Source organism: Enterococcus sp. 12C11_DIV0727 (assembly GCF_002148425.2).
GTDB lineage: Bacteria > Bacillota > Bacilli > Lactobacillales > Enterococcaceae > Enterococcus_L > Enterococcus_L lemimoniae.
Genome location: NZ_CP147248.1, coordinates 2,660,580 through 2,718,250 on the forward strand (window position 1 = coordinate 2,660,580; position 57,671 = coordinate 2,718,250).

General features: G+C 35.9%; 59 protein-coding genes (2 of these 59 cut by a window edge). 41 read left to right on the forward strand and 18 right to left on the reverse strand.

All coding sequences use genetic code 11. The annotated features are described in order from the left end of the window. From A5866_RS12565 to A5866_RS12590, 6 genes are all read left to right on the forward strand, one after another. On the forward strand, positions 1-821 hold the 3' portion of the coding sequence (locus A5866_RS12565) for a phosphatidylserine decarboxylase (protein ID WP_086445210.1). The gene continues 49 nt to the left of window position 1, outside the view; only the last 821 of its 870 coding nucleotides appear in the window; the start codon falls outside the window, past its left edge; the stop codon is at positions 819-821. Then, on the forward strand, positions 814-1,944 hold the full coding sequence (locus A5866_RS12570) for a metallophosphoesterase (RefSeq protein ID WP_086445209.1): 1,131 nt from the start codon (positions 814-816) through the stop codon (positions 1,942-1,944). Before A5866_RS12565 ends, A5866_RS12570 begins: the two co-directional genes overlap by 8 nt. Before the next feature lie 167 nt (positions 1,945-2,111). Next, positions 2,112-3,344, forward strand: a complete 1,233-nt coding sequence (locus A5866_RS12575; RefSeq protein WP_086445208.1) for a metallophosphoesterase family protein — start codon at positions 2,112-2,114, stop codon at positions 3,342-3,344. After that, positions 3,341-6,037: an ATP-binding protein gene (locus A5866_RS12580; protein ID WP_086445207.1), complete on the forward strand. Its 2,697-nt coding sequence runs from the start codon at positions 3,341-3,343 to the stop codon at positions 6,035-6,037. Before A5866_RS12575 ends, A5866_RS12580 begins: the two co-directional genes overlap by 4 nt. A 2-nt stretch (positions 6,038-6,039) precedes the next feature. Beyond that, entirely contained in the window at positions 6,040-6,984 is a 945-nt protein-coding gene (locus tag A5866_RS12585; protein WP_086445206.1) for a 3'-5' exoribonuclease YhaM family protein, read from the forward strand. Between the two features lie 18 nt (positions 6,985-7,002). After that, the gene (locus tag A5866_RS12590) at positions 7,003-7,464 is read left to right on the forward strand and encodes an ASCH domain-containing protein (RefSeq protein WP_086445205.1); all 462 of its coding nucleotides are present in this window, start codon (positions 7,003-7,005) and stop codon (positions 7,462-7,464) included. Between the two features lie 46 nt (positions 7,465-7,510). Here A5866_RS12590 and A5866_RS12595 read toward each other — a convergent pair whose 3' ends face one another. From A5866_RS12595 to A5866_RS12605, 3 genes are all read right to left on the reverse strand, one after another. Next, positions 7,511-8,563 carry a peptidylprolyl isomerase gene (locus A5866_RS12595; protein WP_086445204.1) on the reverse strand — a complete coding sequence of 351 codons (1,053 nt, stop codon included), beginning with the start codon at positions 8,561-8,563 and terminating at the stop codon, positions 7,511-7,513. 280 nt (positions 8,564-8,843) lie between these two features. Further along, complete coding sequence (locus tag A5866_RS12600) at positions 8,844-9,185, reverse strand: YtxH domain-containing protein (protein ID WP_086445203.1); 342 nt, start codon at positions 9,183-9,185, stop codon at positions 8,844-8,846. Further along, entirely contained in the window at positions 9,185-9,613 is a 429-nt protein-coding gene (locus A5866_RS12605; RefSeq protein WP_086445202.1) for an HIT family protein, read from the reverse strand. Before A5866_RS12605 ends, A5866_RS12600 begins: the two co-directional genes overlap by 1 nt. Positions 9,614-9,748: 135 nt before the next feature. Between A5866_RS12605 and A5866_RS12610 the strand changes: the two genes are divergently transcribed. From A5866_RS12610 to A5866_RS12635, 6 genes are all read left to right on the forward strand, one after another. Further along, entirely contained in the window at positions 9,749-10,486 is a 738-nt protein-coding gene (locus A5866_RS12610; RefSeq protein WP_025871916.1) for an ABC transporter ATP-binding protein, read from the forward strand. Position 10,487: 1 nt separating this feature from the next. Next, positions 10,488-11,705, forward strand: a complete 1,218-nt coding sequence (locus A5866_RS12615) for an ABC transporter permease (RefSeq protein WP_086445201.1) — start codon at positions 10,488-10,490, stop codon at positions 11,703-11,705. Positions 11,706-11,707: 2 nt separating this feature from the next. Beyond that, complete coding sequence (gene dat / locus A5866_RS12620) at positions 11,708-12,571, forward strand: D-amino-acid transaminase (RefSeq protein WP_086445200.1); 864 nt, start codon at positions 11,708-11,710, stop codon at positions 12,569-12,571. A 110-nt stretch (positions 12,572-12,681) separates the two neighbouring features. Further along, on the forward strand, positions 12,682-13,461 hold the full coding sequence (locus tag A5866_RS12625; RefSeq protein ID WP_086277240.1) for a phosphotransferase family protein: 780 nt from the start codon (positions 12,682-12,684) through the stop codon (positions 13,459-13,461). Positions 13,462-13,589: 128 nt separating this feature from the next. Further along, the gene (gene trmB, locus A5866_RS12630) at positions 13,590-14,246 is read left to right on the forward strand and encodes a tRNA (guanosine(46)-N7)-methyltransferase TrmB (RefSeq protein ID WP_086277237.1); all 657 of its coding nucleotides are present in this window, start codon (positions 13,590-13,592) and stop codon (positions 14,244-14,246) included. 424 nt (positions 14,247-14,670) lie between these two features. After that, positions 14,671-15,303, forward strand: a complete 633-nt coding sequence (locus A5866_RS12635; RefSeq protein WP_086277235.1) for a TMEM175 family protein — start codon at positions 14,671-14,673, stop codon at positions 15,301-15,303. 60 nt (positions 15,304-15,363) lie between these two features. Here A5866_RS12635 and A5866_RS12640 read toward each other — a convergent pair whose 3' ends face one another. After that, positions 15,364-15,705 (reverse strand): peptidase, encoded by a 342-nt coding sequence (locus A5866_RS12640; RefSeq protein ID WP_086277234.1) that lies wholly within the window; start codon positions 15,703-15,705, stop codon positions 15,364-15,366. Positions 15,706-15,945: 240 nt separating this feature from the next. Between A5866_RS12640 and pepA the strand changes: the two genes are divergently transcribed. The 4 genes from pepA to ytpR all read left to right on the forward strand — a co-directional run bounded on the left by pepA (position 15,946) and on the right by ytpR (position 18,666). Continuing rightward, positions 15,946-17,022 carry a glutamyl aminopeptidase gene (pepA, locus tag A5866_RS12645; protein ID WP_086279650.1) on the forward strand — a complete coding sequence of 359 codons (1,077 nt, stop codon included), beginning with the start codon at positions 15,946-15,948 and terminating at the stop codon, positions 17,020-17,022. Positions 17,023-17,032: 10 nt separating this feature from the next. Further along, complete coding sequence (locus A5866_RS12650; RefSeq protein WP_086277232.1) at positions 17,033-17,347, forward strand: thioredoxin family protein; 315 nt, start codon at positions 17,033-17,035, stop codon at positions 17,345-17,347. Positions 17,348-17,408: 61 nt separating this feature from the next. Further along, positions 17,409-17,870 (forward strand): universal stress protein, encoded by a 462-nt coding sequence (locus A5866_RS12655; protein ID WP_086277230.1) that lies wholly within the window; start codon positions 17,409-17,411, stop codon positions 17,868-17,870. A 178-nt stretch (positions 17,871-18,048) separates the two neighbouring features. Further along, positions 18,049-18,666 (forward strand): YtpR family tRNA-binding protein, encoded by a 618-nt coding sequence (gene ytpR / locus A5866_RS12660; RefSeq protein ID WP_086445199.1) that lies wholly within the window; start codon positions 18,049-18,051, stop codon positions 18,664-18,666. 73 nt (positions 18,667-18,739) lie between these two features. Here the strand turns inward: ytpR and A5866_RS12665 are convergent, their stop codons facing one another. Next, positions 18,740-20,059: a S1C family serine protease gene (locus A5866_RS12665; protein ID WP_086445198.1), complete on the reverse strand. Its 1,320-nt coding sequence runs from the start codon at positions 20,057-20,059 to the stop codon at positions 18,740-18,742. A gap of 422 nt (positions 20,060-20,481) precedes the next feature. Here A5866_RS12665 and rlmH point away from each other — a divergent pair, with 422 nt between their 5' ends. The 12 genes from rlmH (at position 20,482) to A5866_RS12720 (ending at position 26,570) form a co-directional block, all read left to right on the forward strand. Next, complete coding sequence (rlmH, locus tag A5866_RS12670) at positions 20,482-20,961, forward strand: 23S rRNA (pseudouridine(1915)-N(3))-methyltransferase RlmH (protein ID WP_086445197.1); 480 nt, start codon at positions 20,482-20,484, stop codon at positions 20,959-20,961. 82 nt (positions 20,962-21,043) lie between these two features. Continuing rightward, complete coding sequence (locus A5866_RS12675) at positions 21,044-21,457, forward strand: hypothetical protein (RefSeq protein ID WP_086445196.1); 414 nt, start codon at positions 21,044-21,046, stop codon at positions 21,455-21,457. Between the two features lie 233 nt (positions 21,458-21,690). Next, the gene (locus A5866_RS12680; RefSeq protein ID WP_086445195.1) at positions 21,691-21,963 is read left to right on the forward strand and encodes a hypothetical protein; all 273 of its coding nucleotides are present in this window, start codon (positions 21,691-21,693) and stop codon (positions 21,961-21,963) included. After that, a complete protein-coding gene (locus A5866_RS12685; RefSeq protein WP_086445194.1) occupies positions 21,956-22,324 on the forward strand; it encodes a hypothetical protein in 369 nt (122 codons plus the stop codon). Before A5866_RS12680 ends, A5866_RS12685 begins: the two co-directional genes overlap by 8 nt. Next, complete coding sequence (locus A5866_RS12690; RefSeq protein WP_217871597.1) at positions 22,311-23,573, forward strand: pre-toxin TG domain-containing protein; 1,263 nt, start codon at positions 22,311-22,313, stop codon at positions 23,571-23,573. The genes A5866_RS12685 and A5866_RS12690 overlap by 14 nt, the downstream gene beginning before the upstream one ends. Further along, complete coding sequence (locus A5866_RS17090) at positions 23,525-23,815, forward strand: deaminase domain-containing protein (protein ID WP_217871595.1); 291 nt, start codon at positions 23,525-23,527, stop codon at positions 23,813-23,815. The genes A5866_RS12690 and A5866_RS17090 overlap by 49 nt, the downstream gene beginning before the upstream one ends. A gap of 9 nt (positions 23,816-23,824) precedes the next feature. After that, a complete protein-coding gene (locus tag A5866_RS12695; RefSeq protein ID WP_086445193.1) occupies positions 23,825-24,208 on the forward strand; it encodes a hypothetical protein in 384 nt (127 codons plus the stop codon). A gap of 507 nt (positions 24,209-24,715) precedes the next feature. Further along, a complete protein-coding gene (locus tag A5866_RS12700; RefSeq protein ID WP_086445192.1) occupies positions 24,716-25,156 on the forward strand; it encodes a hypothetical protein in 441 nt (146 codons plus the stop codon). A gap of 88 nt (positions 25,157-25,244) precedes the next feature. Further along, entirely contained in the window at positions 25,245-25,382 is a 138-nt protein-coding gene (locus A5866_RS12705) for a hypothetical protein (protein WP_176332598.1), read from the forward strand. A gap of 2 nt (positions 25,383-25,384) precedes the next feature. Further along, the gene (locus A5866_RS12710; RefSeq protein ID WP_339099683.1) at positions 25,385-25,684 is read left to right on the forward strand and encodes a hypothetical protein; all 300 of its coding nucleotides are present in this window, start codon (positions 25,385-25,387) and stop codon (positions 25,682-25,684) included. A gap of 15 nt (positions 25,685-25,699) precedes the next feature. Further along, entirely contained in the window at positions 25,700-25,999 is a 300-nt protein-coding gene (locus A5866_RS12715) for a hypothetical protein (protein WP_339099684.1), read from the forward strand. Positions 26,000-26,447: 448 nt separating this feature from the next. Further along, a complete protein-coding gene (locus tag A5866_RS12720) occupies positions 26,448-26,570 on the forward strand; it encodes a hypothetical protein (protein ID WP_339099685.1) in 123 nt (40 codons plus the stop codon). A gap of 886 nt (positions 26,571-27,456) precedes the next feature. Here A5866_RS12720 and A5866_RS12725 read toward each other — a convergent pair. Further along, complete coding sequence (locus A5866_RS12725; RefSeq protein WP_086277159.1) at positions 27,457-27,810, reverse strand: winged helix-turn-helix transcriptional regulator; 354 nt, start codon at positions 27,808-27,810, stop codon at positions 27,457-27,459. A 505-nt stretch (positions 27,811-28,315) separates the two neighbouring features. Between A5866_RS12725 and A5866_RS12730 the strand changes: the two genes are divergently transcribed. Further along, complete coding sequence (locus A5866_RS12730; RefSeq protein WP_254907220.1) at positions 28,316-28,699, forward strand: DoxX family protein; 384 nt, start codon at positions 28,316-28,318, stop codon at positions 28,697-28,699. A gap of 1,241 nt (positions 28,700-29,940) precedes the next feature. Beyond that, a complete protein-coding gene (locus tag A5866_RS12735; RefSeq protein WP_086277151.1) occupies positions 29,941-31,149 on the forward strand; it encodes a TPM domain-containing protein in 1,209 nt (402 codons plus the stop codon). A 123-nt stretch (positions 31,150-31,272) separates the two neighbouring features. Here A5866_RS12735 and A5866_RS12740 read toward each other — a convergent pair whose 3' ends face one another. From A5866_RS12740 to A5866_RS12755, 4 genes are read right to left on the reverse strand one after another with little or no spacing between them, the layout of a single operon-like run. Next, positions 31,273-32,103 carry a carbohydrate ABC transporter permease gene (locus A5866_RS12740; protein WP_086445190.1) on the reverse strand — a complete coding sequence of 277 codons (831 nt, stop codon included), beginning with the start codon at positions 32,101-32,103 and terminating at the stop codon, positions 31,273-31,275. An 11-nt stretch (positions 32,104-32,114) separates the two neighbouring features. Continuing rightward, on the reverse strand, positions 32,115-32,987 hold the full coding sequence (locus tag A5866_RS12745) for a carbohydrate ABC transporter permease (protein ID WP_086445189.1): 873 nt from the start codon (positions 32,985-32,987) through the stop codon (positions 32,115-32,117). Between the two features lie 8 nt (positions 32,988-32,995). After that, positions 32,996-34,258: an extracellular solute-binding protein gene (locus A5866_RS12750; RefSeq protein WP_086445188.1), complete on the reverse strand. Its 1,263-nt coding sequence runs from the start codon at positions 34,256-34,258 to the stop codon at positions 32,996-32,998. Between the two features lie 14 nt (positions 34,259-34,272). Continuing rightward, positions 34,273-36,468, reverse strand: coding sequence for an alpha-galactosidase (locus A5866_RS12755; protein WP_086445187.1), 2,196 nt, complete (start codon positions 36,466-36,468; stop codon positions 34,273-34,275). 154 nt (positions 36,469-36,622) lie between these two features. On the opposite strand from A5866_RS12755, the gene A5866_RS12760 reads away from it, so the two are divergent. Next, the gene (locus A5866_RS12760) at positions 36,623-37,447 is read left to right on the forward strand and encodes an AraC family transcriptional regulator (protein ID WP_086445186.1); all 825 of its coding nucleotides are present in this window, start codon (positions 36,623-36,625) and stop codon (positions 37,445-37,447) included. Between the two features lie 265 nt (positions 37,448-37,712). On the opposite strand, the gene A5866_RS12765 is transcribed toward A5866_RS12760, so the two are convergent. Next, positions 37,713-38,504, reverse strand: a complete 792-nt coding sequence (locus A5866_RS12765; protein WP_086445554.1) for a helix-turn-helix domain-containing protein — start codon at positions 38,502-38,504, stop codon at positions 37,713-37,715. 88 nt (positions 38,505-38,592) lie between these two features. On the opposite strand from A5866_RS12765, the gene A5866_RS12770 reads away from it, so the two are divergent. After that, on the forward strand, positions 38,593-40,767 hold the full coding sequence (locus A5866_RS12770; protein WP_086445185.1) for an alpha-galactosidase: 2,175 nt from the start codon (positions 38,593-38,595) through the stop codon (positions 40,765-40,767). 52 nt (positions 40,768-40,819) lie between these two features. Here the strand turns inward: A5866_RS12770 and A5866_RS12775 are convergent, their stop codons facing one another. Together A5866_RS12775 and A5866_RS12780 are read right to left on the reverse strand one after the other, a co-directional pair. Then, on the reverse strand, positions 40,820-42,433 hold the full coding sequence (locus A5866_RS12775; RefSeq protein WP_086445184.1) for a glycoside hydrolase family 13 protein: 1,614 nt from the start codon (positions 42,431-42,433) through the stop codon (positions 40,820-40,822). Further along, a complete protein-coding gene (locus A5866_RS12780) occupies positions 42,423-44,384 on the reverse strand; it encodes a sucrose-specific PTS transporter subunit IIBC (RefSeq protein ID WP_086277127.1) in 1,962 nt (653 codons plus the stop codon). The genes A5866_RS12775 and A5866_RS12780 overlap by 11 nt, the downstream gene beginning before the upstream one ends. A 252-nt stretch (positions 44,385-44,636) precedes the next feature. On the opposite strand from A5866_RS12780, the gene A5866_RS12785 reads away from it, so the two are divergent. From A5866_RS12785 to A5866_RS12800, 4 genes are all read left to right on the forward strand, one after another. Beyond that, positions 44,637-46,118 (forward strand): sucrose-6-phosphate hydrolase, encoded by a 1,482-nt coding sequence (locus tag A5866_RS12785; protein WP_086445183.1) that lies wholly within the window; start codon positions 44,637-44,639, stop codon positions 46,116-46,118. Positions 46,119-46,131: 13 nt separating this feature from the next. Next, positions 46,132-47,115, forward strand: a complete 984-nt coding sequence (locus A5866_RS12790) for a LacI family DNA-binding transcriptional regulator (RefSeq protein WP_086277121.1) — start codon at positions 46,132-46,134, stop codon at positions 47,113-47,115. Positions 47,116-47,136: 21 nt separating this feature from the next. Next, the gene (locus A5866_RS12795) at positions 47,137-48,009 is read left to right on the forward strand and encodes an ROK family protein (RefSeq protein ID WP_086277118.1); all 873 of its coding nucleotides are present in this window, start codon (positions 47,137-47,139) and stop codon (positions 48,007-48,009) included. 341 nt (positions 48,010-48,350) lie between these two features. Further along, on the forward strand, positions 48,351-50,120 hold the full coding sequence (locus tag A5866_RS12800) for a DNA-binding protein (RefSeq protein ID WP_086277115.1): 1,770 nt from the start codon (positions 48,351-48,353) through the stop codon (positions 50,118-50,120). Positions 50,121-50,355: 235 nt separating this feature from the next. On the opposite strand, the gene A5866_RS12805 is transcribed toward A5866_RS12800, so the two are convergent. The 4 genes from A5866_RS12805 to A5866_RS12820 all read right to left on the reverse strand — a co-directional run bounded on the left by A5866_RS12805 (position 50,356) and on the right by A5866_RS12820 (position 53,023). Continuing rightward, entirely contained in the window at positions 50,356-51,198 is an 843-nt protein-coding gene (locus tag A5866_RS12805; protein WP_086445182.1) for an ABC transporter permease, read from the reverse strand. A gap of 1 nt (position 51,199) precedes the next feature. Further along, the gene (locus A5866_RS12810; RefSeq protein WP_086277110.1) at positions 51,200-51,934 is read right to left on the reverse strand and encodes an ABC transporter ATP-binding protein; all 735 of its coding nucleotides are present in this window, start codon (positions 51,932-51,934) and stop codon (positions 51,200-51,202) included. Between the two features lie 235 nt (positions 51,935-52,169). Then, positions 52,170-52,577 carry a DUF3021 family protein gene (locus tag A5866_RS12815; RefSeq protein ID WP_176271358.1) on the reverse strand — a complete coding sequence of 136 codons (408 nt, stop codon included), beginning with the start codon at positions 52,575-52,577 and terminating at the stop codon, positions 52,170-52,172. 2 nt (positions 52,578-52,579) lie between these two features. Beyond that, positions 52,580-53,023 (reverse strand): LytTR family DNA-binding domain-containing protein, encoded by a 444-nt coding sequence (locus A5866_RS12820; protein WP_086445181.1) that lies wholly within the window; start codon positions 53,021-53,023, stop codon positions 52,580-52,582. Positions 53,024-53,181: 158 nt separating this feature from the next. On the opposite strand from A5866_RS12820, the gene A5866_RS12825 reads away from it, so the two are divergent. Continuing rightward, a complete protein-coding gene (locus tag A5866_RS12825) occupies positions 53,182-53,691 on the forward strand; it encodes a DinB family protein (RefSeq protein ID WP_086277101.1) in 510 nt (169 codons plus the stop codon). A 120-nt stretch (positions 53,692-53,811) separates the two neighbouring features. Here the strand turns inward: A5866_RS12825 and A5866_RS12830 are convergent, their stop codons facing one another. Beyond that, entirely contained in the window at positions 53,812-54,822 is a 1,011-nt protein-coding gene (locus tag A5866_RS12830) for a LacI family DNA-binding transcriptional regulator (RefSeq protein ID WP_086277098.1), read from the reverse strand. 210 nt (positions 54,823-55,032) lie between these two features. Here A5866_RS12830 and rpe point away from each other — a divergent pair, with 210 nt between their 5' ends. From rpe to A5866_RS12850, 4 genes are all read left to right on the forward strand, one after another. Further along, positions 55,033-55,680, forward strand: a complete 648-nt coding sequence (gene rpe / locus A5866_RS12835; RefSeq protein ID WP_086445180.1) for a ribulose-phosphate 3-epimerase — start codon at positions 55,033-55,035, stop codon at positions 55,678-55,680. A 54-nt stretch (positions 55,681-55,734) separates the two neighbouring features. Continuing rightward, on the forward strand, positions 55,735-56,172 hold the full coding sequence (gene rpiB, locus A5866_RS12840) for a ribose 5-phosphate isomerase B (RefSeq protein ID WP_086277091.1): 438 nt from the start codon (positions 55,735-55,737) through the stop codon (positions 56,170-56,172). Between the two features lie 127 nt (positions 56,173-56,299). Next, entirely contained in the window at positions 56,300-57,226 is a 927-nt protein-coding gene (locus A5866_RS12845; protein ID WP_086445179.1) for a sugar phosphate isomerase/epimerase family protein, read from the forward strand. A gap of 52 nt (positions 57,227-57,278) precedes the next feature. Next, positions 57,279-57,671: the 5' portion of a PTS transporter subunit EIIC gene (locus A5866_RS12850; RefSeq protein ID WP_086277085.1), read on the forward strand. The gene runs 981 nt beyond the window's last position; 393 of the gene's 1,374 nt are visible here — the first part of the coding sequence; it begins with the start codon at positions 57,279-57,281; its stop codon lies beyond the right edge, outside the window.

Consider the following 57,671-nt stretch of genomic DNA (forward strand, 5'->3'; position numbering starts at 1 on the left):
TATTACACTTTTTATATAAAAATCCGCTAGGACGGACTTTGTTGAAAGGAATTATCCAACCGCCGCTTACAAAGGTGGCTGGAGTCTATTTAAATAGTCCACTCTCAAAAGGAATGATCAATCGTTTCATCAAAAAAAATGCTTTGTCGATGCAAGACTATGAAACGATGAGTTATACGTCATTCAATCACTTTTTTATGCGGGAAATCAAGCCTGCTGCCCGCGTCTTATCTCAAGATAGAGGTGCTTTCAGTGCGCCTTGTGATGGAAAAGTAACTGTTTATTCAATTAGTGAAAAACAAACATTTAAAGTGAAGCATTCAGAATACGCGCTTTCGGAGTTACTTGATAGCACAAGTCTTGCCGCAAAATGGCAAGGCGGCTGTGCTGTCATTTTTCGTTTAACACCAGATGATTATCATCACTATTATTTTATTGATGAAGGAACAATTTCAGCACATCAGAAAATAGCTGGTATTTTTCATACCGTACAGCCGATAGCGATCCATAGCCAGCCAGTATTTTCTAGAAATGCAAGAGAAGTAACTGTGATTGAAACGGAAAATTTTGGTGAAATTGCTCAAATCGAAGTTGGTGCGTTAATGGTTGGGAAAATTAAAAATATAAAAACTTCCGGCAATTGTCATCGTTTTGAGAAAAAAGGCTGGTTTGAATTTGGTGGTTCGACTGTAATTCTACTATTTCAGGAAAACCAGGTGACCATCGATCCAGAAATTTGGAATAATACTGAAAATAATCTTGAAACAATTGTGAAATTTGGTCAAATGGTGGGTCAAAAAATGGAGGGAAGTCATGAATAAGTTGGCATTTTTGGTGATTGGACTATTGTTTCTTTTAGGTAATTTCTATATCGGCAGAAAAATTCTTTTTATATTAGAACAATTTTCCTTTTTCAAGCATTCGCTGATTTTGTGGGGGATGATTGGTTTATTGGCACTTACGTCATTACTGACATTATTATTGTTTGATGCCAATGTAGGCGGAGTAATCGGTAAAATCGGGAGTTACTGGTTATCGGCTTGGTTTTTGTCATTGGTTATTTACGGATTGACTGATCTGATTTTAATGATTACACAAAAAATCACCATTGTTCAAACTAAGACAAAGCTGATCATTTGGCTAGGTTCAACATTGTTGATCGTTGTTTTATTCTGCTATGGCTCATGGCAAGCTCAACAAATCAAAACAATGAAGTACCAAGTAACGATCAATAAATCAGCAAGTAATCAAGCTAAAAAAATAAACGCTGTCTTGATCAGTGATTTGCATCTAGGGTATATCAATGATGTGAAGAAATTAGAAAAAATCGTTACTAAAATTAATCAAAGCCAACCTGATATTGTGTTTATTTCCGGTGATTTATTTGACGGAAACTATCAAGCATTGCAAGATGTCAAAGGCATTGAGCAGCAGTTCAAACGGCTCTCCTCTACTTACGGAACGTATATGTGTTGGGGCAATCATGATGCAGGGGAAACCTTTGAGAAAATGAAGGACCTTGTTGCAGCATCGAACATCACATTACTTGAAGATGAAATCACGGTTGTAGGTGAAGAACTATTAGTTGTCGGGCGAAAAGACAGTAGACCGATTGGCTCACAAGCTGGTGACCGAAAAAGCATTCAAGAACAATTCAAAAAAGTAGGCAATAAGCTGCCAAAAATCATTTTGGATCACCAACCTTCAAATATTGATGAATATAAAAATGAGAACGAATTGATTCTTTCAGGACATACCCATCAAGGACAGATTTTCCCTTTTAGTTTAGTAACAAAGGCTTACTTTACGGTCGATTATGGCTATTATCGTCAAGATGAAAATAGCCCTCAAGTCATTGTTTCCTCAGGTGTTGGGACATGGGGACCACCAATGAGAATTGGGACCCAAAGTGAGATTGTCCAAATTGAAATAACTATAAAATAGTAAATTGATAGAGGTTGGAAGTAGGCTTGCAGAGTCGAATTCCGACCTCTTTGATTTTATCGTTCTCAAAAAATGAAAAACGAACAAATTTTCGTATCTTTTTACTGACCGCTTCTCAATAAAATGATATGATTAAGGAAAAGAAATCGGGCGAACAGGAGGACCTTATGAAACTATTACATACGGCAGACTTACATCTGGATCGGTCTTTTGAAGGCCTTAAAAACAGTCCTAAACAAATCGCAGAAAAATTACAACAAGCTAACCATAAAGCAATTACAGCAATCGTTGATATAGCCATTAGAAATCAGGTAGATGTGGTTATTTTGGCCGGAGATACCTTTCATCAAAGTCGGACATCTATCCGAACACAAGCTTATTTTATCGATGAGATGAAACGTTTGGATCAAGAGGGCATCCCTGTAATCATGTCGTTTGGGAACCACGATTATTATGTAGCAGAACGTTACTGGTTCGATTTTCCTAAAAATATGTTTCTTTTTAAAAAGGAACAGGTTGAGACGCATTATTTTATGACGAAGAATCAAGAAAAAGTGGCAGTAACCGGGTTTAGCTATGAGCATCCATGGATCAATGAGGATAAACTTTTAGGTTTTCCTACAAAAGAGGTAGGAGTAAATATACATATTGGGGTTTATCACGGAGATACGACCAATAAAGGAGCTCAGAACTATGCACCATTTACATTTAGTGCGATGAAATCCAAAGGTTATGACTATTGGGCTTTAGGGCATATCCATCAGCCACAAGTGGTCAGTGCAGATCCATTGATCGTGTATCCGGGAACACCTCAAGGACACACAAAAAAAGAACGGACGGTACAAGGGGTTGCCATTGTTTCCATAGGAGCAGGTCATGCAACGGTTCGATTTGAACCAGTCGCTCAAGTTTTTTGGCAAGTAGAGAAGTATTCGCTGCGTCAAGCTGGAAGTTTGCAAGAAGCGTTAAGTAGTTTGACTGAGCTGATGTTGAAAGCTGGACCAACTTCTGGGCAATTGCTATTGAAAGAAATCCAGTTAACAGATATAGTGCAATTAGGCGAAGAATTCCAAATATCTTATGAAAACGGTGAATTGCTGCACTATTTACAAAACCGTTTATTGCAACAAACAAATCATTCACTGTTTTTATTCAGAGTAGAGGTAGTAGCAGAAGATTTGACTAAAAAAGTCATGATCACAGCCGCTCCAGAGCTATTAAATCAATTAGAGAAAAACTATTTACAACCGGATATCTTTTCAAATACATTACAAGAATTAGTGCAAAATCCATTGTTTTCTTCAGTTGTGTCGATAAATGAAGAGTGGCGTGAGCGTAGTGTTGAGCAGGCTGATCAAAAAATCAAAGAAGATTTCGTCATTCAGGAGGATCAGACATGAAATTCGTTGCAATAGAATTAGTTGGATTCGGTAAATGGCAGCAACATAGGATTGATTTTTCATCCAAAAACCAATTAGTATTTGGCGCAAATGAAGCTGGAAAATCAACGATTTATCAATTTATTCAAGCAATGCTATTTGGCTTTCCAGCTAAAGGAAAAAGAAAAAAAGATTATCAACCTAAAAATTGTGCAGCATATGGCGGTCGCTTGTGGTTTACTCATCCAGTGTATGGTGAAGTACAAGTTGAGCGATTTAAAGGTCAAAATAAAGGGCAAGCAAAAGTCTATTTTAATGACCAAATGGGCGATGAGTCTATGCTAGAAAAGATGATCCATCCACTGACCAAAGAACTATTTCAGTCTGTCTTTACTTTTCAGCAAGAGCAGCTTAGCCAATTAGAAAAACTAAATGAAGAGGCCTTGCAAACCTCATTATTGTCTCTTGGTCTATCAGGAAGTCAACAGCTATTGGTCAGTAGAGAAGCCTATTTTAAGGACGCACAGACGATTTATAAGGGGAAAGGAAGTCAGCCGTTATTAAATCAAAAGTTGAATGCCTATCAAAGTTTACAACAACGTGTAAATGATAAGGAGCAGCAAGAGCGACCTTTTCAGCAGCTGCTGGCTGAGTTAGATAGGACTGAGCAGTTAGTAACAAAAGAACGCGAAACCGCACAAGAGATCAAAAGTCAACTAGCCTTGATAGAAAAGCAGGTAATGAATTTACCATTATATGAAGAATTACAATCAATTGAACAGTCAAAGACGTTAACTGTGCTAAGTCGTGAAGAACAAGAAAATTTACTTTCAATTTATCAACAGCATCGGTTCTTAAATGAAGAATTAACAAGATTAAATCAAAGTATAGCAGCACAAAGTGAGACAGAAGATCTGACAGATGATTACCAGTTCTACTTAAAAGAAGAAGAGCATATCCAACAATTACTGAATCAACGATATGATATTGATAAACTCCTCTCTGAGATCAAGTGGATGACACAATCCTTACAGCAAAACCAAGAAGAGCTGTTTCCCTTGGAAAGAAAATGGGGCTGGAATCAAGAAACCCCGCCTCAGCTATCATTTGAAGAACAAGTGGTCAAGGAGATGAGGGATGAAATCGTTGCACGAACAGTCAAACTGCAAACGACACAGACTGATTTAGAATTGCTAGAAGAGGAAATTGCGACAAGGGAAGAAAATTTAAGTACCTTTGAAACGGTCAATAAAGAGATGTTTCGAAAAAATCATCGCCAAACGACAAAAAAAGTTAATTTTCTTTTTTGTGGTTTTGCTGGAATCATTTTAGCATTGAGTTTCTTTTTACCGGTGCCGCTTCGATATGGAACGTTTATTTTAAGTGCAGGATTTTTGCTTGCGGGTTTATTTCCACTTTTTTACCGACCAAAAGATACCTATGAAAATGAAAAACGACAATGGCAAGAAAAACTATCGCAACTAGATTATCTGAATGATCAATTGCTAAAAATAAAAGCAGAAATGAAACAGATTCGTGAAGAGGAAAAAGACATGGAGCGTTTTATCGCTCAAAAAGTCAAGGAAAACCATTTAGGTCGAATGGATCAAGTTGAATTTTGGTTGACCTATCGTACGGATATTACACGTTATTTGATTTTGATCAATACCAATCAAGAGCTGGAACACCAATTAGAAGCAGACCAAAAACGAGTAGCAAAACTAGTGGAAGCAACTGAGCGTTATACAGCACAGTTGCCGATCGCAGGAACTTCGTTAGCTGAAAGAATGCGTGTGATCAGCAACTTTGCAGACAAAATGGAAAAAGTTCGTTTTGCTCAAGAGTATCAGGCGGATGCCTATACCCGTCAGACGATTAGGGAAGTCAAAGAAAAGCAAAAGCAGGTGATTGATCAAAGCCGGCCGCTACTACAGCGGTTCCAAATAACGTCGATCAACGAGATACCAAATAAGATCCAACACTATCAAGAAACATCTGCTAATCATAGACGAAAACAAGAATTGCAAAAAATGTTAATAGGTTTATACCCTGAAACGATTGACCCACAACAATTACCAAAACAGCAGTTGGAAATGTCACAGAAGCTCAAAGATCTCGAAAGTACTATTCAACAATTACAAGAAAAAGAGCAAAAGCTGCTGTATCAGCGCCAACAAATGTTGTCAGATGGTACTTTGGATGAACTATATCAAGAACAAGCAGAACTAAAAACAGAGATAGAAGAACTGGCTTTAGATTGGTCTGCTCATCAATTAGCAGGACAGCTGTTATTGGATTTGTTAACTGAATTATCAGAACAGCAGTTGCCTAATTTATTGAAAAAAGCAACGGATTATTTCAAGCTCTTAACCCAGAACACGTATCGTGGAATTCAGTTAGACGAGGAACAATTGATCGTTATTCGTGAAGATCAGCAGCGTTTTATGTTGCATGAGTTGTCCACTGGAACAAGAGATCAAGTGATTATGGCTGTTCGCTTTGCTTTTCTTTATCTACAAGAGCAACGTAGCCTATGTCCTATTATGATTGATGATGGCTGGCTACATTACGATAGTCAAAGAAAACAACAACTAGCACAATTATTTGCCGTTTTTTCTGAGCATCAGCAAGTCATTTGTTTTTCTTCTGACCAAGAAATGGTAAGCTATTACAAAGAGTTAAAACAACCGATTATGGAATTAGAAGGAGCATAAATATGAAAAAAATCCGTGAACTAACAGTAGATGAAACATTTGAATTCTTTCTTTTGATCAAAAATGCTGATGTGCGTATTGCAAAAAATGGGAAAAAATTTATTGCGTTTACGTTTCAAGATACCTCAGGCACGATTGATGGAAAATATTGGGATGCCTCGGAAGAAGAAATCAGTCGCTTTACAGCTGGAAATGTGATTCTTTTAAATGGAAAAAGAGAAGTTTATCAAGGAAATCCTCAAGTTAAAATTATTCATATGCGGGTTGCACGTCCCGATGAACCGAATCAACCAGCTTTATACATGGAGCGAGCGCCATTAAAACGAGAAGAGATGGTTGAAGAAATCAATCAAACTGTATTTGAAATCACTAATGCTCATTGGCAGCGGATCGTTCGTTATTTATTGACGCAATATCAAAAAGAATTTTTTGATTATCCAGCAGCTAAAAGAAACCATCATGCTTTTGCAAATGGTTTAGCGTATCACACGGTTTCCATGCTTCGTTTAGGTAAATCAATCTGTAAAGAATATAGTGAATTAAATGCAGCACTGCTTTATTCAGGAATCATCTTACATGATCTAGGCAAAGTTAAAGAACTATCTGGTGCGATGACTACTGAATATACACTATCAGGCAATTTGATTGGGCATTTGGTGCTAGTAGATGAAGAAATTACCAAAGCTTGTATTGCGTTGAAAATCGACGAAAATGATGAAGATGTGATTGTATTACGTCATATGGTTTTAGCGCATCATGGCTTATTAGAATATGGTTCACCTGTTCGTCCGCGCATCATGGAGGCAGAAGTGCTACATCAAATCGATAATATCGACGCATCGATCCAAATGATGCTAGGATCAGTGCGCCAAACAGAACCAGGACAATATACAGATCGGATTTTTGGCTTAGATAATCGTAGTTTCTATGTCCCAAAAGATATTTAAAATAGTTAGGAGAGAATCATGAACCAATCCGTATTAACACTATGGTCAGATTTCAAAAAACAATTTTCAATCCCACACGACCACTATGAAGCGTGGGCTTTTGGAAATTCTCCTGCAATGGCGGATGAGCTATTGGGACTTGTCCTTAGTAGAGAAAAGACAGGGACTTCTTCGCTGCATCTTTTATATGAGTTAGATTTGGAAGGCGAGAAACTGCCAGAAGTAGGGAACTACAGTGTATTATTAGATGGAAATGACCAAGCACAAGCGATCATTTGTACAAAAGTAGTCGATATTCTGCCATATGCTCAAATATCAGAAGTCCATGGTTATCTTGAAGGCGAAGGGGATCGCACGCTTAAGTATTGGCGCAGTGTTCATCAACCGTTCTTTGAACAAGAATTAGAGGAATATGAATTACCTTTTTCGGAGGATATGTTGATCGTTTATGAACTTTTTGAAGTAGTTTTTGAAAAATAGTGCAAATAAAAAAAAGAGATGAATTTCATCTCTTTTTTTATTTGCACTATTTAGAAGACTCTTCTGTTTTACTTGATGATTCTTCCGTTTTGCTTGAAGAATCTTTAGATTTTTCAGAGTCGCTTGATTTAGATTCTTTTTCTTTAGAAGAAGATTCTTTTTCATCTTTTTTAGAAGAATCGCTTGATTTAGCAGAATCTTTTGTTTTAACTAAGCCAGCTAGGACATCTTTGAAAGAGTCGTCTTTGATTTTAACGTTTGCTGCAGTTAAAACTTCAGATGTCACTTTTTGGATGAACTCTTGATCGTTTTCTTTTGCTTTTTCAGCAATTTTTTGTAACTCTTTTTTGTAAGGAGCCATGTCATTGCCTTTTTCTTTGTTTTTCACCATTTTTACGATAGTGAATGTTGATTGGTAACCAGTTGAATCTGTTGCTTGGATCGGTTCAGAAACTTCACCGTCTTTTAGTTTGAAAGCAGCTGTTTTTACTGCTTCAGAAACTGTTTCAGTTTGAGAATCAAATTTAACTTTGCCACCGTCTTTTTTAGTTGCTTCATCTGTTGATTTTTCTTTAGCGATTTTTGCAAAGTCGCCGCCGTCATCTAATTGTTTTTTGATTTCTTTTGCTTCATCTTCAGTTGCAACTTGGATAAGTTGAGCTTCTACTTCTGGATGGAATGTTTCCCAAGCAGTTTTTAAATCTTCATCAGTAATTTTGATGTGGTCTTTGATCCCTGCTTTGTATGCAAGACCTTGTTTGATTTGTTCTTTATAGCTTTTTTCTGTCAATCCAGCTTGTTTTAATTGATCAGCAAAGTTGCCACCTTGAGATTCGATGTTTTTCTTTGTTTCATCAAATTGAGCTTGAACGTCTTTATCTGAAACGTCTTTACCATATTTTTGATCAAATACTTTGAAAATGATCATTTGTTGAACTGTTTGTTGGCTTTGTTGGTTTGATTTTACTTGGTTATAAAAATCATCAACAGTGATTGTTCCGCCTTTCATTGTTGCGATATCTTGTGAACCGGCTGAACAAGCAGCTAAGGCAAAAATACTGAATAAACCTGCTGCAGCTAAGATTAATTTTTTCTTCATTCTTTTAGCACTCCTAAGTTTGTTTTATTTTTTATTATGTAGAAATTAATTCTCACGGTTATTACTATACCACACTATGTTTCATAAAAGAAATACGTAAACTATAGTTTCAAACAATTTTCGAATTTAGGACACAATTTAATCGATAAACACGGATGATTTTAAGGAAATTAGTCTAAAATGTATCTTTAATCAATTTAAAAAAAATTAATTATTAGAATTAAAGTAAGAAAATGAGGATCAAATGCCATTCCTAAGCATGTTGATCCTCTAAATTTTGTTAATCTTCCACGGACATATCCGGTAGTTCAGACTGTATTTTTTCCACTTGTTCTTGGATTTGATCTAATCTTGGTTCTGCTTGAAATTTGAAATTCTCGACATCGCGATTGAGGCCATCGATAAATGGTTCAAGGTATGTGTCAGCAGCTACTTGCAACGCCTGTGCTGATTCTTTGAATTGGTCTAGTTTATCAGTGAAATCTTCTTTCAAGTCAGACCAATCATCTAACTCATCGACAAACTTCTGACGAGTGGCTTTCCCACTTCTTGGAGCAAAAAGTAGCCCGCTTGCAGCACCAACGACGGCACCAAATAAAATTCCTTTAGAAAACTTTCCCATTATTGTTCCACCTGCTTCATAATTATTTCGGCTATTTCTTGCATGGATTCTGAAGAGTATGCTTCTTGGTTATTTCCAAAATGAATCGAAAAATCGTCAGACTCTCCATACCGTGGAATTAAATGGATATGAGAGTGAAAAACAGATTGATAGGCTAGCTCTTTATTGTTATTGATAATATTCAAACCCTGCATTTCCGGAAAAGCTTTTTCCAAAGCGCGAGCAACTTTAGGAACTCGTGCAAAAACTTCACCTGCTAACGTTGGTTCGTATTCAAAAATATCCGTCACATGCGCCTTAGGAACGAGCAAAGTATGACCTTTAGTCACTTGGGTAATGTCTAAAAAGGCGTAAACCTTATCGTCCTCATAAACTTTATAACTTGGAATTTCCTGATTAATGATCTTACAAAAAATACAATCTGTCATGGTAGCCCTTCTTTCTTTATACTGTTTCTTTTACTTTACCATACCTTGAATTTTATTTGGGAGGAAAAGTTCATGAAACCTTCAAAAAGTTCGTGGTATAATAGATTCACGATAAAAATAGTTGGAGGTACAGCAATGAGCTTAGTAATTGAACATTTAACAGGAGGCTACGGTCATATTCCTGTCTTGAAAGATATTAATTTTGAAGTGAAATCTGGTGAAATGGTGGGTCTGATTGGTCTGAATGGTGCAGGTAAAAGTACAACGATCAAAAATGTGATCGGCTTACTAACGCCACAAAAGGGGAAAATTTCGATTGACGGAGAAACTCTGAGACAACAGCCTGAAAGTTATCGTAAAAAAATCGGTTATATTCCTGAAACACCTTCTTTGTATGAAGAGTTAACGCTAAGAGAACATATCGAAATTACGGCAATGGCGTACGATATTCCAATCGAAGAAGCTTTTAAACGAGCAGATGCTTTGCTTAAGACATTTCGTTTGGAAAATAAATTAGACTGGTTTCCTGCAAACTTTTCAAAAGGAATGAAACAAAAAGTCATGGTTTTGTGTGCCTTTTTGATTGAACCAAGTTTATATATCATTGATGAACCTTTTCTAGGGTTAGACCCATTAGCAATCCATGCCTTATTGGAATTAATGGATGAAATGCGTAATCAGGGAGCCGCAATCTTGATGTCAACTCATATTTTGGCAACAGCTGAGCGCTATTGTGATCGTTTTGTTGTTTTACATGATGGTGAAGTACGGGCTGTTGGTTCAATGGACGAGTTGCGTGAAGAATTTAGTTTACCAGGTTCTTCTTTAGATGATATTTATATCGCATTAACAAAAGAAGAAAAGGTGGGGTAATATGTCTGGATTTTTTGGCATTCGTTTAGCACGCCATCTGAAAAAAATGATGAAATATATGCGTTATGTGTTTAATGACCATTTTATTTTAGTTTGCGTCTTCTTATTGGGGGGACTTGGCTTTTACTATTCTCAAGTTTTAAAAACACTACCCGAAAATTTTGTCTGGGGCAGACCAATCATTGTGATCTTTTGGTTGGTGTTATTGCTGATTGGTCGTGTTGCGACCTTGGCACAAGAGGCGGATAAAGTGTTTATTTTACCGAAAGAACCTGAGATGAATCAATATTTGAATCGTGCGATGCGGTATTCAATTTGGTTGCCACTGATCGCCTTGATTTTATTAGGTGGTATGTCGATGCCGTTAGTGGTCGTTTCGACAGGCTGGGCTTTTTCAACATTTTTCTATTTTATTGTGATGTTGGGGCTTTTAAAAATTAGCCATTTACGCCTGCAAAAATATGAATTGTATCAGATTTCTACTAAAGAAGCACAATTATGGTTTGCTATTTGGATGATCACAAGTGGTGTTGCGATTGCTCTTAGTTTGTATGTCTTACCACTAGCAGGTCTTCTAACAGGCTTGGTGCAGGTGATGTTGTTCTTTCTTATAATGAATAAAAAAGAAACGGCGGTATCGCTAGATTGGGAACAGATGGTTCAAAAAGAAAAAAATCGCATGCATCGAATTTATCAATTTATCCATTTGTTTACAGATGTACCAGAAATTTCAAGCAGTGTCAAACGTCGGAAGTTCTTTGATCCGTTGTTAAGCAACATTAAAAAAACTGGCCAAAATACGTACTTATATTTGTATGCTCGTAGTTTACTAAGAGGCTCTGAATATAGTGGCTTATTCATTCGTTTAGTATTAGTGGGCGGAGTGATTTTGTTTTTCCTTAAAGAGTTTTGGATCTCAATGGGGGTTTCTGTGCTATTTATCTATTTGATCGGTTTTCAGTTGATCCCGATCTATACACAGTTTGATTATATGGTGATGACACATTTGTACCCAGTACCAAATGAACAAAAGAAACAGGCGGTCAGTAAACTGGTAACAGTCTTGTTGTTAGCCGCAGCCATTTTATTTAGTGTATTTGTGTTGATAGCATTGCCTGATTTTAAAGAGGGTTTATTGGTTGTTGGTGCATTGCTTGTGGAAGTAATTCTATTTGCTAAGTTTTATGTCCCTTATCGTTTGAAGAAAATGGAGGTTTAATGATGTACATTTTATGGAATGATCAAATTGTTGAACGTGGAGCAGTAAAAATCGATATAGAAGATCGTGGTTATCAGTACGGTGACGGACTCTATGAAGTCGTTCGTGTCTATAATGGGCATTTGTACATGATGGAAGAACATTTAAATCGGTTATGGGACGGTGCTGAAAAAATTAGAATGCAGTTGCCGTTTACAAAAGAAGAATTGACAATTAATTTAAAGAAATTAGTTGAAATTGAAGGAATCAAAGAAGGTAAGTTGTATTTTCAAGTAACACGAGGCATTGATGCACCAAGAAATCATGCGCTGCCAGATCCAGAAAAAGTTAAAGGTGTCTTAACGGCCAATATTAGAGCGTATGAGCGTCCTTTACAAAAAATGGAAGAGGGGATTACCGTTGCGGTTGTTCCAGATACCCGCTGGTTACATTGTGATATCAAGTCATTGAGCTTATTAGGTAATGTGTTGTCATTAGATGATGCCCGCCGCCAAGGTTTTGATGATGCAGTGCTAGTTCGCGATGATAAAGTGACAGAAGCTTCAGCAGCCAATTTCTGGGTAGTCAAAGACGGAACGGTTTATACTCATCCTGACGGAAACTTGATTCTACCAGGAATTACGAAGAAAAAAATTCTAGAGCTAGCTAGAGAGTTAAACATTCCCGTAAAAGAAGAAGCTGTCTATGAAGAAGAACTATTTACAGCAGACGAATGTTTTGTGTCAGGATCATTGACGGAAATTGTTCCAGTAGTAAAAGTAAATGATCATATTATTGGAACAGGAAAACCTGGTAAAGTAACAAAACAGCTCTTAGAAGCCTATATTGCTAGTGTTGATGCAACATGTGGAACAGTTGGGGAATAAAGTTGCTGATAAAAGAACAAGAGAGATGCTTGACGAAGTACGCTATGGAAGCTAAAATGATACTTACTGTAAATAATTATTAGAAGTTGTTAGGATAGGAGATAATTTCCATGGCATTTCAGTTGGATAAGGAATGGCGCTTGCAGCCAATAAAAGGCGCAACTGGCCAAACTTTCATGGGTATACGTGCGACTGAAAGAGTATTTATTAAACGAAATACTTCTCCTCTTTTGGCTGCATTGTCTAAAGAAGGAATTGCCCCTAAGCTAGTTTGGACCAAACGAACAGTCACAGGCGATATTTTAACAGCACAAGAATGGCTAGATGGTCAAGTCCTTAAAGCCCAAGAAATCGGTCAAAGAAATGACGTTGTGGATGTCCTTTATCATTTGCACCATTCACATATGCTAAAAAGCATGCTAGGGAAAATCGGCGGTCAGATCCAGACACCCGCAATGATGCTTCAAGCATATGGCGAAAGATTGCCTAAAGAACTTCAAAATAATTCGTATCTTGCTAGAGTCTATCACTATCTGCAAGAAAATATACCAAATTATTCTGTTCATAATTATATGGTCGTCCATGGTGATGTGAACCATCGAAATTGGATCGTATCGAATAATTATTTGTATTTAGTTGATTGGGATTCGGTAATGATTGCTGATCCAGCTTTAGATCTAGGTATGCTTTTAGGTCATTACGTTCCGCGGGCAAGCTGGAATAAATGGCTATTAGCTTATGGTATGCGTCCGAGCGAAGAAGCGTTAACGCGAATCAAGTGGTATGCGCTATTTAATTTCCTGCAAGAGATTCTTAGGCATCACCAATCAGGAGAAAAACGGGAAATGAATGCTGAAATTTTGAAGTTAAAACGAGCGTTTGGGTATTAAAAAGGATTGAAAAAGAGGATAAACTTCTATTTTCATCATTTACTTGAATAGATAGAGGGCAGCACAAAGCGATTATCGTTTTGTTCTACCCTCTTAAAATTTGTTATTAAAGAAAGGAAACACAAAACATGCGAATGAGAAAAAGACATGGAGCGGCTGAACTTTTAGCGAGTCATCCTGAACTAGTGGTTGATGAGCCAGCCAAATGGCAAGGCCATTGGACAGAACGTTTTGGGAATGATCACCCTATTCATATTGAAATCGGTTCAGGTAAGGGACAATTTGTGGTAGGAATGGCAAAAGCACATCCAGAAATCAATTATATTGGGATCGATATGCAACTCAGTGTTCTTTCGATCGCTTTAGAAAAAGCGTTGGAAGAAGAATTACCCAATTTACAATTACTTCATGTTAACGGGGAAGAACTAACACAATACTTTGCTGAAAATGAAGTGGATCAAATTTATTTAAACTTTTCGGATCCTTGGCCAAAAACACGTCATGAAAAACGCCGTCTAACGTTTAAAACATTTTTAGCAACAGACGAAATCATTCTAAAACCAAATGGCGAAATTCATTTTAAAACAGATAACCGTGGACTATTTGAGTATTCGCTTAGTAGTTTTTCAAAATATGGCATGATTCTAGAACAAGTTTGGCTTGATTTACATGCAAGCGACTACGAAGGAAATATCATGACTGAATACGAAGCAAAGTTTTCAGCCAAAGGTCAGCCGATTTATCGTGTAGAAGCAAGATTTCAAACTGAAAAAACAACGAAATGATTTAAGAAGACAAAGAGGTTGGCAAGGAGCTGCTTCTGTATCTACGGTTCTCGGTTCACTCCGAACCTCGAAGCATAGAGGACCGTTTACTCCCATCGTTTATTTGGATTCCATGTGTCCGGGATATGACTCGTAGAGTTATGTCTTGGACATTTATTTTTTTTTGCAAATATAGAAGGTACCTGTTTATTTGTGTTGACAATTAATGTAGGTACCTTTACAATTACGTTTCATAAGGTACCTACATTAATTAGAGACATATCAAAATAATCAATGCAGAGGAGGGATTTTTATGTTAGCTTGTTTGTTTTTGATTTATGAATATTGCAAAAAGAACCGACAGAATAATGACCAAAGGGTCCTAGCATGCACTTGACAAGTCTGAAAAAACGGTCGAATTAAACTATAAAAGGTAGTGAGTGGAATGAAATTAGTTGATGGAAAGTTAAGAGTAGAATTATTTAGTGATGCAGTTATTGCGATCGTCATTACGATTGCAGCGTTAGAAATATTGATTCCTCACGATGGTATGTATCGTCAGTTTATTGAAAGTGTACTAACGTTTGCGATTAGTTTTTTTATAGTCGCTGGTTATTGGAATGATCATCGGAAACTATTTGAACAAGTAGAAGAAATCAATGATCGCTTTGTTTTTAGAAATACATGTTTTCTCTTTTCTCTGGTTTTGATCCCTGTTTTTACGAAATGGTCGATGGAATCTGGGGATAAACAACTGCCAATGTTAGCTTATGGTGTCTTGCTGATGCTGATCAATGCTACATTTAGTGGTTTGTTTATGGCTGGGATCTCTTTGGCGAAAGAGCCTGTTGAAGAGACGTTTTATTTCAAGAAACTATATAAAAACCGTGACCGGGTCTATTATTTAGCGATCCTCTTGGTAATGGGTGTGGGTTATTTTATTCCGCAATTAGCATTAGTTTTGTTTATTGGTTTACCAATCATTAGTTATTTCTTAAAAACAAATTTTGAAGGGAAGTTTGAGGATGAACAATGGACAAAGCGTCGAAGGAATAGTAGGCATAAGCATTTTAGATAGGGATAAAAAAGAACAGTTGAAATCCACCTTTATCAAGTGGTGTTCAACTGTTTTCTTTATTTAGTCTTTAACTCGTTTTACATCGATCACAGTTCCTGTAAAAGCGTCAGCAGTGAATTCATATTGAACCATAACGCCGTCTTCCAAACGTGAAATACCACCAGTGTAAGTTTTTGAGTGGACTGCAAATTTTCGTAAAGGTTTTTTCTCAAATTCGATCCATGAACCTTCGATTGGACCTTCTTTTAAAAATGCGTCTTTAACATTTTCTAAAACTAAATCAGCATCGACTGTTCGTTTTTTCTGATACCATAAAGTTGAAGCAATCCCGCTCACTATACCTAGACTAACGCCGATTGCCAAGCCACCTTTAAAATAGCTTAATTCATTTTCTTCATTCATGGGGAATAACCTCCGCGTATTTTCAAATGTTCGCCAAATTTTTTTAGCTTTAGCTCTATTCTAACACATTGTATGAAAATATCGAAAAACAAAAAACGTGGGCAATTGAAAAAATTTGCGTTATAATGAATGTGAAATCATATGAAAGGAGTATCTGCCGCCTTTGCTTTAAAATCATGTTATTTTTTAGCAAAAAGGAATGGTTGATCCTAGATAGGGCAACTGGCAGATAATACAACAATGGAAGAAAAAACATTTCAACGCATCAAAGAACTAACAGAATTACAAGGAACAAGCGGATTTGAAGATGATATTCGTGCGTATATGAAAAAAAATATGGCCCCATTAGTAGACGAGCTTCAATATGATGGTTTAGGTGGGATTTTTGGTCTTAAAAGAGCGAAAGAACAAGATGCACCACGCGTTATGGTAGCAGCCCATATGGACGAAGTTGGCTTTATGTTGACACAGATCAAAGACAACGGATTATTCCAAGTTGTTCCTTTAGGCGGCTGGAATCCTTATGTAGTATCAGCACAACGTTTTACCTTGAAAACAAGTAAAGGCAATTATCCATGTATTTCTTCTTCTATTCCGCCGCACTTATTACGTGGAACAAGCGGTCAAAAACAATTAGAAGTAACAGATGTGTTATTTGATGCTGGTTTTGAATCAAAAGAAGAAGCAGAAAGTTTTGGTGTTCGCCCAGGTGATTCAATCGTTCCACAAACAGAAACGATCAAAACAGCCAATGGCAAAAATATCATCAGTAAATCATGGGATAATCGCTATGGTTGTACATTAGTTTTAGAAGCATTAGAAGCTTTGCAAAACGAACAATTAGGCCACACATTAATTGCTGGTGCTAATGTTCAAGAAGAAGTTGGCTTACGTGGTTCTAAACCTTCTGTTCATAAATTTAATCCGGATTTATTCTTTGCAGTTGATTGTTCAGCAGCCGATGATATTCAAACGAAAAAAGGCACTTACGGTCATCTTGGGGAAGGAACATTATTGCGGATTTACGATCCAGGTATGATCACATTACCTCGTGTACGTGAATACTTATTAGATACAGCAGCAACTCACAATATTCCTTACCAATATTTTGTTTCTAAAGGTGGAACTGATGCAGGTGCTGCCCATACAACAAATAATGGCGTACCAAGTACTGTGATCGGCGTTTGCGGACGTTATATCCATACGCATCAAACGATGTTTAACATCAAAGACTTTGAAGCGGCTCGCGAAATGTTGATTCAAGTCCTAAAAGGATTGGATAAAACAACTGTTAATACAATCATTTACGGAAAGTAGAGGATAGTTTATGATTATTCCAACGTCTTATGAAGAATTAGCTAGTTTTGTATCTGAAGGAAAAAGCGTCTTTTTCTTTACTGCGGATTGGTGTGGGGATTGCCGGTTTATCAAACCAGTAATGCCTGAAATCGAAGCAGCCTTTCCAGCATTTCGTTTTATTGAAGTAGACCGTGATAAGTTTATGGAACTAGCTTCTGAATGGAACATTTTTGGTATACCAAGTTTTGTCGTGACGGATCAAGGGAAAGAGTTAGGTCGTTTGGTTAATAAGGATCGCAAAACAAAAGAAGAAATCACAAACTTTTTAAAAAGTATCAGTTGATGTTTAAATCGACCATAGCTAGCCGATTCAAACGATAAAAAATGATCGGGAGATGAGTTCTATGTTAACACAAACCTATAAGAATATTTTAGTTGGGATAGATGGTAGTGAGCAAGGGAATTTAGCCTACCGACAAGCAATTGAAGTAGCAAAAAGAAATAATGGTCGCGTGATCGTGGCTCATGTTATAGAAAATAAAGTCTATACAATGATGGGTTATTCCTCTTTGAACGATAGTTTGTTAGACCAAGAAACAGAAAATGCCAAGGAATTACTGGATGACTGTAAAGACTATGCTAAAAGTGTTGATTTTACTCAAGTAGAGCCAATTGTAACGTATGGTTCAGCTAAAGAAGTGATGTGTGGAGATTTACCTAAGAAATACGATGTTGATTTGATCATGGTGGGTCAATCCGGCTTAAATGCAGTGGAGCGTCTAATGATTGGCAGTGTCAGTAGCTACATCATTCGTCATGCGCCATGTGATGTGTTGATTGTTCATCCTGAGACGAATAAAAAATAGAAGTCTAATGTAAAGAAGGTGAAGCAAGGCGTAACCGTTTTGCTCCACTTTTTTTGTGAGAAATACTAATAAGAAAAAATAGCATGCAGGCAATCAGTTTTTTTGTTAAGATAGGACAGAAGATAGCATGCATCATACGTGAGCATCTTGGAAAATGATAAAATGGAGTGTGGAAAAAATGATTTTTGCTTATAATAAGGAACATGTTGGCGATGTCTTGATGGTCATCGTAGCTGACGATAAAGGACAAGAAAATCGTGTGGAACGTAAGGGGAATGTTGCACGGGTACATGTGGTAGATAGCGAGCAAGTCGTCGCTTGGAATATTTTTGATGCATCAACGATTTTAGGCGAAATTGAAGGCATTGGCCAAATAGAGTTGACAAAAGAACAGGTAACAAAAGTGAATGAAGAGCTCGCTAAAGCAGGATTTTCTGAAACCTTAGTAACGGATAATGAACCAAAAATCGTGGTCGGTTTTGTAAAATCGTGTAAAAAACATCCTGATTCTGATCATTTATCAATCACTCAAACAGAAGTTGATAATGGTGAAGTGCTGCAGATTGTTTGCGGTGCGCCAAATATCAAAGCAGGACAAAAGGTTGTTGTTGCCAAACCTGGAGCAATGATGCCAGATGGTTTAATGATCTGGCCGGGTGTTTTACGTGGCGTAGAAAGCTTTGGCATGATTTGTTCAGCTGGAGAGTTGCGTTTGCCAGATGCACCAGCGAAAAAAGGCATTTTAGAATTGCCTTTTGATGCGGTGATTGGGGAAGCTTTTCCTGTGGGAAAATAAATAATTAAGCTTAAAGCCGGTACTAAAACGATTTTTTCGTTTTAGTACCGGCTTATTTTTTGATTCGTTCAATTTACGGATTTTGTGAATTGTTTGAGTTAGATGAATTTTGTTTTAGTGCTGATTGGTCGATCGTTAAATCAACAGTAACACTTTGTTCTTTTCCATCACGATAGAAAGTAACTTTCATCTTGTCACCCACTTTTTTCTTGTAAAGAGTACTTTGTAAATCAGTTACAGAAGTGATTTCTTTATCATCGATTTTCGTAATAACATCATATCGTTGAATCCCTGCTTTGTCTGCTGGAGTAGCAGTTTGAACAGAACGGACAAGTACGCCCATTTGAACAGTATCAGGAAGCTTCAAGATTTCTTTTCTTTGTTGTGTTGAAACGTTGGTCAATTCCTCCATTGTAATGCCTAAGGCTGGCCGAGTGACTTTTCCATCTTTTTCTAATTGATTGATGATATTTACTACATCGTTACTTGGAATCGCAAAGCCCATTCCTTCAACGCTCACTTGGCTTTCTGATTGAACGATTTTAACAGAGTTGATTCCGATTACTTGACCTTCAATGTTGACTAAAGGACCACCTGAGTTACCAGGGTTGATTGCAGCATCTGTTTGAATGGCATTGATATTAATCGCTTGCCCATTATTTTCGTTTTGGATATTTCTATTTACTGATGAAATGATCCCTTGTGTTACTGAGTTAGCATAAGCTGATCCTAATGGAGAACCGATCGCTAAAGCAGGTTCTCCGATTTTTAAGTTATCAGAATTACCAAATTCAGCAATTGAATCTACTTTATCAGAAGAAATTTTGATTACAGCAAGGTCAGTATATGAATCTGTCCCGACTAATTCGCCTTCCACTTTAGTGCCATCGTGTAAAACAACTTCTAAGCCTTTTGCTTGATCCACTACGTGATTATTCGTCACGACATAAGCAGTTTTGCCATCTTTTTTGTAGATTACACCACTACCTTCACTAGCAGCCTGTAAATCACTGCCATCAGACTCGGCGTTATTAGAGTCACTACCGTCATTTCCGCCAAAGATATTGCCAAAACCGCTAGCATCGCTATTTTGGCTAGAGCTTTGCAAGTTGATGACTGAAACCACAGAATTTTTTACTTTATCAACAGCTTTGGTAACGTCACTATTGACATCCAAACTGACATTAGTAACTTTCGTATCCCCTTTGTTATCTTTTACAGTGCTAGTCGTTGTAGAGGAATTAGATGAAGGGGAATTTTGACCCATGATAGCATAAGCACCACCAAAAGCCAGTGCTCCTCCGAGCAAGCCTCCAACTAAACCAATCCCAAATTTTTTGAATAAACCATTTTGCTTTTTATCTGAATCAGGTGTAACGTCTTTCTTTTGCATACAAGCAACCTCCTAATTAATTATCATTATTTATTATATTTAGTATAGTCTTTCAAGACACCTTTAGTCTACCCAAGAGCTTTGAATTTTTTATGAACAAGATAGGGAGAAAAACAGATACAAATAATGAAAAATGTTTTTATCGGAATACTTATACACAGTAAAGTGTGAAAAACTCTTGAAAAATGACGGAAAACTCCTATGAAAAAGTTATCCACAAAATGTGGATAATGTGGATAAATAAACGGGAATAAGTGTTTGCATCTTAAAATACTGTAAAATAAGGGATAATTCGACATGAACCTGTGGATAAGTCTGTGTATATGTGCATAACTTTGTGGGAAAGTATGTGGAAGAGTCAAAACATTCATGATAAAATTGTTAACAAGTGAAAGAATTAAATCGAAAGAGACGTGAATCTGTTGAAAATAAAAATTATTACTGTGGGTAAGTTAAAAGAAAAATATCTGGTTCAAGGAATAAACGAGTATTTAAAACGACTGCAAAGTTATGCAAAAGTAGAAATCATTGAAGTAGCAGATGAAAAAGCACCAGAGAATTTAAGTGAAGCAGAGATGCTGCAGGTCAAGGGGAAGGAGGGCGAACGAATCTTAGCGAAAATCAATCATCAAGATTATGTTTTTGTTTTAGCTATCAATGGGAAACAGTTTAGCAGTGAAGAATTTTCCAAAGAGATCGAGCAACTTGGGATCAACGGTAAGAGCCAATTAGCGTTTGTGATTGGTGGTTCGCTGGGATTAAGTGATCAGGTGTTGAAAAGAAGTCAGCAACAGATGTCATTTGGAAAGCTGACTTATCCACATCAGTTGATGCGGCTGGTTTTGGTTGAGCAGATTTATCGTGGATTTCGGATTATGCGGGGGGAACCATATCATAAGTAGGGGTATTTTTGCAAAGATAATACTGATCTAATGCTCTTTTAAGTTGATAGATATAGGTTGGGAAGAGAACAGGTTAAGGTAAATGGATGAATTATTAAACGAAAATGAAGTAGTTGAAATTATGATGCGGTATTTAAATAGTCAAGGATACACAGTAGAAAGATACGCAACTACAACACAAACAGGAATTGACATTGAAGCATTTAAAAATGGAAACAAAATCTGTATTGAAGCTAAAGGAGCAACGTCTTCAATGAAAGGTTCTGCTAGGTATGGTAAGCCGTTCAATGATAATCAAGTAAAAAATCATATTGGAAAAGCAGTAGTTGCTGCACTAAAAGTTTTAAACCAAGAATGTAAAGATACTATTTCTGCTATTGCTTTGCCTAATAATGCTACGCATAAGAAACAAATTAATGAGATACAAGCACTGCTTAAAAAATTAGGGATAAAAGTCTTTTTTGTATCTAAAGAGAGTGTGCTGGATTATTTTTAAGAAATTATAATTTGGTAGTAAAGAGAAGAAGATTATTGTTATTTGTTGTTTTATTATTAGTTCTTGTTCAATCAATAAAAAGCATTAAGTTGAATATCTTTATATTATGAGAAACTATTTATAAAAAGTACAAAGATTACTTTTTACTAAATGGTCTGTATTCTTACTCTTTTTTTTTAAACTATACTTATTGAAAAATAATAAGAGAGTAAACTAATAGGAGGAGTTCTTCAATGTCAGAAACAAAAAATGATCCGCAACAAGCCAGTGCATTTGCTAGTGGGCTTGTGATGCCATTCATGAATGCTTATTCTGGTAGTAGTGAAGCATTGTCTATATCAGATGGTGCTGTATCAAAAGATATTAATACTATTCTTACACAAACAAAAACACTTATGAGTACGTTCGAGAGCAGTTTGAAAGCTGATGCAGACAATCTTTTATCCATTAGTAATACATATGAGGCGGCCAATCAATCGATGGTGGACGTGGTGACGCATGGATAAGAAGAAAAGTGTGATCGAAGTATCCAATCAGTTATCTGCATTAGAAGATGAAAAACTTTCCATTCATAAAAAGAAAAATCTGTGGGAAGAATACCAAGAACACTGGGCATATTTACAAAAAGAAGAACAATCCATATTAGAAGAAGTGGCCTATCTCAGTCTGGGAACAGAATCGATGAATCATGCCACGCAAGAATTAATGTATTTTGAAGAAGAACAACGAGCCGCTTCTCAAGCATTTGATTCAATTGAAGAAGGATTTGAGCAAAAAGAAAAAGAACTTTACGACAGAGAAGATCACCTCAACGCTGCTTATTATGAAACAAAGAAGCAGGTGGAAGTAAACGATGACGAAATTTAATTATTCCGAATTTCAAAGGGTTTTTACCAGTTCTCAATCCGATCGAGTTGCGTGTTTATCTAGTTTTTCTACAGTTGAAACAAACATCGCGCAATTTACAGCCACAAGTGCATTAACAGGTCCTGGTTGGGATTCCGCTAAGCAAGCATTATCGCCCTATTCCGTTGTCACAAAAGCCTTATATAATTATCATTGTGATTTTGGTGAAACCTACACAGCCTTTTTAGCAAGTTTTGAAGGAGAAGTTGGGGAAACAGGTAAAACATTAGACACAGAAGAATTACGAGAGCTTCAAGAAAAGTTAAATCGGATTCAACGAGAAAAACAAGATCTTCTAAATAAAATAGCTGGAAATATTGCTTTAGAAATCATCGGCGGTTATGGTGTGATGGCAAAGGATTTTCAACTTGGTGAGACGCAAAAGAAAATTGACTTACTAGAGAAATACGAAGCATTTGAAAATAGTCATGCAGGTGATTTTTCAGCGATTGTTTCAACTGGAGGTGATTTGATCTCGGCATTGAGCGATCTAGGGAAAAGTAAATCCTTTATTGCCGCAACAGGAACCTATACGTATTCAGATTTAAAAACAAAAAACTGGTATACTAATCTGAAGACCTACAATGACTCTTGTCCATCACAGCGAATTGAAATAGTGAAGACCGATAAATATGGGTATGGTTTGAAAGTATACATTAATGGAAAGTATAGTGAAGTAGCGTTAACTAATTTGATGTATGCCCAATCGAAAGAAGGTATGAAAGAATTAGGGATTACAATGAGAGATATGGCTGGAGAAATGACAGGGCTCTATAGTTTGTATCGTCTGTTTAATGGAAAAGACCCAGTGACAGGGGAACAAGCCAGTCGATTAGAAGCAGGTCTGTGGACAGCATTGTTATTATTACCACAGGCAAAAATGCTCAGTGCGGCAAGAGAACTCCGAGCAGGGAATCGCTTATTAACAGGCGTTAATTTGACCGCAAAGGACCTACAAATTTTAAATAAAGCTGGATATTTTGATGATGTTGGTAAGATAGGTAAACTTGAGAAAACTGGTGGATTTACTAAAGCGCAAAAAGTTGAGAACTTCCAAAACAGGATTGATAATATTAGGAATAGGATGCCAAATTCGAAGCTGAAAAATCAAGGAAATATGGCTGTCGCTGATGTTAAAATAAAGGTTTGCCAGACGAGTTTATGGCACATAGTAAAATTCACGGACCAAGTAGCAAAGGTGCAGATTTAGGCAATTTCTCACCTGCATCAGAAAATAGGATTTTCGAATCATATACAATAGATAAGTTCCCAAGGTATAATGATACTGAGGTTAAAATTCTGGAGGATATAGCATCTAAAATCAAAGATCCAAAACTTTCTGGTAAGATAGATTTGTATACAGAACTACCAGCTTGCCAAAGCTGTACAAATGTTATATTAGAGTTTAGAAAAAAGTTTCCAAATATAGAACTTAATATATTTACGAAGTAGGTGGAAAAAATGAGTGAAATTAGTTATTTAGAAGCAAAAGAATTAACTTTAGAAGACTATGAAGATTTTATTGAAGATGAAGGGTTTAGCCCCAATCAAGCAGTAGCCGCAACTTTTGAAGATTCTGTATTAATGATGAAAAAAAGTCATAAAGTTTATGTATCAGTGATGGTAAATCTTTCGATTTTGAGTTTAAGACAAGATTTTTTACCAGATTATCTATTAGAGAAGCAAGAAAGTTTAAAAATGGTTAATGGTTTAAATGAAGAAGAACAGTCTGTTTATGATTCAGATATAAGTACTTTGAATCAGTTGTTAAGCAATCAAAAATTTGAGATAGATAAAGATGAAGAATATAAGCTAAGAGTTAACATGTTATTAGAGCAGTACTGATTATAGAATAATAAAAAGGTGCATTATTCTATAATGGTAATCGGATAGTAAAAATTCGATTAGTAAGCTAAACTTACTATTTAAGTTGTCAATGAGGCTAGTGTAGTCTGAGGTAAGTCATATTTTAATTGCATAAAAAGAGGGAATAATTATTTCATCCATTAGATATTTTATCTAGAATACACGTTATTAAGACGTACTAGGAGAAAAAAATAATTATATATTATATCTATGAAGACCAATCATTCGTAAGGAGTGATTGGTCTATTTTTGTGCTTGAAGGAGGAAATAAAATGTTCAAAGAAAAAGGAAATCGATACATCACGAAGGGAGTGAACGAACAATCGCCAAAAGAAATCGATTAATGAAATCATATGGTATCAAAACTGAATACAATGATCACAGCAATTATCTTGAGATTATGAGTAGTTGCTATTTTTTATTTAATTTAGCAGGTTAAAATCGTTCAATTTTTTGTTACTATAGATGTAAAGGAGTGTGGCATGGTTGAGTACAGATTATCCAGTAACAATAAAAGAATTTTTTCAATGGTTAGATGATGGTGGGTATAATCAGTTTGGAATTCACCTGAGTGAAAATACAAATCCAGAAGGATATGGAGTAAGAAGAGTTGGTTCACAACTTGAACTATTTTATTCTGAAAGAGGTCAGGTATATCCAGAAAAACAGTTTAATACTGAGAAAAAACTAGTTGGCTACTTAGCTGCAAAATTAGAGAAAAGTAATTGGGCTAGAACCCATTGTATTTCTGCTACAGAGAACAAGAATACCTCAGAAGTATTAGCTAAAGAACTGAATAAAATGAACATTAAATTTGATCAGGAAGAGCTACCATATTCCAATGATGGAAGAATGTTTTACAGGACAATGGTGTACGGGACTGATATCAAGAAAGTAGAACATCTAAAACAGAAATACTATAACTAACATAATAAATATCGGAAATATTATCAAGAAGAAAACGTAAATTGGGCATAGGAGTAATGTAATTACAAAAACATTTGAAGATAAATTTATGGAACGACAAGCAGATATGGTTGATATCGCTAAAGAATTTATTGAAGATCGAGCAGAAAAAATTTACTTATATGGTTCTATTGAAAATGGGGGTATTCCTTTAATTTATTCTTTCAAATCCATGGTCGAATTGTAACCATGAATAAAGTCAATTCTGCAATAATTGAAGGGGAAAAAGAATATGATATATCTTCCGATAGAAAATGGGCTGTTCTGCTAATAAGGACTGAAGATTTACAAAAAATAGAAGAAGTTTGCAAGAAATATGAACAACCAGTACTGACACAATTCAAATTGTACTATGATGTGCACGAAAATAGTTTGAAAGCTAAATACCAGTATGATCCTATGTATTCTAATACTGATGACCTTCATAGTTCTGACATCTTTATGTCATGGTATGAAGAAGTAAAACAAGAAATAGAGGGGGAAAAGTAGAAGAGGAAGAAAATGATGAATAATAAACAAATGTTTTACGTGATATTATTAAACGTAATCACTTTTTTCTTACTTGTTTCATGTAAAAATTCTGAGAGTATTAAAGGAACTTGGCACGTAGAAAATGACTCTGGTGAAATTTCAGAAATGACACTCACGGATACGACAATGACCGTAAATGATGTGAAGCTAGAAGTCAATCAAATCACTTCAGGTACGACTGGGGGCAAAAAATATTTTGAAATGGAAAAAGGGAGAGTAGGGAGAGTGCATATTATTTTCCCAGAAAAAAAGATGATACCATTACTATTATGATTATTCCTAATACTAAAGAACCTTATTTAAACTATGCAATGAACAGAAAGAAACAACCTGATTATTCAAAATATGATGAAAAATATGTGAAGTAATATCTATTTGAATCATTAGATAAACTCTAGAGTTACAGGCGAGCAAAATTCTGCATACGGTATGGCATATGTGTTGAACCAAACATCATATATTACAGAGAGTATTCAAGAAAATTTTCCTAAGAAATTAATAATCATTTTGAAGAACACAGGGATCTACAAGAGTTACTTAGCTGTTTTTCGATGATATTATGAGAAAGTTTTTTACATCAAAATGTTTTCTTAACCAAAATATTTAATCATGTTACTAATAACTAATTGTATTGTATCAAAAAATAATTATATATCATATCTATGAAGATCAACCACCTTAATGACGGTTGGTCTATTTTGTGTTTCAAGGAGGGAATAAAATGTTTGATAACAAAGAAAATCGTTACATCATGAAGGGAGCGCTACCAGATGCGCCAATCAAAAAATTATGGGCGATTGATGATGGTAGTCATCAAACCATGTTATTACCAGAAGATTATTAACTGGCATTTTTCTAAGAACCAACTATAACAATCAAAAAGGAGAAAAACATAAAAACAAATCAATCAAGAAAACGTGTAGCTATTGTCAGTCTTGAACTGGTGAAAGAAGCCTCCACTTTTTACGCCGCTAGATCCTGTACTAGCCCACAAGCAGTTTACGAGTTATTCGCCCCGTTTATTGAAACAAAAGACCGAGAACATTTGGTGGTCGCTGGTTTACACGTAAAAAATGAACCAACGGCTATTCAAGTTATTCACATAGGAACCAATAATTAGGCACTAACTTGTTTCATAACAAATTTTTTGATAATACATCCATCTGGTATGACTTTAAAAATGTATAAAAGATTGGAATACCAACTAACCTTTAAAAATTTTTTCAACTATAAATGAGAAAGCAGTCGATGAAATAAAGTCAAATTGAGATGGTTGTAATAGTCGGAAATTTACACTGTACGAAATTTTATTTAAGGATTTTTACCAACTTATTTATAAATTAAAAAGTTAAAGTCAACTTTCCAACTGTAAAATAAGTGAATTGTATAAGAATTTATGTACCAAGCATTTATACTGTTAAGATGATTAGGACTGACTAAATAGTATCCCTTTCTGACACACAGAACCGAATCACAAATGAATTTTTTTGTATATAAATGCTGATGCAACGATATTCTTAGTTTAAAATTACAAGATAAAAATGATGCGGTGGAATTTGTCGATACAAAAAAGAGACTATTTTCAAGAGAATTATTGATAAATGTCATACTGAATGACTAGTTAATTCGTTTAATCTATAAGGCTTTAAGATAACTAAGTGGAAAATTTTCGGAACTGAACAGTAGTCCACATAAAGTATTAGTATACTAACAAAGCTAAGAAAAAAGTTTTAGCTATTCTGATTACTTTTTTCTTTATTTAGATAGTCAATATATGAATTTCCCCAAATCGCTAAACTAGCTAGTACAGGTTTAAATAGAATGCCTAATTCGCTTAATGAGTATTCTACTTTTGGAGGTACTTGATTGTATACCTTTCTGTTAATTAAATTATTTTCTTCAAGTGCTCTCAACTGTTTTGTAAGTGTACTTTGTGTTATTTTTCCTAGACGTTTTTCTAGTTCACTGAAACGTAGTGTTTCACCGTCTAAGTGATGTAGAATTAGGATAGCCCACTTGCCTGATAAAATTTTTTGACTAGTAAAATAAGGACAAACACCATATAAATCTTGAACTTTAGCCATTAATTTTCCTCCTAACTACCTAAAAAGATAGTAACTATTATAAAAAAACGTACTTGTTTTTTGAAATGTACGTAATATAATTATAGCATAGATTTACAAAAATTAATTTAAAGAATGGGAGGTTTTATTATAAGAGTGGTAGTGATGGGTTCAAGTGAGAAATGGCAAATTACTAATGGGAGATTTACAGAAATTTGATGTCGTAGCGAATGATTTTGGTACCTGGGTATTAGAAACTCTTTCTCAACATAATACGAGAGTACATCACCTAAATGATAGTTTGTATAGAAGCAAAATCCGGTTACTAGTTTTGGGTGAAGCTGGAAGTTTCTACACTGATTCAGCATAGACTCAACAATTTCAATATGGTCTGATTTCTTAGACGCATATAAATCAGTAAGCTCGAAAATAGGTAATTCTATTTGGAGCAAAGTAAACAGGTTAAAAGCTATTTTTTTATTATACAATAAAGTGAGCATCTAAATAACATTTTGGAGGAATGACATTGGCTAAACGATATTCAGAAGTTGGGATTTTATTAGTAAGAATCATGCTAGGTTTTACAATGGGAATACATGGAGTATCTAAAATTACAGATTTAAATGCAACAATAGGATTTTTTTCTAGTTTAGGTATCCCGTCAATAATGACTTGGTTAGTGATACTGCTTGAAATAGTAGGTGGTATTTTGATGATTATTGGGGTACTTGTTCCCATAGTTGCTGTGGGCTTCATTATTGAGATTGGTACGGCGATGGTTTTACTTGGATTTCAAAGAGGCTATGTAGGGGGCATTGAATTAGAAGTGATTATAATTGTACTAAGTATTTCAATGATACTTACGCACTGGAATAAGAAAATTATTAATTTGTATCCTGTACTAAACTAAAATTGAATCAAACTAACTTTTATTTAATATATTATATTCATGAAGACCAATCATTCATAGAAGGATTGGTCTATTTTTATGTCTATAAGAGGAATCTATCTAAGGAAAAAAATGTTTGAGACGTTTCTTTTTCTATCCAACTGTTTTGCTAGGAAGCAATCCAAAGAAAAAACCAGAAAATCTCTTATTAGAGTATCTGCAATTTTTGAATTTAATCTTGATAAGGATCGTGATTTAGTGGAATGACTTCATCGATAGGAAGAGTTATTTTTTATTGACTATTATACCTTTACAAGAAATGGAGCAATGCCAGGTATCCAAATTGAAAATATCTGGGGTATAGAAGATTGTAGTTATCAGACCATGTTATTGTCAGTTTTGAACTAATAAAATAAGTCTCAACTTTGTTCAGATAAAGGGAAAGTAGAATGGTGAAAGAAAAAATACAGCTATTTGAAATAAAATAATTCCAGCATCATCCGTTTTCTAAGCCATACTAACAGCGGAAAATAAGCGGATTATTGTGGTCAAACCCAGTAAAAGGCCAAGGAATTTAAACTATATTTTATTCATGTTTATTCCTCAAAAATTCAGGTTTTTAAATACATCATGGTAATCGAAAGGATAAGCAATTATAATTACTGTATACAGTAATTAATGGATTGAGTAAACTAATCTTACTTTGGATTTCTGAAAATGGCGAGAATGAGGTATAGCAGCTTTACAAACGCATTCTATTTAAACAAAAAAATACAAAGAATGTAACAGTAAATTGTACTATTAAGAAATAGAAGACTTACATTATAATAGAATTCAACATTGATTGATGATTAATGATGTAGAGGGAGCCAAAGAAACGCTGTCTGTATAGAATGATTTCATTGACTCGTCAGATACTGTCCATTTGCTTGTTCAATTGGCGTTTATGAATAATTTGGTGGGTCTTTATTTAGCTATCAATCGAAAATGTAAGTATTATTAGAGGTGTTGAAATTGATGTCCTCGTCAGAGTCAATGTTCTATACTGTTATTTTGTAGGTATATCAGTAAAAGGCTAAAAATTATTATGAAAGATATACATAAATGTAGGGCAGCCCTTTTTGATACTTAAGAAAAAGTACTATTTTTTATAAACTTCATCGACCAAATATAGCGTAATCTGTGGTAGTAAATTTTCCAAATATTATTTACGTGCGGTACGCAAAATCGTATCATAGATAGGAATCTATAGGGGGAAGTAAATGAAAAAAGTGAAAAAGGAACAACGTTCGGTTTCGTTAAATTGGTATAAGCGCTATAAAAAACGATTTAGTATAGGATATGTTATTGCTTGTTTCAGCTTAGTTATAGGGATTATATTTTCTATACTACTATTTTTATTAGTGTTGTTAGCTATATCAGATTATAATGACTCAAAAAAGCAAATAAACGAGCTAACAGAAGAACGTTTGGCACTTAGAGAAAAAATTCAGCACTCGGCAACGGATGACCAATTGAAAAAATTTGAACAAACGCAAGCTGGTTTAACAAGTGGATGGTCAAACAATGAAGATAATTATATTGTAGAAGTGGATGGTCAAGAAATAGTTATTGACCGCAATAACATATTTGTTTCAGATAATGCAAAAGTGCTAAAAAATGATACCAAAAAGAAAATTTATCAGATAAATAAAGAATTTTCTCAGTTTAACGACGGACAACAATTCATGATTGTAACAGTTCAATCGTTACCCGAATATACGACCATCGAGACTTTTGCATCAGAGGTCTTTAATCAACTAGGGATTGGACAAGCTGATAAAAATAATGGTGTTTTGTATGTGATGTCAATTGATGATCGTAAAACTAGAATAGAGGTAGGCTATGGGTTAGAAACTATAGTGTCAGACGCAAAGGCTGGTTCAATTCTTGATGATGAAGATACGGTAGCTGATTTTAAAGATAAAGCGTATGATCAAGGCGTTAATCGTATCATAGATCAGCTATACACCCAAATTGGTTCTATTACGCCTGAATATGATTTGAAAATAGAGGATGCCAAAGAACGATTAAGTAATGCGAAAGCCGCAATTATTGTTCTTGTTGTTTCTATTTTTATTTGCCTGTTAAATGGAGCCTTTTTTGTGATACAAGCGAAGAAATTAAAGCAAAGAATGAATCAATTATTAGATAAAGAGATCTATTATTTGTACCTGTCAGCTCCTATTTTTATTTTCACTATTCGTGGTCTTAAAAAAATGATCAGTACTGGGCAAGTCATGTCGAAGCATCCAAGTGCTAAGCGTAAAGGGACAACTATTTTAGTAGGAAATCGTTTATATGATTCTGGTGGTTACTTAATTACACGAGATTATGCTTCATATAGTTCTTCTTCTAGTGATAGTGGTTCTTCAAGCGATTCATTTGGCGGAGGTTCATCTGGAGGTGGAGGGGCTTCTGGTGGGTGGTGACAGGTAGCAAGTGACAACTTTTAAAGCGTGAAGTATTCCTATGCAATAGTAGCGGTATTACATAGGGATACTTTACGATTTGATATATATTCATTCCACTCAGAAAGAAAATCTCTTTTTCAATTATTTTACAGCGCCATTGCTCATACCTGCAATAATGTTTCTTTGGAAAACCAGATAGACTAGCGTGATAGTGATAATACCAATTGTATAAGAAGCAAAACTTGGGCCATAATCATTGAAGTATTGACCTGTATAATTGTACTGGAATAAAGGCAAGGTCCACATCTTGGAATCACGATTCAAAATAAGTAACGGTAACATGAAATCATTCCAGAACCATAATGCATTGATAATAATCACTGTCGCATGCATTGGTTTCAGCATAGGAAAAATAATTTTAAAATATGTCGTAAATCGGCTGGCACCGTCAATTTCAGCAGCTTCATCTAAGCTGATTGGAATATTTAATTTAATGAATCCTACATATAAAAACAAGGTTTGAGGGATTGCATACGTTAAATAGAGTAAAATCAATCCCCACATATTGGCTAATCCAATGCGGCTCATCATAACGGTGATCGGAATCATGATGACTTGAAAAGGGACGAAAATTCCTAAGATTAAAAAGAAATACATCAAAGCATAAGCTTTACTTTTGGACATTTTACGTGCCAATGAATAGGCAGCCATTGGAATAATTGCCGTGACGACAATTATGGAGAGCAGTGTGATGAGTGCTGAGTTTAGAAAATGATGACCAATGCCATCTTTTAAGAGTCGTTTGAAATTATCAAGAGTTGCCGGATTTGGCAAACTAAAAAAATTGTTCATGATGTCGGGTGTGGTTTTGAATGAACTGAAAAGGGTTGCTAATAAAGGCACTAAAATCAAAAAACCTCCTAACAACAAGAACAAATATTTTGAACCATTTTTTTCTTTCGATGTTTTCATTTTAGAACCTCCTAGAGTTCAAATTTCTTCGACAGCTTCAGTTGAGCCAACGAAATAATAGCGATCAAGATAAATAGGACAAGGGCGATTGCATTTGCATACCCAAATTGATTATTTTTAAAAGCATAATTATATACAAGTAATCCGAGAGACGTCGTTGCATCATTTGGACCGCCACCTGTTAAAGCGAAAATTTGGTCGAAAGCTGTCAATCCGCTTTTTAGCGCCATGATAAAGACCATTGAAAGGCTTGGTAAAAGGTAGATGAGTTCAATATTCCAGAAAATCTGTTTATTGTTGGCACCATCCATATGCCCCGCTTCGATAATTTCCTGAGGAATACTTTGAAAACCTGCTAAGAAAATAATCACTGGCATCGCAATTCCTTGCCAAAGAAGGACAAAAATTACCGCAAATATTGCACCCCAAGTAGTTCCTAAAAAGCTAGTTTGAAGCCATTCAATTCCTAAGGTCTTACCAATCGTTGGTAAACCATAATTAAAAATTTGTTTAAAGACTAAAGAAACCACAATACCAGACAAAACAGCGGGAAAAAAGAACCAAGCTCTGAAAAATGTTTGCCCTTTAATTTTGCTATTTAAGGCACGAGCAATCAGAATTCCAAAAACAATTTGGCCAACAATCATACAGATTGTCACAATGAGAGTAAACCCAATTGATTTAATAAATTTTGGATCTGAAAAAAGAATTTTGTAATTGTTTAATCCGACAAACTCAAAGTTATAAGTCAGTCCAGTCCAGTTGGTCAAGCTATAAAATGCTCCTTGAATCATCGGGAAATAAAAGAAGATGATTTGTAAAATAATCGGAATCACCACGAAAATTACTGCCCAATAACGATTTAAAATGTCCTTTATTTTCATAAAACTCCCTACTTTCCATCTGCTTTCATTGGATTGAAAAAAGCATTTAGTGCATCAACCATCATCTTTTTGTTGCCATTGTGTAAATAATTTGTAGTTAAGGTATAGAAATCATTTTCACTGTTCCAATCTTTCGCTAGCCAAACTAAATGACGATCAGTAAAAGCTAACTCTGTTAAACCACTCAATGGGGAATCAGTATTATGTTCAATAACACCTTTTACAGCACAAGGAGAACCATCTACATCATAATATTTTTGCATTGCTTTTGGCGTGGTCATGTATTTGATAAATTGTCGTGCCTCTTTTTTATGATCAGAAGTCGCTGAGATCGACAAGGCTAAATCACCAGCACCAATCGTCAAACTTTTACCTTCCTTATCAGCTGGAAAAGGAAAAGTCGCTACTTCAAAGTCAGGGTTTTGGGAATTGATCATGGGCATTGCCCATGATCCGTTTGGCATGATCAAAGCATCACCTTTAGTAAATGTTACAACAGTGTCGTTATAGCCAGCACCTTGCCAGTTTTGTTGCATTGCACCTGATTGTCTTAATAACTCCAGTCGGTTGAAATCATTTTTCATGTTAGGAGCATCTGCGGAGATGCCGTTAACTTTTGAAAAACGCCAGATGTCATTTGCTTCTTTTCCACCACCAGCAACTGTTGCTAAGGCTAATTGGTGATAACCGTTTAAGGTCCAGCCTTCAGCACCTGCAATTGCAAAAGGGACTTTGCCTTGTTTTTCAATAGTAGCAGTTAAATTTTGAAAGTCTGACCACGTTTTTGGGGCGCTCAAGTTCATTTGATCGAAAGCCGTTTTATTGTAATAAAAACCATAAACATTAGCAGTTAAAGGAAGACTGTAGACTTTATCGTTGACAGCAAAGCGTTTGGCATAATCATTTTTGATATTTTCTAGATAAGGCTCATTAGTCAGATCTTCCAGATAACCAGCTTGAGCCCATTCCCGCAACTCGATACTTTGAGGATAGAGGTTGATCACATCAGGAACATCGCCTGCCAACACACGAGTTTTGATGACCTCACCAGCATTAGGGACATCAATGACGTCAACATGAATTTTTGGGTTCTCTGCTTCAAAATCTTTTGCAATGTCTTGAATAACTTGGGACATTTCTTTTTTTTGGTTAAAATATTCGATGGTGACCTTGTCGCTAGTACCCGTTTTAGAATTATCGCAAGCGATTAGGCTAAATAGTCCAAAGACTAGCCCAGTTGCTAGTAGCCATTTAGTTTTGGATAGCTTCATTTTTCTCACTCCTATCAATTAATACACTTAAAGCGATACATCCATGAAGAAAAATCTTCTGTTTGTTGTGGTAAATAAAAGCCGAGATTCATCAATTCATCACCACCAAAAATGTGACCATTCTCTGTTTTGTATTTCTTAGTAGGGTCTAAATCGGTTAATTTCAATAAGCTGAACGGTTCCTGACCTTGAGTTAAAATTTTAAAAGCCAAAACTAAAACCTCATTCTGCTCTTGAGAAATAAATTGCCATGCACATTCATTGCTAGTAAAAGGATTTTTCAAACGGGCAAATTTACCAAATTGTACGACTTGACGAATGTCTTTATAAAGAGCCACTTGTTCAGCAACTGCTTGTTTTTCGTCTGTTGTGAAAGTTGTTAAATCTAATTCATAGCCAAAGACCGAACTCATCGCGGCATTTCCTCGCGTATTTAACGAGACATTACGTCCAGTTTGATGATTTGGTATTGCTGACACATGAGAAGTAAAAGAGGAAGGTGGGTATACAAGTGAGGTACCATATTGTATCTTTAAACGTTCTAATGCATCAGTATCATCACTTGTCCAAGATTGTGGCATATAATGTAAAATGCCACTGTCAAAACGTCCACCGCCACCAGAACAGCCTTCCCATAAAACAGCTGGATATTTCGTGATCAATGCTTCTAATAGTTCATACAAACCTAAGATATAACGATGAAGAGTCTCTCCTTGATTATCAGACGCTAATTGATGTGAGAAAACTTCAGATATGCTGCGATTCATGTCCCATTTCACATAGTCTACATATCCTTCATCAAAAATTGCGGATAATTGAGTTAAAATATTTTCTCGTGCTTCCTTGCGGCCCAAATCTAAAAGATGCTGACTGCGGCTAGGTGCTGGTATCCGTTCAGGATAGCTCATTAAAAAATCGGGATGTGCGCGATATAAGTTAGAATCAATAGAAATCATTTCCGGTTCCATCCATAGACCAAATTTCAAGCCTTTTTGATGAACATAATCAGCAAAATGACATAATCCGTTAGGGAATTTACGTTTATCTACAAACCAATCTCCTAACGAACTAGTATCGCTGTCTCGTTCACCAAACCATCCATCGTCTAGCACAAACATTTCGATTCCGACTTCCGCTGCAGTATCAACAAGGGGTCTTAATTTTTCTTCAGTAAAATCAAAATAGGTCGCTTCCCAGTTATTGATCAAAATATCTCGTTCTTTGTTTCGATAGTTACCGCGAGCTACACGGTTCGTTAATAACTCATGGTAAGTTTGACTCATTTTATTCAAACCTTGATCTGAGTAGACCATTAAAACTTCAGGACTTTGAAAGGTTTCACCAGATAAAAGTTCCCAAGAAAAATCCTCTTCATTGATTCCTGCAACTAAACGAATCTGACCGATTTGATCTTTTTCGATTTCGAATGCATGATTTCCAGAATAAACTAAGTTGAAACCAAAAACTTCACCTTGAAATTCATCAGCCGTTCCCTTTTCCAAGGCAATAAAATTGTTCATTTGATGACTTGTAGAACCACGTCGGCTACTGAATTTTTTAATTCCGTAACCAATTGCTTCTTTTTGTACTTGACGTTCTTGATTATGGGCTCCTGGTAAAGAGATAACCGAGAATGCTTCATCAGGAAAATCCAATTGCATCGAAGCTAATTTATGAATTTTGCTACTTTGGGTACTTAAATTTCTCAATTGTATCGAGCGGGCGATTACTGGGCGGTCCCGGTAAATTGTATAAAAAGTTGCTAATTCAAGCTTACTGATTTCATCAATTAGAGTGATAACTAAGGTTTCAGCCTCAATATTATCTTCAACGTAAGCAGAAGGTAAGCCAATCAATTTTGGTTTGCCGGGAAACATTTCAAAGCCAGTGAATTTAAAGTTTAAAGCGTAACTACCATCTGTCTGCATAATTTTAGCAGCAGGGACTCGATAGTCACCTTCACCAGCCATGCTATATTCTCTCAATAATGTGTCTTGTGAATAGCTACGATCTTCAACACCTGCTAAGTTTCCAGAAAAACCGCGGTCAACTCTAGGGTATTTTCTTTGGCCGTGATAACTGTTTACTTGTTTTCCAAAATAGAGGTGACTAATCAACCCAAAATCTTCTACAGCTAAAAGGTAGCTGATTTGCTGGTTTTTTAAATGAAATACTTGTTGTTCAGCATCGTAAAAAATTAAATTGGTCATAAAACTACTCCTTGCCTAATCTAGAAATTTGATAGCGCTTTCTAGTTGATGGACTAATCATAGCAAGAATTTTCTTATAAAAACATGGTCAAATGCGGGAGAAATATGTCATAATGTAACCAAGACATTTTGACATATTTTAGGAGGAAAGCTGATGTTATATGAATACAAGAAAGTTAGTATTGAACATTTTGACTGTAATGTTTTGTTTTACGGAAGAGAGTTAACACCGGCTGATTATGCTTATTCCGGAAAGAATACACGAGATTATTATGTTTTGCATTTTATTTTATCGGGGAAAGGCAGCTTTGCTAGTGCAGGCAATCGTATGACACATTTGCAAGCAGGAGATGTGTTTATTTTACCTAAGGCAGTTCCTTGTTTTTACCAAGCTGATAACCAAGAACCATGGGAATATAGTTGGATTGGTTTTTCTGGTAGCGGTATTCGAGATATTTTACTACAGAGCCAAATTATGGAAAAACATTACTTAAAAGATGTAGCAACTAGTCAATTTGCCGAACAATTTGCCGAACTATTTCAAAGTCTACATGCTCCATTAAATCTAAGTAATCGTTTATTAGTTCAAAGTAGAATTTTTCAAACATTTCATTATTTAATTCAAGAGTATCCTTCAAAAAAAGATCAGGTCAATACCAGTTCCTACGAACATTTTGAGCAAGCCGTAAAACTAATGAAAGAAAACCTAATGGAAGGTTATAATGTAACAGACGTAGGTGCTGCATTACATTTATCACGTAGTTATTTATATACGGTCTTCAAAAAATTTGCTGAAATTAGTCCGCAACAGTATTTATTAAATTTACGAATAGATACAGCGAAGGAGTTACTAAAAGATACCAAATATTCTTTGCAAAGTATTGCTGGGTTGGTTGGTTATAAAGATCAATTTACTTTTTCAAAAGCCTTTAAACGACTTGTTGGCAAATCGCCGCAGGAATTCCGAATGGAGAAATAAAACTCTGTGTGTTTGATAAAGCCAGTTAACAAAAGGTTAAGCAAGTCCCAATCGCGATTCCCGAAGGCAAACAGAATGGAAAAATTGATTGACCTACAAGTTAACTTTAAGGGATAAACTAGACTGTTCTACTTAATACCTTTTTTATTGATCATCTCAAAAATTACTTGAAATAGTAGCAGGAGATGATTATTTCTGTAGAAGCAAGCTGAATGTGGAAATATTTGTTAGCTACTATTTCAATGGGAAGGATAAAAATAGAAGATTAATTGTAGTGTGATTTTCTATTTTTATGCTCACTGGGCGAAATGCCCATCTCCTTTTTAAATACTTTACTAAAATAATTTCCTGTAGAAAAACCAACCTTTTTTGCGACAGCATCCACTGCGTTATCCTCCCATAATAGCGATAATGAATGAAGGATGCGCACTTTTTTTAAATAGTGTATCGGTGGCGAGTTATAAGCTACTTCGAATTGCCGAATCAATTTGTATTTTGAGAGTTTGTATTTTTCAGATAAAAACTCTAGACTAATATCTTCGAAATAGTGTTCATCAATATATTCTTTTATAGCCTTGATGGTATCTGTTTTTTGTTGGGTTTCTATTTGTACCTCGTCCTTAATATCTAAAAAAAGGGCAAATGCTGCTTTAGCATTTTGTGTAACTGTTAATTCCTGTGTTTTTAGATCAAGAATAAATCTTCGCAACAGTTCAATGAATGTCTCTGATAATTCAACAATGGTAATCGATGTATCTAACCATTGCAGCATACTTCCTGAAAACTCTACAAATAGAAAGTGCCAATCTTCACCGAAATAACGATAATTTCCAGGGATCTTAGCAAAAAAAGCCTTATTTTGTGTTAAGGGAACAGTTTTGTCTCCTATTTGTATAAATCCTTGCCCTCTTAATGTCACTTGTAAAACAATTAGTTGTTCTTTTCGATTACGTGCATCCCAATCATAATGCATACTTCCTTGGCCGACACCAATACCTCGGATGAGTGGTAAATGTCGGTCATCGATGTAATGGAATTGACGTACAAAATTCTGCAATTTATTACCCTCCATGAAATAATTTCTTCTTGTTACTTCTGATTATACTCGATATCATGGATATAATAAAAGAAGAGGGATGATAAATATGTCGATCTATTTTGATGCATCACAGAATTTTTTTCACCTGAGCAATAATGAAATCAGTTATATCATTGGTATCGAAAAAGAACAATATCTTACCCATAGATATTTTGGTCCTCGTTTGGCAGAGTATCATCAAGTCAATCAGCTGCAAATGATCGATCGCGGTTTTGCTACGAATCCAATCAGTGAAGAACGTACTTTTTCGCTAAACACGCTACCACTTGAAACGAGTACGCAAGGTAGCTTAGATTATCGAGTGAGTAATTATCAGTTTCGGAATATCGATGGACATTGTATTACTAATTTTGCGTATGATCATTTTGAAATTTCAGAAGGCAAGCGACCTTTAGAAGGTCTCCCTTCACTAAGGGGAGACCAAGGACAAACCTTAGCAATTTATCTTGTAGATTCTATCCAGTCACTTGAAATGGTGTTGTATTATACGATATATGAAGATCTTCCTGTCATTACACGTAGCGTATCATATACAAACAATGGGACACAGATAGTCTATATTGAAAATGCTGGTTCAATGCTCTTAGATTTTCCCCGTTGTGACTTTGACTTACTAACACTTAACGGGGCCCATACAAATGAAGCAACAATCCATCGCCAAGCTCTCCATCCTGGTATACAAAAAATCGCATCGACCAGAGGAACGAGCAGTCCGCAGCATCATCCGTTCTTAGGGCTTGCTGATCGGTATACGAATGAAGATCAAGGGGATGTTTATGGTTTTCATTTTATTTATAGTGGAAATTTTGTTGCTCAAGCTGAAGTAGAGCAGTATGGAAGCACACGGGTTCAAATTGGAATCAATCCAGAGACGTTTGAATGGAAATTGTCACCTGGAATAACTTTTCAAACGCCAGAAGTTGTGTTGAATTTTAGTAGGCAAGGATTTAATCAACTTTCTCAGACGTTTCATACGTTATACCAAACCTATCTGATTCCTAAGCAATGGCAACAGGAGGAGCGTCCCATTTTACTTAATTCTTGGGAAGGCAATTATTTTGATTTTACTGAAGAGGACTTGATCCGCCAAGCTCATTTAGCGAGTATATTAGGGATTGAATTATTTGTTTTAGATGACGGGTGGTTTGGTCAACGTGCAGATGATACAACTTCTTTAGGCGATTGGTATGTGAACAACGCAAAACTTCCAAATGGGATCGAGCATCTTGCGGATGTTATTCACGAACAAAAGATGAAATTTGGTTTATGGTTTGAGCCGGAAATGATTTCTGTAAAAAGTCGTTTGTTTGAGAGACATCCAGAATGGAGTTTACAGGTTCCAAATTACCCTCAAACACAGGGGAGACAACAGCTGGTCTTAAATTTAAGTTTGCCAGAAGTTCAAGATTACCTCATTCAAATGCTGATAGCGTATCTGTCATCAAATAAAATCGATTATATAAAATGGGATATGAATCGACATTTAACGGAAGTGGGCAGTTTTCTTTTACCTAATGATCAGCAAAAAGAAGTTAGCCATCGTTATGTCTTAGGACTATATCGTATTCTATCTGAAGTAACAGAACGATTTCCAAAAGTCCTTTTTGAAAATTGCTCTAGTGGTGGCGGACGATTTGATCCAGGAATGGTTGCTTATATGCCTCAAACTTGGGCAAGTGATAACACAGATGCGTTATGTCGCTCGAAAATCCAATATGGCTATAGCTATCTGTATCCACCAATTATGATGGGGGCTCATGTTTCGGATAGTCCTAATCATCAAGTAGGTCGAAACACCCCTTTAGAAAGTCGCTTTTTAATTGCAATGAGTGGAAACTTTGGCTACGAATTAGCGATAGAAAAACAATCGCCACAAGAACTCGAAATGATAAAAGAGCAAGTTATATTTTATAAAAAGCATCGTAAACTGTTACAGTTTGGTCAATTCTATCGTCTAAAAGAACTTGATGCGTCTTATTCTACTGCTTGGCTATTTAAAAATGAAACAGAAGCGCTTCTTGTCTATTCCAATGGACTAGCTCAACCAGCACAAACGGTTCAGTATTTAAAAACAAAATATCTTGAGGAATCAGCTCTTTATAAGGATATGAATACAGGGGAAATATATAGTGGTAGTGAATTAAATCATGCCGGTATTCTTGTACCGAGGATCAAAGGGGATTTCAATTGTTTCTATATTCATTGGACTGTTATTAGGTAAATGATACATTAAAAAAAACCCTTACGGCGAACCGCCGTAGGGGATCTTTTTGTTAATTTAGTAAAACAGCATAGGCTTCGTAAGGGAGAAGGGTTTGACTAATTTCTTTTTCATAATTATGAATCAGGATTTTTTTGATTTGTTGTGTTGCATCCAATAAGAATTGAGCCGGCTTATTGGAAAAATTGACAACAACTACTATTTCTTTTCCTTCATACTTACGGATATAAGCTAAAACTGCTGCATCTTCTGTTTGAATACTCTCAAATGTTCCTTCTGTAATCACTGGTACTTCTTTTCGGAGCTGAATCAATTTTTTGTACGTATAAAATAGAGAGTTTGGATCATCTAAAGCGGCTGCTACATTGATTTCACTTGAATCTCCTGCAGGTAACCAAGGAATACCAGTTGTAAAGCCCCCTTGTTTAGAATTATCCCACTGCATCGGATGGCGTGCGTTATCACGTCCTTTGGCATTGATAGAGGTAATGATTTCCTCTTCTGTATATCCTAAAGTGATGCGTTCATTATACATTCTACGACTTTCAATATCATCGACTTCATTAATGGATGTAATTGGATGATTGATCATCCCGATTTCTTCACCCTGGTAAATATAAGGTGTTCCTTGAAGAAAATAAAGATAGATAGCCAACATTTTACCACTAAGCACCCTGTACTCTTGATCATTGCCCCAACGAGAAATGATTCGTGGCAAATCGTGATTATTCCAAAATAGGGAGTTCCAGCCTTTACCAGTTAATTCAGTTTGCCATTTAGAAAAAACATGATGCAGTTCTTTTGGATCAAGTTTTTTTAGATCCCATTTTCGTTTGCCCGGTTGTTTATCCAAATTGATATGCTCAAATTGGAAAACCATCGATAATTCATCTCTGTCCTCATCTGAATAAAGCTGAGCAATTTCGGGTGTTGCCCCCCATGTCTCACCAACTGTGACCAAATCGTATTTTCCAAAGGTGTTTTGATTCATTTCCTGTAATAGTTCATGGAGTTTTGGTCCATTTTTAGTAATGAATTGGTCGGGTTCTTTTCCGATTAAATCAATAACATCTAGACGAAATCCGCCTACTCCTTTTTCGATCCAGTAATTCATCATACGATAAATTTCGTTGCGCATCGTTTTATTTTCCCAATTTAAGTCAGGTTGCTCTTTGGCGTGTAAGTGAAGATAATATTCTCCAAGTTCTGGAACCAATGTCCAAGCAGAACCGCCGAAGTTTGACTGCAGAGTGTTCGGGGGGCTTCCGCCAACGCCCTTTCTCCAAATATAAAAATCATGAAACTCGCTCTTTGGATCGTGAAGCGCGGATTGAAACCACGGATGTTCAGAGGAAGTATGATTGACGACTAAGTCCATGATGATCTTGATATTCCTCTTTTTAGCTTCTTCAATTAGTGTGTCCATATCCTTCATTGTTCCATAATCTGGATCGATCGCTTGATAATCACTGATATCATAGCCATTATCTTCATTAGGCGATTGATATACAGGACTTAACCAGATTGCTTCTATTCCTAGAAAAGCAAGATAATCTAACCGTTGAATAATTCCAGGAAGATCCCCGATGCCATCTGCGTTCGTATCTTGAAAGCTACGTGGATAGACTTGATAGATCGTTGCTTTTTTCCACCAATTAGTTTTCATAACGCACACTCAATGCTAGTAGATCTTGGTTTCCATCGGCACTTAATGTGTCAATTACTTCAACGGCTTCATAGTCGTTCGTATTGGTCACGATCATCATCACTGTTGGGTCAAAGCCAGCTTGTTTGACAGCGTCTAAATCGACTGTTCCTAAGATATCCCCTTTTTTCACTAAGTCTCCATATTTTTTAGTCGTTTCAAAGAATTCTCCATTTAATGTTACCGTATCGATTCCAATATGGATCAGTACTTCTGCACCATGAGTTGTTTTTAACCCATAAGCATGTTTTGAATCGTATACGACCGTTAATTCCCCATCAGCTGGTGCGTAAATAATCCCTTTTTCTGGAATTACTGCAATGCCTTTTCCCATCATTTCTTGAGCAAAGACAGGGTCGTTGACTTCTTTTAAAGAAATAGGTGTGCCTTTGACAGGTGCAGCTAAGATTTCATCTTGAACAGCGATGATTTCCGCTTCAGGATCTTCATTGATTTCAACCGCAACTTCACCTTTACTAGTATCATCATCTGCAAATACAGCCATATGACGTTTACCATAAGCATATGTCGTAACAAAACCAACTAAAATACTGATGACGATTCCAATCATGAAATAAGGAATTGATTTTGGTGCGATTGAAATAAATCCGATCACACTAGCAGGTCCCATTGCCACTGATAAAACATGAAATGCACCAATAAATACACAAGCAACTGCTGAAGCAATCATACCGCAGATAAATGGAAATTTAAGTTTTAAATTGACCCCAAAAATTGCTGGTTCCGTAATTCCTAGCATCGCTGAAATACTTGCTGAAGTCGCTAAACTTTTTTGTTTTTTATTTTTAGTTAATAACATAATGGCAAGTGTTGCTGCACCTTGACCAACGTTTGCCATAGATGCAACTGGGAAAATGAAGGAACCGCCAGTACGTGCAACATCCGCTAACAAGGTGGTCTCGATTGCTGGAAAACTTTGATGTAGTCCTGTAATAACAATCGGTGAATAAAACAGTCCGAATACACCTAAGCCGATTGCTCCTGTTGTATTATACAACCAAACAAGTCCATCAGTTAAACCATCTGAAACGATTCTCATAACAGGGCCCACAACGATAAAGGTTAAAAATCCAGTAATAATGATGGCTAGCATTGGGGTGAAAGTAAAATCAAATGCATTTGGAATGCGTTTGTGGAAGAATTTTTCTAAAGTTGCTAAAAGCCAAGAAACCACTAATACTGGCAATACAGAACCTTGATAACCTGCTTGGGCAACGTTCATCCCAAAAATATGCCAATAATTCATACTACCTTCAGCAATCGCATTAGCAACACCATAACCATTGACTAAATCAGGCATAACCATCGCCATTCCAATGGCCGCACCTAGATAGGGATTACCACCAAAGCGTTTGGTTGCGGAAAATCCGACTAAAATAGGTAAGAAGGCAAAAGGAGCCGAAGCTAACAGATTAATGATACTAGCAACATCCGTTACATTAGGGAACATTTCTACAACGGATTGCGGTCCAAACAAATGTTGTGCAGTTAACACATTATTCAACGCCATCAATAAACCACCAGCAACTAAAGCTGGAACAATCGGAACAAAAATATCAGATAATACTTTAATAAAGGCCATAATTGGATTGTTCTTCTTACCATTAGCTGCTACTGCTTTTAAATCAGCAGTGGATGCTTCTTTGACATTCGTTATTTTTATCAGTTCATCATAGACGTTGTTGACATCGCCAGCTCCAATAATGATTTGAAACTGGTCATTGGCTTCAAAGGTTCCTTTAACAGCGTCATTATTGTCTAAAGCTTTTTGATCCACCTTGCTTGAATCTTTTAAAACTAACCGTAGTCTTGTTGCACAATGCGCTGCCGCTTGGATATTGTCTTCGCCAAGTGCTTGATTGATTTCCTCTGCTACTTTTTTGTAATCCATTCTCGTTCCTCCTAAATGTCATTTAAGCGATTTCAATAGAAGTGCTCATCTTTTTATGAAAGATAGAAATGAAATCGCTTTTTCACATCCAAAGTATACCATTTTTTATAAAATTGTCAAACGTATAACAATAGTTAAAATCTATTATAAAAGGGGTGAATGTATTTTTTTATTATGGATTGATTAACGTTTGACATTATATATCTTTAAAGTTAAACTATATGCAAGAATACGCTTACGAGGAGAGTACATATGTCTGTAAAAAAAGCTTGGACAAAAGAAGAACGTTATCGACCATATCAAGAATGGGATAAAACGCACTTGGCCTTATTAAAAGAGAAAATTGTTAATTCTAAATGGCGTTTAGGGTATCATATCCAGCCAAATACTGGCTTACTAAATGATCCAAATGGTTTTTCATATTTTAATAATCAATGGCATGTGTTTTATCAATCATACCCAATGGGAGCTGTTCATGGGCTAAAATCTTGGTATCATCTGACATCTGATAATTTAGTGGATTGGAAAGAAGAGGGAACGAAAGTGTTTCCAGATAGTTTGTATGATAGTCATGGTGTTTATTCGGGGTCTGCTTTGCCTGTTTCGGACCAGTTGTTTCTTGCTTACACAGGAAATGTTCGTGATGCAGAGTGGGTTCGTCATTCTTATCAGTTAGGTGCCTGGATGGATGACTCTGGAACAGTTAGGAAAATCGAAACGCCGCTGATTACTGAACCACCGGCAGGTTACACATCTGAATTTAGAGACCCCCAAGTGTTCCGTTCCGATGATGAGTACTTGATGGTCATAGGTGCTCAAAATGAGGCTGAAAAAGGAAAGATTCTTACTTATCAGAGTTCTGATTTGCTTACATGGCAGTGCAAGGGTGAATTAGAGTTTACCGATAAAGAAATGGGTTTTATGATTGAATGTCCTAATTTACTAGTAACAAAAGATGCGGCATTACTTATTTTTTGTCCTCAAGGTTTAGAACCAGATATTTGCTCTTATCAAAATATTTATCCTAATACTTATGTTATCGGGGATTCTTACGATAGCGAAGCGAATCGTTTGATTCAGCCTACTGCATTAAAAAATCTAGATGAAGGGTTTGATGTATATGCTACACAAGCCTTTCAAGCACCAGATAACCGTTTATTGTCTATTAGTTGGGTAGGTTTACCGGAAATTGATTATCCAACGGATCAAGAAGAATGGGCCCATTGTTTAAGTAGTGTAAAAGAGCTACTTATAAAAGATAAAAAATTGTATCAACGTCCTGTCGCAGAAATGAAACAATTACGTGTAGGTGAAGCGATTGAGTTCAACCAAGATTCTGATTCTTTTTTTGAAACAGACACAAATCAGTATGAATTAATGCTATCATTTGACCCGCTTTCCTGTGGAACGCTTACTTTGTTTACGAATAAAGAACAAAATAAAGGATTAACGATTAATTTTGACTCGCAACATGGTAAAATAACGATAGACCGTAGTCAAGCTGGTGCTGTTTTTGGAGAAGAATATGGATTTGTTCGATCGTTTTCTGTTGAACAAAAACCTTTGGAACTACAAATCTTTGTAGATTCTTCGATTGTTGAGATTTTCATCAATGAAGGTGAACAAGTAGCAACAATGCGAGTCTTTCCAGAAACATATCAGACAGGAGTCCATCTAGATTGTGATGGAGTCTATCAAGGGAAATTATGGCAACTGCGGAAAACTAACCAATAAAGGATGAATGAACATGGTTGTCAAACTAACGGATGTAGCAAAGAAAGCCGGTGTTTCTCCCACTACTGTTTCTCGTGTTATTAATAATTATGGTTCTTTAAGCCAAAAAACGATTGATAAAGTAAATTTGGCAATGAAAGAGCTGAATTATCAACCAAATTCTTTAGCTCGTTCTTTACAAGGAAAAAATACACAACTGATTGGATTGATTTTTCCAACTGTTGCAAATCCTTTTTTTGGTGAGCTCGTTGAAAGAATCGAAGGAAAACTATTTGATTTAGGCTACCGTGTTATTTTGTGTGATAGTGCCAATAATAAAGAAAAAGAACGTCATTATATTAATATGCTTGCTGCGAATAAAGTAGATGGGATCATAGCTGGTGCTCACAACCTAGGAATCACTGAATATGAAGATATCGAGCTGCCTATTGTTTCTTTTGACCGTTATTTAGCTGACAATATTCCAATCATTGGCAGCGATAATTTTCAAGGGGGCTATCTAGCTACTGAAACATTATTTGTTAAAGGTGCACGAAAAATTGCGATTCTTACTGGTTCACAAGAATCCAATTCGCCTACAAATTTTCGCTTAAATGGGTATTTAAGTTTCTTAGAGAAACACGAATTAGAACCTAAAATTTTTCAGATTCAAACAACGGCTAGATCAACAACGTTGAAAAATTTAGAAATCAAACATATTTTAGAAACAGAAGAAATCGACAGCTTGTTTTGTACGGATGATTTAACGGCTATCCTAGCATACAATCAATGTCAGCAGTTGAAGATAAACGTTCCTGAGCAAATCAAGATCATTGGGTATGATGGGACCAAATTCATTCAAAATTATTTTCCTCAACTATCAACGATTGCCCAACCAATGGCTGATTATGCAGATATTTTAGTAGATTTGTTGTTACAACGAATCCAAAATCCAGAAAAAAAGCTTGAAAAAAATTACCTGCTACCGGTAAAACTAATTCAAGGTCAAACAACATAACCCTTAAAAGGAGTGAACAATATGTTATACGGTGCAATCGAGGCTGGAGGCACGAAATTTGTTTGTGCAGTAGGAAACGAAAACTTAGAAATAATTGAGCGTGTATCGTTTCCTACAGAAACACCTGAAAAAACCATGCGCTCTGTGATTGATTTTTTCAAAAAATTTGAAACACTCTCAACTATTGGAGTCGGATCATTTGGCCCAATCGATGTTAAACGAGAGTCTGAAACGTATGGTTATATTACATCTACACCTAAACTTGCATGGAAGAATTTTGATTTTGTTGGGTATTTAAAAGACCAGTTGGCTAACATTTCTGTTGCTTGGACAACGGATGTAAATGCGGCTTGTTATGGGGAATATGTTGCAGGATGCGGTAAAGGGTTATCAAATGTAGTGTATTATACTATCGGAACAGGAGTTGGTGGTGGTGCTTTAGTAGATGGGCAATTCGTTGAAGGCTTTAGCCATCCCGAAATGGGCCATGCAATGGTTCGACGACATCCTGATGATACATTTATCGGTAGTTGTCCGTACCACAAAGACTGTTTGGAAGGCTTGGCTGCAGGACCTGCCATCGAGAAAAGAACGGGGACTAAAGGACAGGATTTACCACCAGAAGATTCGTCATGGGATATTGAAGCATACTACATTGCACAATGTGCGTATAATACGACCTTACTTTTTTCTCCACAAATAATTATTTTTGGCGGCGGCGTTATGAAGCAAGAACAATTAAGAAAAAAAGTCCAAGAACAATTCGCCAAGCTCATTAACGATTATGTGAAATATCCAGATTTATCGACTTATATCGTTACTCCTCAATTGGGGGACAATGCTGGTGTGATTGGTGGTCTCGCTTTAGCGAAGGATTTGTATCTACAGGCTTAACCAAAGGTGACAAAGTAGAAGCCACTATAGACTATCGTTCAATGACTTATAATTTAATCGATGTGTGATCTTTTTTTTCATATTATTGATTTGACAGTCTATCCAACTATTATTCACTTCCAATACGAAGAGTAATATCATAACTAGGAATATTTTTAGAAATCTCGCCATAAATGGACTAAATAATAAAAGAAACGTTCTACACTTACAATCAGATCAAGATTACAACAATAGACATTGTAAGTAAAAACACAATCTTGTATAATAAAACTAATCAGAAAAGCTACTTCTACTTCCTAGTAGAAGTACTTTTTTTATCTAAATTTAAAGGAGGAAAAAGTATGTTTTTAAATTTTATCGGGTTAACGTTATTCTTTGGTATGGGAATATTAGTTGCAAATGGTCTTAGTTTAATGATCACAAAAGGGAGAAATATCAAAAAAATCCTTGTGTTAGTGGTTATTGAGCTACTTTTGCTGGGCAGTTTCTTATTTATTGCCTTACCTAGTAAGACACTGTCAACTATTCTATGGATCAACCTAATAGGGGCTGTGGTTGCAAGTGGTTTATTATTAGCAAGTCGTTCTCTTAGCCAAGCCTCTAATAAAATCTTGCATAAAGGGCATAAAACTACTGGGATAACCGGAGTGAATGATTGGTCTGGGCGTGTATTAGGCCTTAGTATTGTTGCAATGGTTTTATTATTCATTGTTAGTTCTGTAACGAAGATAACAGCGATTGATGATGTCTACCAAACGATTCCTTTGAAGACTGAAGAAAAGGCAGAGGTTTTAACATCTACCAAAGAAACGCCGATAGCCATTGCACCGAAAACAGCAAAACGTAAAATGTTACAAAAGTTCTCAGTGATTCCAAATTCCAATATGTTTACACTGGATGGGATTACAGCGCAAGTTGTGAATGGGGAATATGTCTATGTTGCAACAGTAGAGTTTAATGGATTTTTCAAATGGTCAAAATTAGGAGCAGTTCCTGGCTACTTCATTATTAGCGCAACGGATATCAATGCGCAACCAAAATTTGTGGAAAAGCCGATCATTTACACACCTTCAGCTTATTTTGGGAAAGATGTTGCACGTAAAATCTATGCAGCGTATCCTGATTATGCGGCTACAGGGAAAATCAATTTGGAAATCGATGAAGAGGGAAATCCTTTTTATATCCAAACATTATATAAAGAATACGGTGTTTCTGGTCGAATGAACTATAACGAATTTAAGACAGCCGTTTTAAATGCTACAACGGGCAAAGTGAAAGTCTATGACAGCAAAGATGCGCCCAAATTTGTAGATGCGCCAATCACAAGTTCTGCTGCCAACAGTATCAATGAATACTTTGGACGTTATAGCCAAGGTTGGTGGAATCAAACGATGTTTGGTGCTAAAAAAGATGTTAAAATCCCGACGGAAAATGGTATCTATGCATCAGGTCAAATCACACCAATGATGAATAAAGAAGGCAGTCAATTATTGTATTTTACAGATTTTACAAGTGGAGATGAGGATCAAGATTCCGCTTTAGGCTATTCACTGATCAATGCCAGAACAGGTCAAGTAACCTATTATCGTGATACAAAAGTCGGGATCATGGATAGCGATGGCGCCATTTCGATTGCAGCGAAAATTTACCCAGAGAAAAAATGGAAAGCCAGTATGCCAGTGTTGTATAATATCGATGGTGTTCCAACTTGGATTGTTTCTTTAATGGACAGTAAAGGGATTTTCAAAAAATATGTGTATGTCAATGCAGTTGATAATGATATTGTGGTGGATGCTGATGCGGCACAAAATGCATTGGATGCTTACCGAATTGAATTAGCAACAAAAGGCAGTAATAATACAAGTAGTGAAGCTGCGGATTTACAAGAAATCAAAGGAAGTGTTTCTCGTGTGACGATTGTTGCTAGTGAGGCACAAACTGTTGTTTCTTTCTTATTGGAGAACGATAAAATCATCTACAGTGTGACAACAAATAATAGTCCAATGGCTCTTTTCTTGAAAGAAGGGGACAAGGTGGCGTTCAAAGCATCAGTTACAGCAGATGTAAAAGCTGCCAGTATTGAAAATCTTGTGATTGAAGGGCTAGAATAGTGATCTAGAAAAGTTTAGCGGTAACAGCATATAACGACTATAAACCTAGAGGGGAAAAGGCCCTCTAGGTTATTTTAATAGACTAAAAACGAGTAATGAAAAAATGGAACAGCCCTATTTTTCTTTTACTTTAGCACTTATATTATTTGCTCAGGGAAGACCTGGCTAAATACGAGCTAAAAACACAATTTTATTTTCACTCATATCTATCTTTCCTCGTTTTAATCCCAAGCTATCATCTAGTTAATTCAATTCTTTTGACATTCCAAAGGGCAATTCCCAAGAATAGAACACTGCTCACGATCAAAATCATGACAGGAATCAAGACATCGTGTTGATAGTTCAAAACAATCCCTAGTTCTTTTTGAACTGCCAGTGCAATTTTGGGAGAATCAGAAGCAAACGCATTTTCTGTCAGAATCTTTCGGATCAAAACAATCCCACTTGTTAGAGGGAAATATTGAATCACGTTTCCTGTTGCCTCTGGTAAGCTGCCGATCGGGACATAACAGCCAGTTAAAAAACCAAGTAATGGACCGATAATAGAGGTCATCGTTGAAAATGTATCAATTCGACGGAAAAAACTGGCAATAAAAAACATAAATGCTGAAGAACATAAAACGGTCAGCAGACTTGCTAAAATGAGTAAACCAAATTGTTTAAAGGATAGCAAAGCACCATTTGAAATAAAGACGATATACAACTCAGAGACAATGATCACACCTAATGTCACGAACATTGAAATAAAAAAGGTACTGAGAAAATACCCCAACATGATGTGTTTTTTTGAAATAGGTGAAATCATAAAGTCTGTATAAACATTACGTTCTTTGTCACGGATCAATTGGCTGACTGAACCTAACGTAGAGCTGGCTGAGACAATTCCAATCACACCAGCTAGCATCCAAGTGTCAATCACTAATTGCGGCTGCGAAAGCATTGATAATTGCTTGATCATGCTATCTCCTAATAAAAATACATATAAACCGATCATGATAAAGGCACCTATGAAGGAACCCACTACTGCTTGTTTATTTTTAAAAAATAAGGTTAATCCTCTATATACTAATGCATTCATTTTAGTTGTTCTCCTTCTTGGCAATCGATAAAAAGACATCTTCTAGTGTGTTACACTGGTAGGTCTTTTTTAAATTTTCAGGTGTGTCATAAGCGACCGTTCGACCTTCTGCTAGCATTAAGATTCGATCGGAATCTCTGGCTTCTTCCATATAGTGGGTAGTTAAGACGATGGTCATCTGATATTTTTCTTTTAACTGATGGATCAATAGCCACATATCGGCACGAGAGAGGATATCTAATCCTGTAGTCGGTTCATCGAGAAATAATAATTTAGGTGTGTTCAATAATGCTCGGGCAATATCTACCTTACGTCGTTCTCCTCCCGATAAAACACCATAACGCTTATTTAGTAGATGACTTCCTTGAACGTCCTGTAATTTTATTTTGGCTAGTTCTTTTGCTTCTTTCCAATTTTTAGTATAAAAATAAGCTCTCATAACTAAATTTTCTTTTACTGACAATTCAGAATCCATAATGCTATTTTGAAATACGACTGATATCAGTGATTTGTGTTCTAAAGAATCTGACCCTATTTTTTTGCCATCTAATTCTATTTCTCCAGTGTCAGCTTTGAGTAATCCTAAAAGCAAGGAAATCAAAGTTGATTTTCCAGCACCATTTGGACCGAGAATAGAAAATAACTCACCGTTTCTAATGGAAAATGAGACAGAATCCAATACGACTTGCTCCCCATATTTTTTTCCAAGCGTTGTTACGTTGACTAATTCATTCATCTGATTTGCTCCTTTTTATTCTTGTTGATAAATCAACTATAACTGCTAAGATTTTAAGGAACAATAGTATTTTCCTAAGTGGTTAAAATTCAAAACCAAGAGGTAAAAAAATATGCAAAAATTCACGAAAATGAAAAGAAACAAAGGATTCTCAATGTTGAGATTGAATAGATCCAACTTATTGTTCTTCAAATTTTCATGAATTTTTGCTCATCGTTAATTAGTATAGTCTAACCTAACCTTGTTTTCGTTTTTGGATAAATTGATTGATCTTTTCTGCTTCTTTGAGGTCATTGCTATACATAATAAATCGGATAAACAGATAAATCAGCACAACGATGACATAATTCAGTAATAGCCCACCAAAACCTAGTTTCCAATGAAGCAAACGATTTGCTAGGGTTATTTGCAAACAAACAATCAGTAAGTAGATCCCGTGATTTAGTAGGATTCTTTGGCTAGAGTATTTTTCATGATCTTCAATAAGAAAGTGTAATGAACCAGAAATCGCGGCAATCAATAACATATAGCCGAGAGAATGAGTTAATGCATCGGTTTGTAGAACGAAATTGAGTATGACCAGTGTTGTAAAGATCAATGAGGTCAAACGAAAAGCTTCTTTCAAATAGTTGATTATCTTCATATTTATCGCTCCATTCCAAGACATTTTTTTAATTCTGGAACATATTTTCTCGAGATCGCAACTTTTTCCTCATTGATCAAACGAGCTTCAAATCGTCCGCTAATCAAGGGGGCAATTGCTTGGATTGCTTCGATATTAAGCAACATCGATTTTGAGATACGGATAAAATCAAAGTGCATTAATTTTTCTTCGAGTTGGTAAAGTTTGTCATTACTTTGATACACTTGTTTTTCAGTATAAATAAAGCTTCTTTTATCGACGACTTCAATATATAAAACATCAGAAAACAAAATTTTGTAGAGCGCATTTTCTGCCTCGCCAATTAAAAAATGCTCTTCTTCATTGAGGATGCTGATTACTTTTTCAATGGTTGGTGATAGTTGATGAAGCTTAAATATGGCTTGTTCTTCAGTGGTTGGATCAATAATTTCAATAGTAGTTTTCACACTCGTTTCCTTTCTAACGTAGACTTATTGCCATTATTATAGCATAAGGGCAATCTGCTTTAGAGCATGATTTGATTAGTTGCTGTCTTAGAAGCGTTAGAGTAAACTTACTGGTAGAAAGAGGTATGCGTACTTCATATCCAAAAGGAGGAATAATGATGAATGTTACACAATTATCTAGTGATACGTTAAAGAGAGCACAAGAGCGTTTTGAAGAGACCTTGGATCAAATGAGTGTGGATGAAGCGAATACGATGCCGGCAGCCTTGATTAAATCAGTTACCTGGTTAATCTGGCATACGGCAAGAGAACTGGACTATCAGATTTCTGAACTTAATCAGACCAAGCCGTTATGGTTATCAGCAGGCTGGAGTACGAAATTTGCATTGGATTTACCGGATGACACAGAAGATTGGCATCATACACCAGAAGAAGCTGCAAAAGTCAAAGTAACGGAGAAAGCATTACTATCTGAGTATTTAAAAGCAAGCGTAGATCTTACCAATACGTATTTAGCAACACTTGAGGGAAAAAATCTTAGTGATGTTGTAGATAGAAACTGGACACCAGTTGTCACACGGCAGGCGCGGATTGTTTCTGCTATCGACGATGCTGTGATGCATTCAGGGCAAGCTGTGTATACAAGAAGATTGGTGATTGGGAAGTAGTTAAGAGTAAAGTGTGGGAACCTTCGTTTTAAATGTCAACTGAAATAGAGTGTTGAGTCGAGCAAAAAGAAACGCTATTTAAGTATTTTATGTACTTAGAATAGCGTTTCTTTTTATTGATCAGGATGACGTACTGGATTCCCTTAAAATCAATGAAACGGGAACCACAATTTGGCGACCTAATTCTCCTTTTTTACTAATCAATTCTAGCAACGATTCCACCGCATAGTTGGCAATCAAGGTAGTATTTTGGCGTACAGATGAGAGTGTAGGCGTCGTATATTTTCCAGCGTAAGTATCATCGAAACCAATTAATTTTATTTTTTTAGGAACATCGATTTGATTTTTCTTTAGACTTAGCATTAACTCTAACGCAATTAAATCATTGATCGAAAAAATGCCATCTACATTCGGATTTTTCTTAAGAAAAGTAAGCAAATTTTGCTCGAAATCTGAATGTTCAATATCGATAGAAAGTAAGTGTTGTTTTGCATTGAAGGGGATACTATTTTTCTTTAATGCATCTTTAAAGCCTTTCAACCGTTCTTTAGCGCTAGTTGATTTTTGATTATGCATCGCAATAATAGGATGCAGACATCCTTCATGGATTAATTCTTCGGCACTTTCAAAAGCGCCTTGATAATGATTGGACGAGATGAAAATAGTATTTTCTTTCTTTTTCGGTTCGCGATCAATGCAGATATAAGGGATTTTCTTTTCAGCACTAGAAGAATCAAACTCAAACTCTTCCGCGCCCGAAATCACGATTAGGCCATCTACCCCTTTGCCTTCCAAAATGCGTAGGTACGCAAGTTCTTTTTCTGAGCTTCTAGAGGTATTACAAATAATGGTGGAGTAGCCTTTAGCAAATAAAATTTCTTCCAATTGTTGAACAACATCAGAAAAGAAATAATTACTGATATCCGGTACTAAAATTCCAATCGTAAATGATTTATTCATGCGTAAATTTTTCGCGCTATAGTTCATTTTATAGCCAGTGTCTTCAATAACCTTGAGCACTTTTTTTCTAGTTTCAGCTGAAAAGCGGCCGTTATCATTAATGACCCTAGAAACAGTCGCAACAGAAACTCCGGCAATCTCAGCAATATCTTTGATCGAATAGTTTTTCATAGATAGCATCCTTTTGAGTAATCGTTCTCTTTTTTCTTTTATATTTAATATTATTTTCTCATAAATTCTAGCTGAATACAAACATTCAAGGCAAATTTTGATTGACAGGTTAAAATATTGGTGATATATTGTCCATAAACAAAGGTAAACGATTACTCAATTTTTTTTTGAAGCTTGGGTAATCGTTATCTCAAGAGAGGAGGAAATACAATGGACAAATTATTATGTCCCTCAATGATGTGTGCAGACTTTTCTAATTTAAAAAAGGATACGCAAGAACTTGATCAAGCGGGGGTCGATATTTTTCATATGGATATTATGGATGGTCGTTTTGTTCCCAATTTTGGAATGGGTTTGCAAGATTTTGAACTCGTTCGTTCTGTTACGGATAAATTGTTGGATGTTCATTTAATGATTCAAGAACCAAGTAAGTACGTAGAGAAGTTTGCGGACCTTGGGGCGGATATTATTTATATTCATCCTGAGGCTGACCAGCAGGCTGCCAGAACATTGGCTATGATCCAGCAGAAAGGGAAAAAAGCAGGTATTGCAATCAACCCGGGAACCTCAGTTGAAACGATCCTGGATTTACTATTTTTAGTGGATTATGTGATGGTGATGACTGTAAATCCTGGATTTGCAGGGCAACAATATTTAGCGTATACAGATTCTAAAATAGAAAAACTCGTGGGCTTATCAAAAATACATCATTTTGAAGTAATGGTTGATGGGGCAATTTCACCAGAAAAAGTGGCACAATTAAGTAAAAATGGTGTGACAGGTTTTGTATTAGGAACATCGGCATTATTTGGGAAAGCGGGAACTTATCAAGAAATACTGACAGAATTAAGAAAATAATAGAATTGAGTACACAAAAATAGTTTAGTTCTCACTAACAGGAGGAATCAGTTTATGAAATTGGCAATTGGCAGTGATCATGTTGGCTTTGAACTAAAGCCGATTATTATCGATTATCTAAAAGAATTGGGACATGACGTTGAGGACTTTGGCGCATATTCGTCAGAACGAACGGATTATCCTCAATATGGTAAAAAAGTAGCAGAAGAAGTTGCTTCTGGAAACGTTGATGGTGGGATTTTGATTTGTGGAACAGGTGTTGGGATTTCGATTTCTGCCAATAAAGTAAAAGGAATTCGTGCAGTTGTTTGTAGCGAACCCTATTCAGCACGGCTATCTAAAGAGCATAACAACACGAATATCCTTGCGTTTGGTTCTCGAGTGATTGGGAGCGAACTAGCAAAAATGATAGTAAAAGAATGGTTAGATGCTTCCTTTGAAGGGGGAAGGCATGCCAAACGAGTAGAGATGATTCGGCAGTTAGAGAATTAAACAAGAGTTTACTCTCTTTATTAATGGATAATTATGATTAAATTTGAAATAAAATGAAAAAAAATGGTTGAAATTGAAAATGAGAGATGCTATTATGGGGGTGTAGAAGAGAAAAGGAGGAATAAAAATGAAGTTAGCGACAAGAATCAATTCATTTTTACCAAAATTCAATAATGATGTAGAAGAAGTCTTGCAAGAATTTAATCGCTTAGGATTAACACATGTTGATTTTAATTATCCAGAACATGTAGAAACGATTTCTGCTAAAAAAATGAAAGGGATTTTACAAGCCAATAAGTTGCAGGCTAATGGGGTTGCTTTACGGTTTCGAGATGAATTTATTAACGGGGAACTTGGAAATGCGGATCAAAGGATTTCAATGAAAGCTATACAGTTATGTAAAGAAGCCTGTGATTACTGCCGTGAAGTCGGGGGCGAGGTTGTGACTATTTGGTTAGGCTTTGATGGGTTTGATTACTCATTTCAGATTGAGTATGAAAAAGTTTGGAATCAAATCAAAGACTGTCTGATCGAAATCACTGATTACGCACCAGACCTTAAGATTAGTATTGAGTATAAGCCGTTCCAACCAAGAGCATATGCCTTTTTAGATAGTTTTGGAGTAGCGTTATCAATGGTTCATGAGGTCGGTCGTGAGAATTTGGGCATTACGTTAGATTATTGTCATATGCTGATGAAACATGAAAATCCTGCATATGGAGCAAGCATTTTAGGTAGTCGGGAAAAATTGTTTGGGGTTCATTTAAATGATGGCTATGGATTGAATGATGATGGTTTGATGATCGGGACAAGTACATTGATCAAAACGATCGAATTTATCTATTATACGAAACTGCATAACTACGATCATGCATTTTATTTTGATACATTCCCAGTGATTGAAGAGCCAGTAGCTGAATGTGAAAGAAACATCAAGATGATCAAAAAAATCGATTCGATCATAGATAGATTAGGGATGGACTATATTGCGGAGCTAATCAAGCAAAATAGTGGAGTGAAAGTAAGTGATTTAGTATTAGAAATCTTAATTTAAGATTTCTAATACTAAGTTCTAACAATAAAAAGAATCAGGGGAGTGAATAAAGATGGACTTCAAATTAGCAGCAAAAGAAATTTTAGAAAATGTTGGCGGCGCAGATAATTTAGCGAATATGACACATTGTGCTACACGATTGAGATTAACATTGAAAGATCCTTCTAAGGCAAATGATGAGGCAATCAAAGAGATTGATGGTGTTGTCAATATTGTCAACAAAGCCGGACAATATCAAATTTTGATCGGAACTGAAGTACCGAAGTTATACGATGAATTTGAAGCATTAGTTACAGACGATGATGGTAGTGTTCAAGTAAATAATGATGGCGAGAGTTCTGGTAACATTGTTAGTAATATTTTTTCAGCTATCTCAGCCATTTTTGCTCCGTTATTACCTGCCTTAGCGGGTTCGGGTATTCTACGAGGCTTGTTAATCTTAGCT

What these genes read in the sequence shown, in the direction of transcription:
- A5866_RS12650 (WP_086277232.1), top strand. Translation starts at nt 17,033, where the DNA reads ATGATTATTCCAACGTCTTATGAAGAATTAGCTAGTTTTGTATCTGAA.
- A5866_RS12785 (WP_086445183.1), top strand. Translation starts at nt 44,637, where the DNA reads ATGTCTGTAAAAAAAGCTTGGACAAAAGAAGAACGTTATCGACCATAT.
- A5866_RS12625 (WP_086277240.1), top strand. Translation starts at nt 12,682, where the DNA reads ATGGCATTTCAGTTGGATAAGGAATGGCGCTTGCAGCCAATAAAAGGC.
- A5866_RS12790 (WP_086277121.1), top strand. Translation starts at nt 46,132, where the DNA reads ATGGTTGTCAAACTAACGGATGTAGCAAAGAAAGCCGGTGTTTCTCCC.
- A5866_RS12695 (WP_086445193.1), top strand. Translation starts at nt 23,825, where the DNA reads ATGAGTGAAATTAGTTATTTAGAAGCAAAAGAATTAACTTTAGAAGAC.
- A5866_RS12830 (WP_086277098.1), bottom strand. Translation starts at nt 54,822, where the DNA reads ATGAAAAACTATTCGATCAAAGATATTGCTGAGATTGCCGGAGTTTCT.
- trmB (WP_086277237.1), top strand. Translation starts at nt 13,590, where the DNA reads ATGCGAATGAGAAAAAGACATGGAGCGGCTGAACTTTTAGCGAGTCAT.
- A5866_RS12795 (WP_086277118.1), top strand. Translation starts at nt 47,137, where the DNA reads ATGTTATACGGTGCAATCGAGGCTGGAGGCACGAAATTTGTTTGTGCA.
- A5866_RS12750 (WP_086445188.1), bottom strand. Translation starts at nt 34,258, where the DNA reads ATGAAGCTATCCAAAACTAAATGGCTACTAGCAACTGGGCTAGTCTTT.
- pepA (WP_086279650.1), top strand. Translation starts at nt 15,946, where the DNA reads ATGGAAGAAAAAACATTTCAACGCATCAAAGAACTAACAGAATTACAA.
- A5866_RS12725 (WP_086277159.1), bottom strand. Translation starts at nt 27,810, where the DNA reads ATGGCTAAAGTTCAAGATTTATATGGTGTTTGTCCTTATTTTACTAGT.
- A5866_RS12595 (WP_086445204.1), bottom strand. Translation starts at nt 8,563, where the DNA reads ATGAAGAAAAAATTAATCTTAGCTGCAGCAGGTTTATTCAGTATTTTT.
- A5866_RS12740 (WP_086445190.1), bottom strand. Translation starts at nt 32,103, where the DNA reads ATGAAAACATCGAAAGAAAAAAATGGTTCAAAATATTTGTTCTTGTTG.
- A5866_RS12810 (WP_086277110.1), bottom strand. Translation starts at nt 51,934, where the DNA reads ATGAATGAATTAGTCAACGTAACAACGCTTGGAAAAAAATATGGGGAG.
- A5866_RS12610 (WP_025871916.1), top strand. Translation starts at nt 9,749, where the DNA reads ATGAGCTTAGTAATTGAACATTTAACAGGAGGCTACGGTCATATTCCT.
- A5866_RS12775 (WP_086445184.1), bottom strand. Translation starts at nt 42,433, where the DNA reads ATGAAAACTAATTGGTGGAAAAAAGCAACGATCTATCAAGTCTATCCA.
- A5866_RS12665 (WP_086445198.1), bottom strand. Translation starts at nt 20,059, where the DNA reads ATGCAAAAGAAAGACGTTACACCTGATTCAGATAAAAAGCAAAATGGT.
- A5866_RS12570 (WP_086445209.1), top strand. Translation starts at nt 814, where the DNA reads ATGAATAAGTTGGCATTTTTGGTGATTGGACTATTGTTTCTTTTAGGT.
- A5866_RS12745 (WP_086445189.1), bottom strand. Translation starts at nt 32,987, where the DNA reads ATGAAAATAAAGGACATTTTAAATCGTTATTGGGCAGTAATTTTCGTG.
- A5866_RS12680 (WP_086445195.1), top strand. Translation starts at nt 21,691, where the DNA reads ATGTCAGAAACAAAAAATGATCCGCAACAAGCCAGTGCATTTGCTAGT.
- A5866_RS12640 (WP_086277234.1), bottom strand. Translation starts at nt 15,705, where the DNA reads ATGAATGAAGAAAATGAATTAAGCTATTTTAAAGGTGGCTTGGCAATC.
- A5866_RS12575 (WP_086445208.1), top strand. Translation starts at nt 2,112, where the DNA reads ATGAAACTATTACATACGGCAGACTTACATCTGGATCGGTCTTTTGAA.
- A5866_RS12720 (WP_339099685.1), top strand. Translation starts at nt 26,448, where the DNA reads ATGTTTGATAACAAAGAAAATCGTTACATCATGAAGGGAGCGCTACCA.
- A5866_RS12590 (WP_086445205.1), top strand. Translation starts at nt 7,003, where the DNA reads ATGAACCAATCCGTATTAACACTATGGTCAGATTTCAAAAAACAATTT.
- A5866_RS12710 (WP_339099683.1), top strand. Translation starts at nt 25,385, where the DNA reads ATGAATAAAGTCAATTCTGCAATAATTGAAGGGGAAAAAGAATATGAT.
- A5866_RS12585 (WP_086445206.1), top strand. Translation starts at nt 6,040, where the DNA reads ATGAAAAAAATCCGTGAACTAACAGTAGATGAAACATTTGAATTCTTT.
- A5866_RS12815 (WP_176271358.1), bottom strand. Translation starts at nt 52,577, where the DNA reads ATGAAGATAATCAACTATTTGAAAGAAGCTTTTCGTTTGACCTCATTG.
- A5866_RS17090 (WP_217871595.1), top strand. Translation starts at nt 23,525, where the DNA reads ATGGCACATAGTAAAATTCACGGACCAAGTAGCAAAGGTGCAGATTTA.
- A5866_RS12780 (WP_086277127.1), bottom strand. Translation starts at nt 44,384, where the DNA reads ATGGATTACAAAAAAGTAGCAGAGGAAATCAATCAAGCACTTGGCGAA.
- A5866_RS12800 (WP_086277115.1), top strand. Translation starts at nt 48,351, where the DNA reads ATGTTTTTAAATTTTATCGGGTTAACGTTATTCTTTGGTATGGGAATA.
- A5866_RS12755 (WP_086445187.1), bottom strand. Translation starts at nt 36,468, where the DNA reads ATGACCAATTTAATTTTTTACGATGCTGAACAACAAGTATTTCATTTA.
- A5866_RS12600 (WP_086445203.1), bottom strand. Translation starts at nt 9,185, where the DNA reads ATGGGAAAGTTTTCTAAAGGAATTTTATTTGGTGCCGTCGTTGGTGCT.
- A5866_RS12735 (WP_086277151.1), top strand. Translation starts at nt 29,941, where the DNA reads ATGAAAAAAGTGAAAAAGGAACAACGTTCGGTTTCGTTAAATTGGTAT.
- A5866_RS12715 (WP_339099684.1), top strand. Translation starts at nt 25,700, where the DNA reads ATGAATAATAAACAAATGTTTTACGTGATATTATTAAACGTAATCACT.
- A5866_RS12690 (WP_217871597.1), top strand. Translation starts at nt 22,311, where the DNA reads ATGACGAAATTTAATTATTCCGAATTTCAAAGGGTTTTTACCAGTTCT.
- A5866_RS12845 (WP_086445179.1), top strand. Translation starts at nt 56,300, where the DNA reads ATGAAGTTAGCGACAAGAATCAATTCATTTTTACCAAAATTCAATAAT.
- A5866_RS12705 (WP_176332598.1), top strand. Translation starts at nt 25,245, where the DNA reads ATGGAACGACAAGCAGATATGGTTGATATCGCTAAAGAATTTATTGAA.
- A5866_RS12655 (WP_086277230.1), top strand. Translation starts at nt 17,409, where the DNA reads ATGTTAACACAAACCTATAAGAATATTTTAGTTGGGATAGATGGTAGT.
- rpiB (WP_086277091.1), top strand. Translation starts at nt 55,735, where the DNA reads ATGAAATTGGCAATTGGCAGTGATCATGTTGGCTTTGAACTAAAGCCG.
- A5866_RS12615 (WP_086445201.1), top strand. Translation starts at nt 10,488, where the DNA reads ATGTCTGGATTTTTTGGCATTCGTTTAGCACGCCATCTGAAAAAAATG.
- dat (WP_086445200.1), top strand. Translation starts at nt 11,708, where the DNA reads ATGTACATTTTATGGAATGATCAAATTGTTGAACGTGGAGCAGTAAAA.
- A5866_RS12805 (WP_086445182.1), bottom strand. Translation starts at nt 51,198, where the DNA reads ATGAATGCATTAGTATATAGAGGATTAACCTTATTTTTTAAAAATAAA.
- A5866_RS12635 (WP_086277235.1), top strand. Translation starts at nt 14,671, where the DNA reads ATGAAATTAGTTGATGGAAAGTTAAGAGTAGAATTATTTAGTGATGCA.
- A5866_RS12825 (WP_086277101.1), top strand. Translation starts at nt 53,182, where the DNA reads ATGAATGTTACACAATTATCTAGTGATACGTTAAAGAGAGCACAAGAG.
- A5866_RS12770 (WP_086445185.1), top strand. Translation starts at nt 38,593, where the DNA reads ATGTCGATCTATTTTGATGCATCACAGAATTTTTTTCACCTGAGCAAT.
- A5866_RS12675 (WP_086445196.1), top strand. Translation starts at nt 21,044, where the DNA reads ATGGATGAATTATTAAACGAAAATGAAGTAGTTGAAATTATGATGCGG.
- A5866_RS12605 (WP_086445202.1), bottom strand. Translation starts at nt 9,613, where the DNA reads ATGACAGATTGTATTTTTTGTAAGATCATTAATCAGGAAATTCCAAGT.
- A5866_RS12685 (WP_086445194.1), top strand. Translation starts at nt 21,956, where the DNA reads ATGGATAAGAAGAAAAGTGTGATCGAAGTATCCAATCAGTTATCTGCA.
- ytpR (WP_086445199.1), top strand. Translation starts at nt 18,049, where the DNA reads ATGATTTTTGCTTATAATAAGGAACATGTTGGCGATGTCTTGATGGTC.
- A5866_RS12760 (WP_086445186.1), top strand. Translation starts at nt 36,623, where the DNA reads ATGTTATATGAATACAAGAAAGTTAGTATTGAACATTTTGACTGTAAT.
- rpe (WP_086445180.1), top strand. Translation starts at nt 55,033, where the DNA reads ATGGACAAATTATTATGTCCCTCAATGATGTGTGCAGACTTTTCTAAT.
- A5866_RS12580 (WP_086445207.1), top strand. Translation starts at nt 3,341, where the DNA reads ATGAAATTCGTTGCAATAGAATTAGTTGGATTCGGTAAATGGCAGCAA.